This is a genomic window from Sphingomonas sp. BL-S-28, assembly GCF_055521515.1.
In genome coordinates this window covers 3,451,451-3,508,101 of the sequence record NZ_CM145484.1, presented here as the reverse complement: position 1 = coordinate 3,508,101, position 56,651 = coordinate 3,451,451, and the positions used below count along the sequence as shown (strand labels likewise).

Genomic DNA, 56,651 nt, shown 5'->3' with positions numbered 1-56,651 from the left:
CCTGCGCGGCATCCATGACCACGGCCTGGCGCGGGATCCGTGCCGCCGCCTCGCGCAGCCGGGCGAATCCCGCGGCAGAGAGACTGGCCAACCAATCGGGCAGTTCGCATTCCGGCGCTTTGGTCAGGACTCCCGCGTCATGCCGGGCCAGCCATTCGCCCGTGGCCACGTTGGCCAGCGCGATGGGCACGGCACCGTGGGCGAGGCTTTCGTAAAGTCGGTTCGGCAGAAGCCAGGCGGAATTTAGCCCCTCCTCGAAATAATCGATCGACCATGCAAAATGGACCTGCCCATAAAGGCCCGGCAGATCCTCCGCGTGGTAGCCCCCAAGGAAGGAGACCCCCGGCGCGCCCGCGATTTCGGCCGCGAAGTCGCGGAATATATCCAGGGAGGGGCGACCGGCGATCAACACTTCCACTGTTCCGGGGCAGGCGGACGCAATTGCGCGGAGCAAATCGAGCGAACGGCGGCAGCGGAGCATCCCGAACCAGCCGATGCGCCATGGCGGGCCCATCGCCGCCGGTATGGCAGCCGGTTCGGCTGTCCGGCCCGATGCGGGCAAGCCGCCGGGGACAAGGTTTTCGACGAGGACGATCTCTCCCGCCCAGCCACGCCGTTCGCGAAAATAGCGGTCGCGGAAGGCCGGTGCGCTGACAACTACCAGATCGACGCCGCGCATCGCCCAGCCCTCCACGCTGCGCAGCAGGCGCGAAGCCGGGCCGTGCCCCAGCAGCAACCGGTGAATGTCCAGGCATTCGTAGACGAGCCGCTGATCCGGCCGCCTAACCCGCGTCGCCAGCACCAGCGTTTCCAGATTGCGGGCAACGATTACATGCGCGTCGGTTGTCACCTGCCGCAATCGGCCCGGGATCAGCCATTGACGCAGGACGCTGCGCAATCGCGCCAGCAAGGCGCCGTCGCGCGTGTGGCCTAGCGGCTCCGCCGCCAACCCCTCCACTTCGGCGGGAGGTATTCGGGTCCGGTGGAAGCCCGCCAGCCGAACGGCCGCACCAGCCGAGCGCAGCAGGGCGATCCGGCGCCGGACGGCCGCATCGCGAAGGTCGTGGACGATGTAGGCCAGTGGCACGCCGTCCGGCTCTGGCGCGTCGATAGCCGCCGCAGGGGATATTTCGGTGAAGGGGCAGGGTGCGGCCAAGGCGGGATTGTTCATGGTCGGCGGCCTCCATCGCTCTCGTGGGGCGATGATAGGCGGCGCGGAATGCCGCGTGCGGGCGACTGAATCCGTTGTGGCGGGGAACCGGGACCGTCGCGCCAGGGCATTGCACCCACGCATCGACGGGGGGCGGTACCGATCCATGCGGAGCGGGGTGAGGAGGCGTGCTCAGCGGGCGGATTGGCGTGAGGGGAATCGCGAAGGGGAGAAGACGCGAAAACCTCCGGATCGGAGGCATTGTCCAGCGCAATGCCGCCGATCCCGGGCACAGTGCGCGCATGGTGGGGGGCATCGCCGGCTCGTGTCGTGGAGGATCAGCGAAAAGCGATGAGGGACAGGCATGTCGTTTTCATCAGTCGCCAGCGCATTGTTGGGGCGACCAACGGCAGTTCCACGTATCTGCTGGACCTGGCCCGGGCAGTGCGCAAGGCGGGCATGGTGCCGCACCTGCTTCAGCCGTCGCCCGGTGTGGCGGGGCGCTGGCCGGTGCTGTCGATGCGGCCGGAGATGGCGGTGTTCGAAAGTCATCGCATCCGCGGGCTGGCGCGCGTGGGACGCCATTTCGCGGTATTGCAGCCAGGTGTCTATCTGGCCATCGCGCTGGCTCTGTTGCGGCGGCTGGCGCGCGTGTTGGGTGTCGATGACGGTTGGGCCACCGATAGGCCTATGCCCTATGCCATCGCCCAGCCATGGACCATGGCCGACCATCGCTGGCTTCGCGGCGCGGCCCGGAAGGTGGGCAATGGCGCGGGGCCGCACCTTGCCATTGCCGACTACATGTTCTGCGCGGAAGGCTTCGGCGATGTGCCCGGCGTGCCTACCGCAATCGTTATGCACGACCTGTTTCACGCCCGAACCGGCGGAACGACGGATTCCGTGCCGATTGTCGATAAGGCGGTTGAAATCGCGCTGTTGGCGCGTGCCGATGCGGTGCTGGCGATACAGGCGGCCGAGGCGGAATTCCTGCGACGCAACCTGCCCGGTATCGAAACCATCCTGACCCCAATGGCCGCGCGGCCGGTACCGGTGGGAGCGCCCGGCGAAAGCGGGCACTTGTTGTTCGTGGGTAGCAACACCGCGCCGAACGTGGTCGGGCTGGAATGGTTCTGCGCGCATGTCTGGCCGCAAGTCAGGGCTGCACGGCCGGGCGCGGTGTTGAATGTCGCCGGCACGGTGGCACGCGGGGTCACGGGCCTTGTGCCGGAAGGCGTGCGCCTGTTGGGGCTGGTGGGCGATCTTGGCCCGCTCTATGCGCGCGCTGCGGTCGTGATTTCGCCGCTGACCTTCGGTTCCGGGCTGAAGATCAAGTTGGTGGAGGCGATGGCCCAGGGCAAGGCGATAGTCGCCACGCCGGTGACTCTGGAGGGGGTGGAGGCGATCTGCTCAGGCGCGGTGCGCGTGGCCGATACGCCGGAACAGTTCGCCGCGGCAGTGATCGCGCTGGATGGCGATCCGGCGGCGCGGCAGGCGTTGGCCGATGCGGCGCGGCAAGTTGTCGTAGATCATTTCGGCGCGGAAAGGTGCCATGCCGGTTTCGCGGCATGGCTGGCGCGATGCAGCGGCGAGAGTGCCGGGGCGCGAAGCCCCGATCACCCGCCGGTTGCCGCGCTTCAGAACGCCGCAGTTGCCGAGAACAACACGGTCGATCCGGCGATCGACGATCCGTTCTTGGTCGAAGAGAAGTTGGGGTAGAGGTACGCGCTTTCCGACTTCGAGATGTCGGTATCGACATAGGCGACGCCCAGCGTCACCGGGCCCAGCGCCAGATCGGCGCCGATCAGCCAGTCCAGGTATTCGCCCGTGGGCGCCACGCTGGTGCCGTTGGGGCCAAGGCCCGAGTTGCCGTTGGAATAGCCGAAGTGGCCCTTCACCGTCAGCGGCGTGTCCGGAATCCCGGCGCTGGCGTCTGCCCACATGTAGAAGTTGTCCGACTTGGCGCCCGGGCGGCCGATGCCGTCCGCATAGTCCGCGCCGCTGGCGTAGACTTTGCCCAGCGCTTCCTGCTTGGGCGCATAGGCCACACCCACCAGCACGCTGGCCGGGCCCAGATCGCCCGAAAGCTTCACGTAAGGCTCTGCGAAGTCCGTCTTGCTGGCGCCGCCCGGATACATGTACCAGGTGAGGCCCACGTCCACCTTCAGGCCGCTCATCACCTCGGTCGAGTAACCGGCGATCAGGTCCAGTTCCATGTTGGAACCGCCGAAGGTGCCCCAGCCCGAAAGGTTCGAACCCCAGGTGCCGACGTAGATGCCGCTTTCATGGGTGACGGTGGCGCCGGCCTGCACGGCCATTTCCTTGTCCGTCTGCGAGACGCCGCGGAAGCGGTAATCGGTGACGAGCGCGGCGCTGCCCGAGACGGTGATCGCCTTGGGTGCTTCTTCCTGCGCGAAAGCGGGGGTGGCGCAAGCGGCGCCCAACAGGCCCAGCAGGCCGGTGGCAAGACGGTAATTCATAATCGGAACGCCCTCATGTTTCGATTTGGTCGCGTTCCTTCCTGCGTCCGGCAGCCGGGCCGCGCATGCGTGGCGGGCCCGTTTCGTGCCGGAAATTGCTGCTTACCGACGGGGGGTGTCCGGCGGCTTGCCCTTTCGTGACAAAGTGTTGCTGATGGCGGGGCCGTGAGACGGGTGCGGAGGGCGCAAAAAAAACCGGACGGCCCGAATGGGAAAGGCCGCCCGGTAAGGAGTAGTGGAGAGTGAGGGTCTCCACCGGTCTGTCTGGTCGGGCCGTCAGGCCATCAGCGCATCACGCCGCGATCGGCAGCGGCCGCAGGATGGCCTCGGGCCCGGTCACGGTATCGGCCTGTCCACTCTGGCGACGGCGGCCGAGCCATTCGCGGATGGTTTCCGCCGTCGTGTGGTCCATCACCTTCACCTGATGCAGGTCGAGGTGGACCGGCTTGTGGTGCGGCATCTTCTCCAGCACGTTGTTCAGGCGGGTAAGGCCCAGGAACGTCGCGCCGCCGCCCAGTTCAAGGCGGGTCTGCTCGTCGCCGTCATGCTCCTGCACTTTCAGGCGCAGGTTCTTGGCATGGGGCAGCAGTTCCACCAGCGTCAGGGCAAGGCCCGCGAGAACGCCGGTCAGCAGGTCGGTCGTCACCACCAGCACGAAAGTCACGGCCCAGATCACGGCGGGGAACGCGCCGTAGGAATGGAACAGGTGACGCACGTGGGTGAGGTTCACGAGCTTCCAGCCGGTGACGACCAGCACGCCGCCCAGCGCCGCCATCGGCACTTCGCGCAGCAGCCAGGGCAGCAGCGCGACGAAGGCCAGGATCCAGACGCCGTGAAGAATCGTCGAAAGACGGGTCTTCGCGCCGGCCTGTACGTTGGCGGAGCTACGGACGATCACGCCGGTCATCGGCAGGGCGCCGAAAATGCCGCAGAGCAGGTTGCCGATGCCCTGTGCGCGCAGTTCCTTGTCGTACTTGGTGCGCTCACCATCGTGCATCCGGTCCACCGCGGCGGCCGAAAGCAGCGTTTCGGCGCTGGCAATGAAGGCGATGGCAAGTGCGGCCACGATCAGCGCGGGCTGGGCGAGCGGGGCGAACCACGCGGTGCTGGTGGGCAGGGCGAAGGCGGCGCCGATCGATTCGGGCACGGCGATGCGCGCGACGTTGAGGCCAAGGCCCCAGGCAACGAGCGTTGCCGCCATCACGCCCAGCAGCGCACCGGGGACGAGGCCCAGGTTCTTCGGACGCAGCTTTTCCCAGCCGATCATCACGGCGATGGTCAGCAGGCCCAGCATCAGCGCCAGTTCGGTGGAGGCGATGTTGGTGGGATCGAGGCCGAGGACGCGCGCGGGCATCATTGCGATGTTTTCCAGCCCGCTCGACATCGGCTTCTGGTCGAAGAGGATGTGGAACTGGCCGATCACGATCAGCGCGCCGATACCGGCAAGCATGCCGTGGACCACCGCCGGGCTGATCGCGCGGAACAGGCCGCCCAGGCGCAGGACGCCGGCGACGATCTGCAGCACGCCGGCCAGCAGCAGCACGGGGCCGAGCGCTTCGAGGCCATGCTCGCGCACGAATTCGAAGACAATGACGGCAAGGCCAGCGGCAGGGCCGCTGACCTGAAGCGGCGAGCCGGCCAGAAGGCCGACGACAAGGCCGCCGATGATGCCGGTGACGAGGCCCTTTTCAGGCGGCACGCCAGAGGCGATGGCGATGCCCATGCAGAGCGGCATCGCGACCAGGAACACCACGATGGACGCGGTGAAGTCCCGGCCGAAGTGGGCGAAAAGCCCACTCCGTTCCGTGGTGGCGGCGGAGTTCACTCTGCCGCCTCTGCGAATTCGGTGGCGGTGCGGGTCTTGGCAGCCAGCGCGACCGGCAGCGGGCTGCCTTCGCGCAGCGGCACGAACTGGCCGGTGTCACCGTCGAGGCCAAGGACCTGACCGGCATGGATGTCTACGAACCAGCCGTGCAGCGTCATTTCGCCGCGGGCGATGGCGGCCGCGACCGAGGGGTGCGTGCGCAAGTGCGCGATCTGGGCGATGATGTTCTCAAGGCTGATGGCGCGCACGCGCTCTTCGCCGTCGAGGTGGCCGTGGCAGGTGCTGACGATGTGCTCGGCAGCGGCGCCGTGCTTCAGCCAGGCGGCGACGTTCGGCATGGCTTCCAGGCCGGTCGGATCGCTCAGCGCCTTCATCGCGCCGCAGCCCGAGTGGCCGCTGACGATGATGTCACGCACGCCCAGCGCCGCAACGGCGTATTCCACCGTCGAGGTGACGCCGCCATTCTGCGTGGCGTAGGGGGGGACCATGTTGCCGGCGTTGCGGCAGACGAACAGGTCGCCGGGCTGCGCCTGCATGATCTGCTCGGGCACGATTCGCGAATCGGCGCAGGAGATCATCAGCGCCTTCGGCTCCTGACCGTGCGTGGTCAGCTTGCCGAACAGCTCGCTGCTCGCGGGGAAAATGGTCTTCTCGAAGTGGAAGACGCGACCGATCAGTTCGTTCACTCTCGTTACCTTTCCAGACAGGGCGCCCCGCGCGCATCGAAGGGGGTGGAGACGCGCGCGAAGCTTGTAGGAAAGGTATGGATGGTCGTTTTCGGCCATCGTGCGCGTTTGTCAGGAAATGTTGCTGCGGTGCAGCAGGAATGTGTCTGCCGCAAGTTGAGGGCGATGCGGCGCATGGTGGCGACGGCTCATGGCCGGCGCGGCGCGCGTGTCTGATCGGCGTAACGTACAATTGCACATGGCGAATTTCTGGCCATGCTGGGCGTACCGATCATTTCTCGAAGAGATGGCGGTAGGTGCGATCCGGGTGATTTCCGATCGGGATCAGCGCTGCATTCGCGGCGTCATGCCCGCACCTGCAAGCAAATGAGACAGGCGCCTTGGCAGATAGGTCAGTACCGAAGCGGCCGCCAATGCCAAGATCAGACCAACGATGGGAGGCAGGGCCGCTTTGTGCGCCAATGTCATGATCGGATAGTGGGTGGCATAGAGCGGAAACGAAATCGCCCCGAGCGCTGCCCCCCATTTTGTCTGATGCTGAAGGCCGCCGGCGATCAACACCGGACAGACGAGCAAGACAAAGGCGAGGTCGAGCCAACCTGCCTGGACGATCAACCCGAGCGGACGTGTCATCATGACGGGAAGCAGGACGAGGGTAACCACGAATGGAACAGTGAAAGGGGGGTGATCTGCCCATTTACGGAACAGCAGGATGCCAACGCAATAAGACATCAGGGCGCGGGGCAGGCCAAGCGCGAATCCTTCCGAGAACGGCCCAGGCTTGAGGCCGCCAAGGGTCAGGCAAATGTAGAGGTTCACGGCAACCAGCGCCACGATCAGGGCGATGAGCAGCCGGTTGTTGATCCGGGAGAGCGCGATCGAATGGATGGCATTGGCAGCCAGTTCGAAGAAGATCGACCAGGCCGGATTGTTGAGGGGATATGCCTCATCCGCAACGAAGACGGGGATGAGGAAAAAGCCCGCGATCGCCAGGGCGGGCAGCATCGGATCCCCCCAGTGGGCGATTGTTCCCAAGACAGCGCCCAAGGCCATCAGTGGCCAAAGTCGCGCGATCCTGTTTCGGAGAAACGAAAAACGCTCGATTCCTTTGTTCTCATAACTGCGAGCCATCACGTAGCCGGAGAGGACAAAGAAGAAGTCGACGGCAAGCGACCCGCCGCGCAATGGCTGATGCATGTCCAGATTGACACAGGCCATGTGGAAGATCGCGACGCAAATTGCAGCAATGCCGCGAAGAGCGTCCAGGCCGGAAATTCGTCTCATGCAGCAACGTTACGGAAACACGGTTAAAGTTTCCTGTTTCTCAGAAGAGCAGCCCTTCGCCCGCTATTCGAAGCTTAGTGTCCCCGTCTGGCGACGTTAAACCGCCTCCAGCGGCAGCCTGATCGTCGCTCTCAGCCCACCCTCGGCGCGGTTGCGCAAATCCAGCGTGCCGCCTTCCAGCCGCACCGCCTTGCGGACGATCGGCAAGCCTAACCCCATGCCGGCGGTGTCGCGGGCGCGGGCGGTATCGAGGCGGACGAAGGGTTGCAATGCGTCGGGAATGCGGTCTTCGGGAATGCCGGGGCCGTCGTCCTCCACGGTGATCTCGGCCGCGCCGCCATCGCGCCGTAGCGAGACGCGCACGTTGCCGCCGTAGTGCAGCGCATTCTCGATCAGGTTGGATAGCGCGCGGCGGATCGAGACCGGGCGGGCCATGATCTCAAGGCTGGGCAGGCCCGAATAGGTCGCGTCCGCGCCGCGATCGGCGGCAGTGTCGACCAGCGTTTCGGCCATTACCGCAAGGTCTATCCGCTCGGCCGGGATATTGGCGCCGCCGGTGTCGACATAGGCCTGAATCGAATCGAGCAGCAGGCGCATCTCTTCGATATCGTGGTCCAGCCCCTCGCGCACTTCGGGATCGACGTCGCCGTCGTCCAGCCGCAGCCGCATGCGGGCGAGCGGAGTCTTCAGGTCATGCCCGATCGCCAGCATCGTATGCGTGCGGTCCTGCAGGGACTGGTGGATGCGCTCCTGCATCTCGTTCATCGCCCGGATCAGCTCGCGCATTTCCTCGGGCCCGTGCTCGGGTACCAGCTTGGGCGGCCCGGCGCCGAGATGGCGGGTGGCGCGCACCAGTGAGCGCAGCGGATTGAGCGCGGCGCGCAGCAGCAGCCAGGCGAGCGAGATCAGCAGCAGCGTCGGCACCAGAAGACTGGCCATGCGGCCGGCGGTCAGCGTCCAGGCGGCGCGGGCATGGGTGCGGAAGGAGACGAGGCTGTCGTCGTTGAGCCGCAGCGATCCGCCGATATTGCCGCGCCCCGGAATGGTTTCGAGATGCAGTTCAAGGTCTGCGTGGGCCAGCTCGGGCTGGATGGCGACGACTTGCGCGCGCAAGTTCGCCAGCCCCAGCGATCCGCGATGGCGCTGCGAGGGCGCCGACCATTCCAGCACGAAACGCTTGGTGGAGAGCGCTTGCGTCACATGGGCGCGCTCGCTGCCCGGCGCACGCTCTATGGCGCGGCGGGCGAGGACGAGGTTTTCGGCAATGCGTTCCGCGTCGTCACGGTGCAGTTCGAACGAGCTGGCCCGCTCGAACAGCACGGTATTGGCGATGAAATCGACCGCGACGACCAGCAGCAGGACCGCGATCAGGCGCTCGACCAGCCCGAATCGCCCGAAACGGCGTGATCCGGGCTTATTCATCAGGCGCGCGTGACCTCGGCCTTGAACATGTAGCCGACGCCGCGCACGGTGACGATCGGCGGTTCGGCGCCGTCGGCCTGCAGCTTGCGGCGCAGGCGGCTGACCAGCACGTCCACGCTGCGGTCGGAGCTGTCGCCCAGACGCGCGCGGGAGAGTTCGATCAGGCGTTCACGGCCCAGCACGCGCTGCGGATAGGCCAGGAAGGTGGCCAGCAGGTCGAATTCGGCGCCGGTCAGGTCTACCATCGCGCCGGTGGGCGAACGCAGTTCGCGGCGCGCCATGGAGAGCGTCCAGCCATCGAAGTAAATTGCTTCGGGCATGCGGCCGTCGGCCACGCCATCGGCGGTCGGGGCATCCATGCCGGCATTGTTGCCGCCGCGTCGCAGCACGGCACTGACGCGCGCCGCCAGTTCGCGGGTGCTGAACGGCTTGGCGAGGTAATCGTCCGCGCCCAGCTCAAGGCCCAGCACGCGGTCTTCTTCGCTGCCGCGGGCGCTGACGAAGATCACGGGAACATCGCTTTCGCGGCGCAGGCGGCGGAACAGGTCAAAGCCGCTGGTGCCGGGCAGCATGACGTCCAGCACTACAAGGCTGACGGGGCCTTCGCGCAGCGTGACCCACATTTCGGCGCCGGTGGCGGCGGTGAGGACGTTGAAGCCGGTCTGCCGCAGCGCGCGAGCGGTCAGGGTCCGCAGCGGGCCGTCGTCCTCGACTAGCAGGATCGTGGGGGTGGACATGGGTGCTTCGTCGAGGTGGCGGTAAATCGGGGCGACACTCTGGGTCATGATCTCGTCGTCTGATGACTGTAGGGGGAGGGGCGACGATTGGCAAATCGAACGGCGTGGGAAACGGTCAGCGAACCGTTTCCCCGCCATTTGCCAGTAAGGCGGGCCGGGGTTGCAGCGTCTCCACCACGGAGGAGAGACCGGCAAACTCGGCCGGGTGGATGGAGGCGTGGAAGGTGCGGCCGATGCTGTCGCGGAAGGCCAGCGGCACCGGAGCGGTGCTTTCGGCCATGCGCGCAACGGCCTCGGTCGGCACGTCGAAGGCATAGTGCACGCGGGTGGTGCAGGCCGTGACCAGCGCGTCCTGCGCGGGGCAGCGTTCCGGCTGACGCTCGACATGGGCGAGCGTGGCTTCGGCCGGCGCGCCGTCCACATCGAAGGCAAGCCCGGTCAGCGAACGGGCAAGGCCCGCGTGCGTCATTTCCTGCCAGAGCTGCCAGCGCACCGCGCCGCTTTCGCGGTCCACATGGGCGCGCAGATGGGCAGGGCCGACTTCCACCGAGCGTGATGCCGCCCAGCCGTGGCCAGGCTTGCCGGGCTGATGGGTGCTGGCGAGCACGTGGGGCAGGGCGGGATCGTCGATGACGGCGGCCTGCGCGGCAAAGTCCTGCGCATCCGGCGTCACGACGTCACGTGCGGTGGCCTGTCCCGCGAGGAAAAGCGCGGGCACGCCCAGAATACCGGTTATGCCCGCGCGGAGCGAAATCACCGGGCGCGCTCGTTGGCAGCCAGTGCCTGGGTACCGGCGGCCTCGGTCTGGGCCAGCGCTTCAGCGGCCTTGGCATTGGCCTGCGCAGTGCGGTGGCGGCAATCGCGGCCCTTGCTGGGTTCCGGATGGCAGGCGGCGGGCGCCGAAGAGGTGGTCTTCGCCTTGGGGGCGGGAACGGCAAGGTTGCCCTTCAGATGGGCAACGGTCTCATTGGCAATAGCGGCGCCCGGCAGGGCGAGCGAGAGAGCGGCAATGGCGGCGAAAACGGGGAACTTGGTCACTTTTCAGGTCTCCAAAGACTTGCGATGGGCCTGAATGTGGGGGAGGCGCGTGTCTTACTTCGTACGGGTTTGTAACGAAGCATTGCTGATACGAAACTATCAGAAACAGTTCAGCAACACACTTGCGCGGACGGGATTTTTCGCTTCCCCCGGGAGGGGTTGTCTTGCGCTGTCTGTATGAAGGGAAAAGGCTGAAACCGAATGCCGCATGGCGGAGACGGAGGGATTCGAACCCTCGGTACCCCCTTAAGGGTACGACGGTTTAGCAAACCGCTGGTTTCAGCCACTCACCCACGTCTCCGTGATGCGGCTAGGAGGCGCCCTATAACGAGGGGATTTCGGTCGGGCAAGGGGGGCTTTTGCCGTATTTGCGCATTTCCCGAAATGCTTGGCCAAATGCCTGTGGACTGTTTGCGGCGGCGGATTGTTTCCGCGCGCCAGTGCGCCGATTCGGTCTGCCGTGATTTGGACTCGCCCTGCCGCCCGTTCATTGCAGGGTCAGGCGGGGTGGATTCTCTTGTGAGCTGCCGCAATGCGCCGCCCCCCGGTGCTTGCGTGCCGGGTTCGCATATTCAGGGGAGCGAGGGAAATGCCAGTCAAAACGCCAGCAGAAGGACGCCGCATGCGCGTCGCCGTGGGGATCGCCATGATGGTGGCGGGGCTCGCCGCGCCGCTCGGATCGGCCATGGCGCAAGTGACCACGGTCGATCCCGACGCGGCGATCGATTCCGATATCGGCACGCCGCCGACCACCTATTCGCAGACGCAGCAGGTGCCGGAACAGACGCCGGTGGAACCGCAGGGCAACGGCATGCCGGTGGATCAAGGGCGCACCGCGCCGGCCGCGCCTGTCACCGCGCCGGGGCCTGCCAGCAGTTCGGATACCTATCATCAGGACGATCTGATCGGTGCTGCCGAAGGCGTGTTCGGCAAGGGCGCCAAGGGTCTGGCCGGGCTGATCCAGGATCTGCTCAAGAAGCAGGGTGAGCCCAACGGCTACATCGTCGGCCGAGAGGCGGGCGGCGCTTTCGCCGTGGGCCTGCGTTATGGTTCGGGCACGCTCTATCACAAGGTAGAGGGCGAGCAGCCGGTCTACTGGACCGGCCCGTCGCTGGGCTTCGACGCGGGCGCGAATGCGGGCAATGCCTTCGTGCTGGTGTACAACCTTTACGACAGCGAAGACCTTTACCATCGCTTCGGCGCGGGCGAGGGGCAGGCCTATCTCGTGGGCGGGTTCACCGTCAGCTATCTGCGCCGCGGCAACGTGGTGCTGATCCCGGTTCGTGCCGGCGCCGGCCTGCGGCTGGGTGCGAACATCGGCTACATGAAGTTCTCGCACAAGCAGAACTGGCTGCCGTTCTGAGAACGTAGGCGTTCCGTTTCAGGGACGTGATCGTAAGACATACGGCCTGTATCAATCCATCGTCGCCCCCGCGCAGGCGGGGGCCCCGCTTCTGCAACCTCTCGTGTGCCGCAAGAAAAGCGGGATCCCCGCCTTCGCGGGGATGACGGATGAGGAGGCTAGGAGCTGTGGAGCGGTTCAACTTGTGTCCTGCCTTCTCGCTTTGAAGGGGCGGGCAAAGCCCTCTCTTGCACCAAGAAAATTGCTTCAAGCCATAGGTTTTGTGGCCGTTGCAACACTCCGCGCGCCGCTTGCGGTAATTCCCTGTCAATCCCGGTTGCGCGGCGGGGCAGGCCGGAGTAAGGCCCGCCCGCCATGCTTACGAACCTTCAGCAACAGCCCGCCGACGCGCTTCTTGCGCTGATCAAGCTCCACAACGACGATCCGCGCGCGGACAAGATCGACCTTGGTGTCGGCGTCTACCGCACCGGTGAGGGCGACACGCCGGTGTTCCGCTCGATCAAGGCCGCAGAGGCCAAACTCGTTGCCGAGCAGGATTCGAAAGCCTACCTCGGGCCCGAGGGCGACATGGGCTTCGTCGAAGCGCTGATGCCTTACGTTTTCGGCAAGGCCGACCCCTCGATGGGTGGCCGCATCGAAGGCATGCAGACCCCCGGCGGCACCGGCTCGCTGCGCCTCGCGCTCGCCATGGTCAAGCGCGCTGGTTACAAGCGCATCATCGTCGGCGTCCCCAGCTGGCCCAACCACGCCCAGATCTGTGCCGACCTCGGCCTTGAAGTCGTTGAATTCAACCACGCGCTCGCTTCCGGCACCACCGACATGGACGCGCTGCGCGGCGCCATTGCCAATGCCCAGGACGGCGACGCCATCCTGCTGCACGGCTGCTGCCACAACCCCACCGGCATCGATTACAGCAACGCCGAGTGGGACGAGATCGCCGGCCTGATCGCCGCTTCGAAGATCCTGCCCATCCTCGACCTCGCCTACCAGGGCCTGGGCAAGGGCATGGAAGAAGATGCCTATGGCCTGCGCCGCGTGCTCGCTGCCGTGCCGGAAGCGCTGATCTGCTATTCGTGCGACAAGAACTTCGGCCTCTACCGTGACCGCGTCGGCGCGCTCTACGCGATGGTTGCCGATCCGGCGGACCTCGCCAAGGTCATGTCGAACGGTCACAACCTTGCCCGCGCCAACTGGTCGCAGCCGCCAGATCACGGCGGCGCCGCTGTCCGCCTCGTCCTCGAAGACGCGAAGCTGACCGCCGACTGGCTCGCCGAGCTGGACGAAATGCGCGATCGTATGCGCGAAGTGCGTGCCAAGCTGGCTGCTGCCGGTACCGCCGGTTCGGCCGACCTGACGCCGATGGGCGGCCAGAACGGCCTGTTCTCGATCGTGCCGCTGAACAAGGACCAGGTCCTTGCCATGCGCACCAAGCACGGCGTCTACATGGCCGGCTCGGGCCGCATCAACGTGGCGGGCCTGACGATGGGCAACATCGACAAGTTCATCGCCGCCGTTGCGGACGTGACTGCGTGATTATGGCCAAGTGCCAATGAACAGGCAGCCGGTCCTCGAAGGGGACCGGCTGGTCCTCCGCCCGCTTCGTGCGGACGATTGGGACGCGCTTTTTGCGGTCGCTTCTGACCGCGCGATCTGGGCGGTTCACCCCGCCCACGATCGCTGGCAGGAGCCGGTGTTCCGCCAATTCTTCGCCGACGCGCTGGATGGCGGCGGCGCTTTAGCCATTATCGATAAGCAGAGTGGGGCCGTGATCGGCTCCAGCCGCTATGGCCCGCCCGAAGGCGACGAGATCGAGATCGGCTGGACTTTCCTGGCCCGCGCTTACTGGGGCGGCGGCTTCAATGCCGAGATGAAGCGCTTGATGCTCGGCCACGCCCTCGCGCATTTCGATCGCGTGGTCTTCATGGTTGGCGCGGATAATGTGATTTCCCGCAAAGCCATGGGGCATATCGGCGGGCGTTTGACCGATCGCACCTTCCAGCGGGAGATGTGCGGCGTGATCGTGCCGCATGTGCTGTTCGAGATTACGCGCGAGAGTTTCGCGACGGGGCCTCTGGTGACGGAATAGGGATTCGCGCGAAGGCGCAAAGGGGGCGCGTAATCGGCCCGGAAGTGCTCATCTCCCTAACTTTGTCCGTTATTCAACAGACTTCGTCATCCCCGCGAAGGCGGGAATCCCGCTTTTCTTGGCGGGCGTGGCGGAAGGAAACGGGGCCCCGCCTTCGCGGGGGCGACGAGTTTGATGGTTTAAGGGTGGCGATTTGGGCGCCCCGGGGCGGCCTGACGCGACCCCTTTGCGCCTCCGCGCCTTTGCGCGACCCAATCAACCCCGCAGCGACTGCATCCGCTGCAGATACCGCGCCAGCACGTCGATCTCCAGATTCACCCCGGACCCGGCCTTGAGCGCGCCGATGGTGGTCACTTCGGCGGTATGGGGGATGATGTTGAGCATGAAGTGGCAGGTGCCATCGCTCTGGTCGGCCACGTCGTTCACGGTCAGCGAGACGCCGTCCACCGTGATCGATCCTTTGGGCGCGAGGTAGGGGGCCAGTTCTGCCGGTGCCGCGATCACGAAGCGCAGCGAATCGCCCTCCGGAGTAATGCTGACCACGGTACCGACGCCATCGACATGGCCGGTGACGATGTGCCCGCCCAGTTCGTCGCCCAGCTTCAATGCCTGCTCCAGATTGAGCGGCGTGCCCTCGGCCCAGCGGCCGTTGACGGTGCGGGAGACCGATTCGGCCGAAATGTCGACTGCGAACCACGCATCTCCCGCCGTGCCGCCCTTGTCGACGACGGTCAGGCACACGCCCGAACAGGCGATCGAGGCGCCCATGGCGATCCCGGCGGGATCCCAGGGGCAGGTGATGACGGCGCGCAGGTCGCCCGACTGGCGCGCTTCGCGGATTTCGCCGACGGCGGTGACTATTCCGGTAAACATAGGGTGCTCTCGTAGACTTCGAGTGTGTCGCTGCCAAGCTGGCGCCGCTCGGTCAGGGACCAGCGGTTGTGGGCATCGGCAAGGCGGGCAAGGCCGTAGTCGCCCAGCGCCGGGCGGCCGCCGACGAGGATCGGCGCGCGGTAGAGCAGCAGGCGATCGACCAGTCCGGCGGCAAGGAAGGCGGTGGCCGTGACCGCGCCGCCTTCGATGAAGAGGTGCTGCACGCCTTCCATCGCGGAAATCGCCTCGGGCGAGGGCAGGGCGTGCCAGCCTTCGGGCGCCGCGCCGTGGGTCAGGACCCAGCGTTCGGGGCTGCGCTCGGCAAGGCCGGGCAGGCGCACGTCGAGGCGCGGGTTATCCGCGCGCAAGGTGCCGCCGCCGACAAGGATGGCATCCGCCCTGGCACGCATGGCGTGGGTGTGGGCGCGGGCCTCAGCGCCGGTGATCCATTGGCTCTCGCCATTCGCCATGGCCATGCAGCCATCGAGCGACAGGGCCAGCTTCAGCGTCACTTCGGGGCGGCCGAGGCGCTTCGAAATGAGATAGCCGGACAGGCTGCGCTCGCAGGCGGGCGAGGGCAGGTATTCCGCGTCGATACCGGCCGCGCGGATGCGGGCAAGGCCCTCGCCGGAGGTACGCGGATCGGGGTCCATGCAGCCGATCACCACCCGCGCGACGCCGGAGGCGCAGACGAGATCGGCGCAGGCGGGGCCGCGCACGGACTGGTGGGCGCAGGGTTCCAGCGTGACGTAGAGCGTGGCGCCGCGTGCTGCCTCCCCGGCGGCGGCGAGTGCCACGGCTTCGGCATGGGGGCGGCCGCCGGGCTGGGTCCAGCCGCGGGCGATGACTTTGCCCTGCTTCACCAGAATCGCACCGACGCCGGGATTGGGGCGGCTCATCGGGCGAGCCCGCGCGGCCAGCGCCGCTGCCGCCGCGAGCCAGCGGGCGTCGTTCACTGTTGCTGTTGCGTCTGGGATTGTACCGAAGTGCCGGGTGATGCCGGTTGATCGTCGTACTTCGGCATCGTCACGCCTTCGGGCAACTTCGGCGCGCCGATGCGCTTGGCCTCTGCGGCCTTGCGGGCGGCTTCGTCAGCTTCCGCCTCGCGGGCGATCTTGTCCACGTCCATCCCCGAATAGCGCCCGATCACCTTGTACATCTCGCGCACGTCCTTGTCGCGGCGGGCGAGTTCGGCGGCCCAGGCTTCCTTGCGCTTCTGGTTGGCAAGGTTGGAGTCCATGATCTCCGCATCGCTGCGGTGTTCGGGCAGAACGGTGATCCACGTTACTTTGGGCGGCAGGTGCGGGCCCTTGGCCTCCTGATGAACCATCAGAAAGAACACGCCGAAGGTACAGGCGGCGGAAACCGCAGCGATGCGCCAGCGGTTGTGCCCGGCCTGCTTCCACACCTCGCGGAAATCCGCGATCATGCCGACGGGATTGACGTCTTTCCAGTATCCGGTGCGCTTAATTAGACCCATGCCGCGCTATGTAGGCGCTAACGGGACAGAACGCTACCCGAACGGCACATAGAGGCTGCGACCGTTCTCTTTCAGCCAGCGATTGGCCGAAGGCACGCTACCTTCGAAGATTTTTCCGAGAAATGCGTGAAACGCCGGCGAGTGATCGAAGTGAACGAGGTGCGCCACCTCATGCGCCACCACCGAGCGGCGCACCGAATCGGGGGCCATGATCAGCCGCCAGTTGATGCGGATAGACCCGTCCGGCGCGCAGGAGCCCCAGCGGCGTTTCGCGCTCGAGAGGCCGAGCCCCGGCACCGCCTGCCCGGCCACCGCGCAGTAGTGCTCCAGATCGTCCGCCATCAGCGTGCGTGCCTCGCTCTCCAGCCAGCGCTTCAGCCGCGCCGGCAGCGAGGATTCCGGCCCGCCCAGCAGCAGTTCGCCATCGTCCGGCACCGGACGGCGGGGATAGGAGGCATCGTGGCGCACCACCAAGGTCTCCCCCCGGAAGGCGAGGGTGGTGCCGTCCGCCAGCGGTTTCGCCTCGGGCAGCGCCTCGATCTGGATTGCCAGCCAGGATTGCTTGGACCGGGCGAAGGCAACCGCATCCTCGGTCCTTGTCCAGCGCGGGACAGAGATGCGGATCTCGCTGCCATCGGGCGCCAGCCGCATGGTCATGCGCCGCGCGTTGGACAGGCGGCGGATCAGGATGGGCACTTGCCGGCCGGCGATCTCTATCGCCGGGTCTTCATCGGGAGCGCGGCGCAGCCAATCGAGCACGCCTATTTGCTCTCCCGCTCGCTGGCCCAGGGCGCGGGACCCTCGGCCTCGATCTCCCAGTCCTCCATCTCGTCCTCGCCATAGGGCCAGACGATATGGTTTTCGAGCGGGCCCGCCACCGTCTCGCTGATCGCCTTGCCGGCCACCGACATGTCTGCCTCATGCACGGCATTGCGGTCGCCGCAGACGAGATAGTGCCATTCGGGCAGCGGATCGCCGTCCGCGCGCAGGCGATAGGCGCAGCTGGGCGGCAGCCACGAAAGGTTGCCCGCCGTCGCCGGCGTCAGCTTCAGGCAATCGGGCACGAACTTGCGCCGATTGGGATAGTCGCTGCACTGCGCCGTCTTCAGGTTGAGCAGCTTGCAGGCGACATTGGTGTGGTAGATCTCGCCGGTGTCGGCATCTTCCACCTTGTGCAGGCAGCACTGTCCGCAGCCGTCACAGAGGGCTTCCCACTCGGTGCGGTTCAGGGTGTGGAGCGGCCGCTCCCAGAAGGGCCTTTCCTTCGTCACGATGTCGGCAATTCTAGCGTCAGCTTACCCATTTGGCGAGTTCGGCGGCGACGGCTTCGGGCCCCTTGTCCACCGGAAGCATCGCGATCGGCTCTCCATCCGGGTCCATCAGGAAGGCAATGCGACTGTGGTCCATCAGATAGCCGCCGGGCGTGGTCTCACCCTTCTTGTAATAAACCGCGAAGGCATCGGCCGCCTGCTTCACTTGCGCGGCGCTGCCGGTCAGGCCCAGCAGGCGCGGGCCGAAGGCGGCAGTCCACTGGCCGACGATCTCCGGCGTATCGCGCGCGGGATCGATGGTGATGAAGATCGGCTGCACCTTTTCGGCCGCCTTGGTGTGCTCCTTCTCGAACAGGGAGAAGCCGCGCATCATCGCCTGAACGTCCATCGGGCAGGCGTCGGGGCAGAAGGTGTAGCCGAAGTAGACGATGCGCCACTGGCCCTTGAACGAATCCCAGGTGTGGGCCTTCCCGGCCTTGTCCACCAGCGTGAACGGCCCGCCGATTTCCGCCCCTTCCAGTGGCGGTGCTTCCCCGCCGGACTTCCCGCAGGAGGCAAGCGGCATGGAAACGGCCAGCGCAATTGCGGCGAGTGCAAACGGGCGGCGGAACTTGGCAAGGTAGGTCATGGCGCCGCGCTTCATGCTCTGCTAGAGCCGCGCGTGCAAGGGTGCGATTTACACGGCGCATCGGGGCAGGCGTCGGAGACGGACGGGCCGCCCGGATGGCGCCGAAGGCCCAGTAATGACGATCAGCGTCTGGAAGGAAATTCAAACGTGTCGAAGACGATCTCCGGGAACGCCAGCAGGTTTTCGCGCCGGATCCTCGCGTCGGGTCTGGCTGCACTGGCGGCCGGCATGACGATCGCGTCGCCCGCCTATGCCGACTATTCCGAAGGCTACAAGTTCCTCGAATCGGTGAAGAAGAAGGAAGGCGACAAGGTCGAGAAGCAGCTGATGGACAACAGCCAGATCGTCAACGCGAAGGACGTGACGACTGGTGAAACCGCGCTGATGATCGTTACCCAGCGCCGCGATGCCACCTGGCTGAACTTCCTGATCGGCAAGGGTGCCAACGTCAATCTGGCCGACGATCACGGCCGCACACCGCTGCAGATGGCGGTCAGCCTGGGCTGGCGCGACGGCCTGCTGATCCTGCTGGATGCCAAGGCCAATACCGACGTTTCCAACGATGCCGGCGAAACGCCGCTGATCTTCGCGGTGCACCGCAAGGATATCGACATGGTGAAGGCGCTGCTTCAGGCCGGCGCCAATGCCGACCGGGCGGACAATTCCGGCCGCAGCGCGCGCGACTATGCCAATACCGAAGGTGGCAAGGGCAGCCAGCTGGCACAGACCGTGGAGACTTACGGCGTGAAGGGCGGCAAGCCCAAGGCCGTCTACGGTCCGGTGCTGTAAGGCAGGAAGCGGCTGCGGAAAGGTATGGATATGGAAGAGCCCCAGACGCTGGAAGCACTGCGCCGCCAGCTTGCCCCCGCGATTGCGGAGGCGGCGGCGTTCGACGGGTGGAGCCCCAAGGCCGTGGCCGAAGCCGCGCGCCTTGCCGGCGTGGATCCGGAGCTTGCCAGCTATGCCTTCCGCGCCGATTCCGCGCACAGCGCCCAGATGGCGATGATCGAGGCGTGGATCGCCCATGTCGATGCCGAAATGGCGCGCACCACGCCGGCATCCTCGCTGGCCGGCCTGCCGATCCGCGAACGGATTCGCCGCCTTGTCATGGCCCGATTGGACGCTGTGGCCGGGCGCGAGGAAGCACTGAGCCGTGCGCTGGCCGTGATGGCGATGCCGCGCAATGTGCTGGCCGCCACCCGGCTGGGCTGGCGCAGCGCCGATGCCATGTGGCGCCTGGCCGGCGATACCGCGACCGATTACAACCACTATACCAAGCGTGCCACTCTGGGGGCGATCTACGCCGCCACGCTGAAGGTCTTCGCGGCCGATACCAGCGAGGATGCCACCGGCCCCAAGGCGGAGACTCGCGCCTTCCTCGATCGCCGGATCGAAGGGATCATGCGGTTCGAAAAGACCAAGGCGCAGCTGTTCCGCCCGCGGGATGAGCGGATCAGCCTTGTTCGCCTGATGGGCCGCCTGCGCTATCCGGCACGATAAGCCGCTGCCTGCGGCTTTGCACGGTAAACGCCTTCGTTATCTTACGGGAATCGCCGGGCTATTGCGAACCAGTTGCAATCGATGGTCATATCTGGCAGCGCAGCCCTCATGACTCTCGACAAGCTCCCTATCGGCCAGTCTGCGCGCATTGTTTCCGTGGACTGGAATGCCCTCGTGGAAGAAGAAGCGCGCCGGTTGCGCGCGCTCGGCCTTGAGGAAGGGGCGCGAGTCTCGGTCGCGCATCGCGGCGTCTTCGTGGGACGCGATCCTATCGCCATCGCCATAGGCCGCATGACCGTGGCCGTGCGCCGCGCCCATGCCGCCGCGATGACGGTCGAAGTGATCGAGAACGGCGGGGTGAAGGGCGAGTCGGCCGAGAAGGGCGCAGAAAAGCCCGCGAATCCGGGGATCGCCGCATGAGCCGTCAGCGTAAGGTCGCCCTCGTCGGCAATCCCAATGCGGGCAAGAGCGCGCTGTTCAACGCGCTGACCGGCGCGCGCCAGAAGATCGCGAACTATCCGGGCGTCACCGTGGAGCGCAAGTCGGGCCGCATGGTGCTGCCGACCGGCGAGCCGGTGGAGATGACCGACCTTCCGGGCGCCTACAGCCTTGATGCCACCAGCCCGGACGAGGAAGTGACTTCCAAGGTCATCGCCGGCCACTTTACCGGAGAGGCCGCGCCGGACGTTCTGGTGGTGGTGCTGGATGCTTCCAACCTCGAACAGCACTTGGTCTTCGCGCAGGAAGTGCTGGCGCTGGGCAAGCCCACCGTCGTCGCGCTCAACATGGTCGATCTTGCCGAGCGGGACGGGCTGGTGCTCGATCCCGCGGTGCTGGAGGAAGAACTGGGCGTGCGGGTGATCTCCACTGTCGCCGTGCGCCGGCGCGGGCTTGTCGAGCTGGCCGAAGCCATCGCCTCTGCCGAAACCCGTCATCCGGGGCCGGGGCTGACCGCACTGGGGCCGACCGAGCGCCGCGTCGCCGCCCATGCCATGGCCGATGCGGCGATCCTGTCCGAATCGAAGCGACACCGCCTGCATGCGCGGCTGGACAAGGTGCTGCTGCACCCCTGGCTCGGCTTCCTGATCATGATGGGCGTGTTCTTCGTGATGTTCCAGGCGGTCTTCGCCTGGGCGGCGCCTTTCGCCGATGCGCTGGATGCCAGCGCCGGGTACCTGCACGATACCGTGAAGGGGGCGATGGCGCCCAGCCTGCTGCGCGGTCTGCTGACTGACGGTGTGATCTCCGGCGTCGGCGCGGTGATCGTGTTCCTGCCGCAGATCGTCATCCTCTTCGCCTTCATCCTGGCGCTGGAAGCCTCCGGCTACATGGCCCGCGCGGCCTTCCTGATGGACCGGCTGATGTCGTTCGTCGGGCTTTCCGGCCGCAGCTTCATCCCGCTGCTCTCCAGCTTCGCCTGCGCTATTCCCGGCATCATGGCGACGCGTTCGATCACCGATCCCAAGGACCGGCTGACCACGATCCTGATCGCGCCGATGATGACTTGTTCGGCCCGCCTGCCGGTCTATGCCGTGATCATCGGCGCCTTCATCCCCAACAACGACATCGGCTGGGGCGTGCATCTGCAGGGCCTCGTGCTCTTCGCGCTCTATGTCGCGGGCATCGTCGGCGCCATGGTCGTGGCGCTGGTGCTGCGCCATTCGGTGACCAAGGGCGCGGCTTCGGGCTTCATCATGGAGCTGCCGAAGTACCAGTTGCCCCGGCTGAAGGACATGGCGATCGGCCTGTGGCAGCGCGCGTGGATCTTCCTGCGCCGCGCCGGCACGATCATTTTCACCGTCACCGTGGTACTGTGGGTCCTGCTGAACTTCCCGCAGGCCAAGCCGGGCGAGAGCCAGGTCGATGCCTCGATCGCCGGCAAGATCGCCAACGGTCTGGCCGTGGTGGTGGAACCGATCGGCTTCAACCGCGACATGGCGCTGGCGCTCATCCCGGCCATGGCCGCGCGCGAAGTGGCCGTCTCCTCGCTGGCGACGACTTATGCGGTGGACGCCGGCGATGATGAGGATCGGCAGTCCGTCGAACTGGGTGACCGTCTGAAGGGCCGCTGGACCCTGCCGATGGCGCTGGCCTTCCTGGCATGGTTCGTCTTTGCGCCGCAGTGCATGTCCACCATCGCCGTGACCCGGCGCGAGACCAACGGCTGGAAGTGGCCGATCTTCATGCTCGCCTACCTGTTCGGTCTTGCCTACATCGCGGCCGGCGTGACCTACTGGATCGCGGTGAGCGCGGGGCTGTAGCCAAGCCCTTCGACAAGCTCAGGATGAGCGGGGCTTGTTCAGTACTATCCTCTTCCGCTCACGCTGAGCCTGTCGAAGCACGAGCAGCAAGCCGGGTTTTGGAGAACCAGTTTCACGCGGAGGCGCGGAGACGCGGAGGGATGTCGCGTCCTCGGCGAAGCCGCTTTCCAGTTGAAAGTCTTGCGCACCGGGCCATCTCGGAATTGGGATCGCGGCTTTGCCGCAAGCGCTACCTCCCTCCGCGTCTCCGCGCCTCCGCGTGAAACCAATCCCTCTGTGAAAAACGGGTGTCAGCAGACTCGCATCGCCGGCCCCCATTCGCTACCCCATCGCCAAGATTCAGAAGAAAGCGATTCCATCATGGCAGGCAGTGTCAACAAGGTCATTCTGATCGGCAACCTGGGTGCCGATCCCGAGGTGAAGTCGTTCCAGAACGGCGGCCGCATCGCAAACCTGCGCATCGCGACCTCGGAAAACTGGAAGGACCGCGCCACGGGCGAGCGCAAGGAACGCACCGAGTGGCACTCGGTCGTGATCCAGAGCGAAGGTCTGGTCGGCGTGGTCGAACGGTTCCTGCGCAAGGGTTCGAAGATCTACATCGAAGGCCAGCTGCGCACCCGCAAGTGGCAGGACCAGAACGGTAACGACCGCTACACCACCGAAGTCTCGGTGGGCGGCGTTGGCGGCGTGCTGACGATGCTCGACGGCGCGCAGGGCGGCGGTGGCGGCGGCGCCCGTGGCGGTTCCGGCGGTGGCTGGAACGAAGGTGGTTCCTCGGGTGGCGGCGGCTTCAGCGGTGGCGGCCGTTCGGGCGGTGGCGCGTCGGGCGGCGGCGACTGGGGCCGTTCGGGCGGATCGTCGGGTGGTTCGTCCTCGGGCGGCGGCGACGAATGGGGCCGCACGCCCTCGTCCTCGGGCGGCGGCTTCGGCGACGATCTGGACGACGATATCCCGTTCTGATCGGCCGGTTCGAACAATACCGAAAGCACGAAGGCAGCGGAAACGCTGCCTTTTTGCTGCCCGGTTTTCAGGCTGACGTTCAGATGGACCGCAATCCCGCAAGCAGGCGGTCGGTCTCGTCCAGGCTGGCGTGGATTTCGGCGTCGTCGCGCCCGATCAGCGCCCGGCGCTGGCCGCCAACGAAGCTGGAATAGATCGCCATGTCCAGCGGCGAGACCGTCACGCCGCCCAGCAGCGCGGCAAGCTGCAACCCGCTGGTGCGGCCGCGCAGATAGCGTAGCTGCGGGCCGAACTCGGCCAGGGCCGGATCGCGTGCAACCGCCAGCATCAGCTCCTCGATGGCGACCAGCGTTCTGGGCTGCGAGGGGAAGTCCTGCCAGGCTCGGATTGCGTCCTCCCGGTCCAGCGTTGCCTTCACCGTTTCATGGAAGCGGCCGGTGATGTTGCGATAGATCGTTTCGAACGCCACTTGCGCCAGATCGGCGCTGGTGCGGAAGTTGTAGGAGACGACGCCTAGCGTCACATCCGCTCGCGTGGAGACGGCGCGGTGGGTGAGGGCGGCAACGCCCCCTTCCTCCACCACGCTGGCGGCGGCCTGCGCGATCGTATCGGCCACGTTGTTGCGGCTCTGGCGCGGCGGTTCGCCTTCCTGCGCAGCCTGACGGGCAAGTCCGCGCCACGCGCCTTCGTTGGCCAGGCCGCCGCTCAGCCACTGGCCCCAGCCACGGCAGAGTTCTTCCAGCGCCGCGCGGTCGATCGTGCGGTGCCAGCGGATCAGGTGAAGCTGCATCGCACCTTCGAAGAAGTGACCGGTCACACGGCCGAAATCGCCAAGCCCGGCACGCGCGCAGACCTCCTGCCAAAACCCGGCCCATAGATCGCGCCATGCGTTCAGCGCCGGCACATAGGTGTCGTCGCGCAGAGCCAGTAAGTGGCACTGCGACCATGCGAAAGCCAAGGTGCGCGCCTCGGTCGCCCAGTCGTCGATGAGCACGGAGAGCACGGTGGCTAGCGAATCGGCCCCGCCGTGCTCCGGCCAGCGCGCCAGATCGCCCAGACGTTCGGCGCACCATGCCTGCGCTTCTGCATGCGCATGGCCCTGGGCAGAGTGGAACAAGTGTTCCATGGATCCAAAGTGATGATAGATGCTGGATGTCGGCACGCCGGTCATGCGGCTGAGCAGGCGGGCCGAAATCGCCGCATGACCTTGCGTCGCCCAAAGCTCAAGAACAGTCGCCATCAGGCGTTTTTGAGTAGGAAAGTCCTGAAATTCTGCATCCATCACGCAAAATGGCCCGTTGTTGCATCCCCGCCATGCCACATCCGGCATAATGCGCCTTATCATGCCATGTGCGACGAAGTTATGACAATTGCAGCTCAGTAACTGTCTTTGAACTTCCATACAAACGTAACAAGCGTGCCATACAAGCGTTTTAGTCGGCGCCCCGAAGACATCACAGGGGTTGCCCATGTTCGTTCGTATCGCCGATTCCGTCCGTACCGCCGCGCTGACCGGCACCGCGCTTTTGGCGCTTACCGTGGCGGGCGTTGCGCACGCCGCCGAACCTTCCGTTGCTGAGGCCGCCGCTGAACCTGCTGCCGATCCGGCCGGCGATGGCGGCTCGGGCCTGACCGACATCGTCGTGACCGCGCAGAAGCGCGAGACCAACCTGCAGTCCACGCCGATCTCGATCTCGGTCGTCGGCGCTCAGGACCTTGCCAACCGCCACGTCGTCAGCCTGGAATCGCTGGGCGACGGTTCGATCCCCTCGCTGCGCATCGCGCCGATGTTCTCGCGCAGTTCGGCCCTGACCGTGGGCATGCGCGGCATCGGCACGCTGGGCGATGCCAACCAGCCGGCACGCGATCAGGGCGTAGGCGTCTATATCGACGGCGTATTCATGGGCCGTGCGCAGGGCCTCGGCTCCGCGCTCTATGATGTCGAGCGCATCGAAGTGCTGAAGGGCCCGCAGGGCACGCTGTTCGGCCGCAACACCGAAGGCGGCGCGATCAGCATCGTCACCAAGAAGCCCAGCGGCGAATTCGGCGGCAGCGCCAGCGTCGGCCTTGGCAACTACGGTTCGCGTGAAGCCAGCCTGCACCTTGACCTGCCCAGCTTCGCCAACATCTCGGTCAAGCTGGACGGCCTGATCACCACGCGCGACGGCACCGTGGACAACCCGCTGGCCGGCCAGCACGACTTCAACGCCTACAACAAGAAGGGCTTCCACGCCGGGGTGCTGTGGCAGCCGAGCAGCAACTTCAGCGCACTCTACTCGTTCGACATCTCGCGCGACGAGAGCACGCCCTACTACCTCCAGCTGCTGACCAAGACCACCGGCCCACTGCTGCAGATGCAGGACGATCGCGCCAAGACGGCCAATATCGGCGTGCCGCAGCCCTGGGCCGTGGGCAAGACGCACGGCCACCTGCTGACGCTGGACTGGAATGTCTCGCCCGAACTGGAAGTGAAGTCGATCACGTCGTACCGCCAGCTGAGCCAGACCCAGAACGACAACGGCTCCAGCAATCTGGGCGTGTTCATTCCGGGCTACAGCAACAACACCGAGTTCAGCCGCTTCAGCCTCGCCGACACGTGGCAGAAGCAGTACAGCCAGGAAGTCCAGCTGATCGGCACGATGAAGCAGGTGAACTTCGTGGTCGGCGGCTTCTATTATCATGAGAAGGTGAACGACAACGCCTGGACGCCCTACACCAACAAGTGGAACGCGGACGGTACCAGCTACACCATTCTTGCCACACCTCATTCGACGATTCCGTTCCCGGACCGCGCCAGCCACGCCAAGACCGAGAGCATCGGCGTGTTCGGCCAGGCCACCTGGACGCCGGAGATGCTGAACGAGATCGTCCACCTCACCGCCGGTGGCCGCTTCACGCATGACGCCAAGACCGGCGGGTTGGACAAGGTGAACGGCGTCTCCACCGATTACACGCTCGATGCCTCGTGGAACCGGTTCGATCCGATGGTGAACCTTGCGGTCGACGTGACGCACGACGTCCACGTCTATGGCAAATGGAGCACCGGCTACAAGGCAGGCGGCGCCAACAGCCGTTCGCTCACCTACCGCAAGTTCGATCCGGAATCGGTCTCGACCTTCGAAATCGGCGCGAAGACCGAATTCTTCGACAACCATGCCCGCTTCAACGTGGCGGCCTACACCTCCGCCTACAAGGACATGCAGATCGACTTCATCGCGCCGGTCCTGAACACCACGCGCACCACGCTGGAAACCACGAACGCGGAAGGCAACGGCCGCATCAAGGGCATCGAGGCGGACCTGACCGTCACCCCGCTGCAGGGCCTGACGCTGACCGGATCCTACGCCTATACCGACGTTCACCTGCCGCCCGCGCCGAACCCGTTCCAGAACAATGCGCTGGTGCAGGTCTACACGGTCTACACCCCCGGCCATGCCGCCAGCGGTGCGATCGATTACGAACTGCCGGTGGCCGATGCCATGCTGCGCTTCCACATCGACGGGAACTACGCCGGCAGCCAGTATTCGATGGCCAGCGATCCGACCAAGACCGGTTCGTCCTTCATCGTCAACGGCCGCATCGCGCTGGCCGATATCGCCATGCCCGCCACCGGCGCCAAGCTGGAACTCTCCGTCTGGGCCCGCAACCTGTTCAACGAAGCCTACACCTTCGTGAAGGCGAATGGCGGATCGTCGCTGGGTTACTACGGCATCTTCAACGATCCGCGCACCTTCGGCGGCTCGGCCACCGTCAAGTTCTGATCGGCCCGGATAAAGGATAAAAACATGAAGTTCCGTCAGATCGCCATGCTCGGCGGCGTCGTCGTCGCGCTGTCCACCCCCGCCTTCTTCGCCGCGCAAGCGGCGAACGAGGCGCCGGTCACCAATGCCGCCGCCGCGCCCGCGCACCAGCGCCTGCTGCCGCTGGAAGGCGGCCGCAACTTCCGTGACCTTGGCGGCTATCGCACCGCTGACGGCCACACGACGAAGTGGGGCATGCTGTTCCGCTCGGGCTCGATGGTGGACCTTACCGCCGGCGACCTGGCCTACCTGAACAAGCTCGGCCTCAAGACCGTGTGCGACTATCGCGACAAGAACGAGCGCAAGGCGGAGCCGATGCCTTGGGCCGCCGGCACCGGCCCGACGGTATTTGCCGACGATTACGACGGCATGGCGATCGGCCTGATGCCGAAGGATCTGGCCAAGATCACCCCGGAACAGGCGACCACGATGATGGCCACCAGCTATCCGATGATGCTCAAGACTTTCGCGCCGCAGTTCAAGCGCATGTTCGCGCAGCTGCTGGCCGGTAATGCGCCGCTCGCCTTCAACTGCTCGGCCGGCAAGGACCGCACCGGCGTTTCCTCCGCCCTGCTACTCACCGCGCTGGGCGTACCGCGAGAGACGATTATCCAGGACTACCTACTCACCAACACGTACCTGCCGGCCGCGATGGCCAAGGCGAAGACCAGCCCGAACGCCGCCACCGGGCAGGCCTTCCTGTCGCTGCCGCCGGCCGTGCAGGGCGCCTTCATGCGGGCCGATCGCAGTTACATCGAGGCGGCGCTGAACAAGCTGGACGCCTATCCGGGCGGTGCGATGGGCTACTTCAAGACCGAAATGGGCATGGATCAGGCCCAGATCGCAAAGCTGCGCGCAATGTACCTCGACTGAGGGGAGTATTTCCGGGCGGGGGTCGCATAGGGGCAGCGACGCAAATTACCCTGCGGCAGCCCGTCCGGGATCAAGCCACCAGAACGATATGATCGCCCCGGCGCCTCGTCGCCCGGTATGCCGCCTGCCCTCGCCCGGTTAGGGTTTCGCTGAACCGGGAAGGAGAGGCAGGCAGTGGGCGAATTGGGCTTCGGCTATCTTTACGACATGCGCAATCCGGCGCCTTGGCGGCAGTCGCCCGAGGCGCTGCAGGCCGAAGTGCTGGATGTGATTGCCGAGACCGAGGCCTTGGGCTTCGATGGCGCCTGGGTGCCGGAACACCATCTGGCGGAGGACGGCTACATGACCTCGCCCATGGTCATGCTGGCGGCGATCGCCGCGCGGACGAAGCGCATGGCGATCGGGTCGGGCATCGCGCTGGCGCCGCTCTATGAGCCGCTGCGCTTTGCGGAGGATTGCGCGGTGCTGGATGCGCTGTCCGGCGGGCGGCTGCGGATGGGGCTCGCCATTGGCTATCGTGCGCGGGAATATGCGGCGCACGGGCTGGATTTCCGCAAGCGCGGCGCGCGCTTCGACGAGTTTCTGGACCTCGTGCGGCGGCTCTGGGCGGGCGAGACGGTCGATTTCGCGGGCGATCATTTCCGGCTGGAAGGTGCGCGGGTTTCGGCATTGTCGAGCCGGGGGCAGGTGCCGCTCTATATCGGCGGTTTCGCGCCCAAGGCGATGGAGCGGGTGGCGCGGTATGGTGATGGCTACTTCGGGAATACGGAGGTCTGGCCGCTCTACCGGCAAAAGCTGGAGGAACAGGGCAAGGATCCGGCGGCGGCGAAAGTCTGGATTCAGGAACTGATGTTGGTGGTCGCGCATGACAAGGCGGCGGCGATGGAGGAACTGGCGCCGCATTTCCTGCATGTCAGCAATTCCTATGCCGCGTGGATGGCGGAGGACAGCGCGATCGGCATCGACGATCCGGTGATGAAGGCGATGGACCTCGATGCCTTCAAGGCCAGCGGGGCGCTGCGCATTCTCACTCCGGACGAGGCGATCGACCATTTCCGGCGGCTGCGGGACAAGGCCCCGATAGAGCATGTGACGATGATGAAGCCGCCCGGGCTTCCGGCCGAGCGTTTCCTTGCCTATGCCAAGGTTTTCGCGGACGAAGTCATTCCCGCGTTTCGGTAGGGCAGGGCCAGAGCTTGGAGCAGGGTGCGCAGATCAGTGAACGGCGGGCGGCCTCGCCGCAGTCGGTAACGCGGGTGATCCGGCTGCTGGAGGTGCTGTGCGCCAGCAGCGAGCCGGTTTCGCTGGCGGATCTCAGTCGCCGCCTTGCCACGCCGAAGAGCAGCCTTGCGGCATTGCTGCGCGGGCTGGCGGACGAGGGCTTCGTGATCGGCACGGACGGTGCGTGGCGGCTCGGCCCCGGTGCCTTCGGGCTGGGCAGCGCGCTGACCGAGGCGCGGCGGCGGCTCCAGAGTTCGGACCTGATCCGCGACGGCATGCGCCGCCTCAGCGCAGCCAGCGGCGAGACGGTGTTGCTGGGCGTGGGTGACACGCAGGGCGAGAGCATGACCTACGTCGATCTGGTGGAGAGCGCGCATGTGGTGCGCTATCTGGTCTCGATCGGTGACCGTCGGCCGTTCTACGCCACGGCAGGCGGCAGGGCGCTGCTGGCGACATGCTCGGCCGAGGCGGTGGACAGCTATCTGAAGCGCCTCAACGCCCAGCGCCTTGCGCCGACCACGCTGATCGACCGGGCAGGGCTGCGAGCAGAGATCGAGGCTGTGCGCGAGCAGGGCTATGCGCAGACCGTCGATCAGGCGGCCGAGGGCGTGACCGGCACGGCGGCGGTGATCCGCGATGCGGCGGGGCAAGTCGTCGGCGCGCTGGTGATCGCGGCGCCGACTGCCCGGGCTCGGGATCGGCTGGCGGAACTGGCGGAGCTGGTGGTGGCGGAAGCGGCACTGATTTCGCGCAGTCTGGGGTTCCGATAACGGACTATCCTCCCCTGCAAGGGGAGGTGGCGGCCCGCAGGGCTGACGGAGGGGGCTGGCGTCCTCAAGCAATCTCGCGGCAGGCCGAGACTCCCCTCCCCGTGCCGGGGAGGACAGGCCTTACGCCGCGCTGAGTAGCCCGCGATCGCCTTCCAGAGCGGCGGTCAATGCCGCGAGGAACTGGTCGGTCGCCCGTTCCCACGAGAACAGCGCGCCAAGCGCAGCCGCATCCGCGCGTTCGATGCAGAGGGCGGTGCGGATCGCCACGGCCAGATCGTCGTCCACCGCCCCCGCCGGATGCCGCAGGCGATCTTCCACCCCGCATCCGTCGCGGCCCAGAATGTCGACTGGGCCGGTGACCGGGAATGCCGCTACCGGCGTGCCGCAGGCCAGCGCCTCGATTACGACGAGGCCGAACGTATCGGTGAGGCTGGGGAACACGAAGCAATCCGCCGCGCGGTAGGCGCTGGCCAGTTCCTCGCCGCCCAGCGCGCCGAGGAACTGCACTTGCGGATAGCGTCGCTTCAGCGTTTCCAAGGCCGGGCCGTCCCCCACCACCACCTTGCTGCCGGGCACATCGGCATCGAGGAACGCCTCAAGGTTCTTTTCGGGCGCGACGCGGCCGACGTTCAGCAGCACCGGGCCCGGCAGCGCCGCCATCGCCGGATGGCGCGGGCCTTCGGGACGGAACAGGCCATGATCGATCCCCCGGCTCCAGCGCCGCGTATGGCCGATGCCGCGCCCGGCCAGTTCCGCGGAAAGGCTGGCGGTGGACACCAGCACGGCCTGGCTGGGCGCGTGGAAGCGCTGCATGATCGGCCAGAAGCGTTCGGCGCTGATCCCGGTGCGCACCGAGGCATATTCGGGAAAGCGCGTGTGGAAGGCGGACGTGAACGGCACCCCGCGGGCCAGACACCAGCCGCGCGCGGCCCAGCCGATCGGCCCTTCGGTGGCGATGTGGACGATCTCCGGCCGGGTCCGGTCGAGCATCCGGCGCACCCCGAAACGGGGGGCCATGGCGAGGCGGATCGAGGCATAGCCGGGCATCGGCACGGTCAGGAACTGGTCCGGCGTCAGCGTATCCACCTGATGGCCGCGCCGGGTCAGTTCCTCCAACGTGGCCGAGAGCGAACGGACGACGCCATTGACTTGGGGAAGCCAGGCGTCGGTCGCCAGGGTAAGCTTCACTCGGCGGCCTCTGCCATGGCGGCCGCCGTATCCGCGCCGACGGTGTGGCCGCCGGTCTCGGCGATCCAGTCGATGATGGTGATGTCGCCCGCCGCGTCTTCCACCAGTGCGGTGCAGCTTTCCACCCAGTCGCCGTCGTTATAGTAGGTGATGCCGCCGAACTGGCGGATTTCCGCGCAGTGGATGTGGCCGCAGACCACGCCGTCGAACCCGCGCGAGATCGCCTCGTTCGCTACGGCTTCCTCGTAGCTGCAGACGTACTGGACGGCGTTCTTGACCTTCTTCTTCATGTAGGCCGAGAGCGACCAGTACGGCATCTTCAGCTTGCGCCGCACCGCGTTGAACACGATGTTTGCCCGCAGCAGCGCGCCGTAGGCCTTGTCGCCCAGGAAGGCGAGCCACTTGGCATAGAGCACCACGCCGTCGAAGGCGTCGCCATGCGTTACCAGCAGGCGGCGGCCGTCCTTCGTCTCGTGCACCGCTTCCAGCACCAGTTCCACGCCGCCGAAGGTGAGCCCGGCGTAATCGCGCAGCATCTCGTCATGATTGCCGGCGACGAAGACCACGCGGGTGCCGCGATGCGCCATCTTCAGGATGCGGCGGATCACTTCGTTGTGCGCATCCGGCCAGTACCAGCCCTTGGAAAGCCGCCAGCCGTCGACGATGTCGCCCACCAGATAGAGCGTCTTGCACTCTATGGAGCGCAGGAAATCGACCAGCATTTCGGCATTGCAGCCGCGCGTGCCGAGGTGGACGTCCGAGATCCACACGGTTTCGTATTTGCGTTTGGGGCGAAAGCCCTTGGGATCGGGCAAGTCCAGCCATGCCGGAATATTGCCGCCGATATCGCTGCCAGTCGCGCGTTCGAGAAGAGCCTGCATGTCGTTCCGCATCGGTCCGAACCCCCGTTTTGCTCCTGTCATATTTCGCATTGCCGCGTTGCGTGGCCGTGACGGTTGCGGGTCACTTCGATGACACTGCCAGCAGCGGGCCGGGCCGATTCCATCCGCGAGTCAATTTCTTGAACCAAAACCCCGCGATGTCATCGATATGTCACCTGTTCGTCACACTGGGGCGGCAAGTAGCCGCGCAGGTTATCAGGGTCAGGGGGCCATGCAGCGGATCGACATCTTCCTCACCAGCGAGCTTTCCGGAGGGATTGCCGCCTTCCGGCATGACGATTTCGACGTCGTGCTGCACCGCTGGAGCGACTTTGCCGAGCTTCCGCTGATCGAAGGCGCGCTCTGGATCTTCATCGACTGGGTGATGCCCGAAATGTCCGGCCTGGAACTGTGCCGCCGCCTGCGCGCCGACGCGCTGACGCAGAATGCGCATGTGACGATGGTGCTTGAGGAAGACAACCAGGAAGACCGCAAGCGCGCGCTGCGCATGGGCGCGGACGACTATATCGTCGGCCCGCTGACCCGCGCCGCGCTGCTGGACCGGGTGCTGGGCGCGAATATCGGCGAACAGGAAGCGACCGGGCTGCGTGTGCTGGCACAGGGCGAATTGACCGTGGACGTCGCCGCATTCCAGGCGCGCTGGCAGGGCAAGCCGATCTCGCTGATGCCCAACGAACTGCGCCTGCTGCGCTATTTCATCGAACATCCCGGCCGCGTGTTCACCCGCACGCAGCTGATCGCCGCGCTGGGCAAGCAGGAACCGGCGGTGGACGAACGCACGGTGGACGTGTGGATCGGCCGCCTGCGCCGCGCGCTGAAGGGCGTGGGCGCGGGCAATCCGCTGCGTACCGTGCGATCGCTGGGGTACGTTTTCGACACGGCGTAAGAGACCGTTTGAAAATTCGCAAAATGCGAATTTTGCGGCACCGGCTCTCTCCCGTTCCGAAGGCCACGAAAAGGTCCGGGGGACCTTTTCGCTGAGGGAGCCTACCACCCATCGGTAGTATCCTGCGGGTGGTAGGGTGGGGGAGAGGGCTGGTGCCGCCTCAAAAATGCCCCTGCGGGCATTTTTCAAACGGACTCCAAGCGCGGTAGCGCCGCCGATGTCCGTCGCGTGCGGCGCGGTTTTGCAGTATGGTCCGGTCCTCCTCACTGCCCTTTGGAGGTGAACATGCTTGACCGCGACGCTGCATTGCAAACGGTTCGGGAAGTCTACGCCGCCCGCGTGTCGGGTAACAAGGAAGACGTGGCACAGTATTGGGCGGAGGATGCCCGTTTCGAATTCGTGGGTGAGTCGGCTCTATTGCATTCCGTGGGTCTGGCTGCCGATTCCTGTATGGAAGGTATCGGCAAGTTGATGGATCGCTTTCAATTCAGCGATCTGGAACTTCTGGATGCCGTGGTCGAAGGTGACAAGATCGCCGCGCACTGGAAAGTGACGGTGGCCACCGAAGGCAAGAACCCGGTGAACACCCAGCTTTTCGACCTGATCACGCTGAACGATCAGGGCAAGATCCAGTCTTTCGTCCAGTTCGCCGACACGGCGCTGGTCAGGCAGGTGGCTGCCTGAATTTCAGCTGCTGGCGTCGACGCCGGCGCGCGAATCGAAGGCGGTCTGTTCGTCGCGGATGTCGAACGCGAACCACGCGTTTTCCCCGTGGTCGTAGACTTGCACCAGCTGGTCGGTGACTTTGGCGGTGTAGTGGTGCGATGAACCCCGGTCGTAACCGCGCGCTTCGGTACCAGCGATCTCCAGCGAGAAGGCGGCCTTGTCACCGGCGTCATAGAGATCGGGTAGGGTGCCGCCGAACTCCGCCTGACGGTTGCCGTCGAAGCCCTTCAACCGGTTCTCCCGCGATTCTGCCGCGATCAGCAGTTCCCGCATGGCGGAATGATCGAAGACGCCGGCGACTTTTTTGCCGGTGATGAAGGCATAGGCGGTGGCGGCGATCATTGCGCGAGTGTGGGCTTGCATCCACCTAACATGGTGCGGGGATTAGGGAAATCAAGCCGCGTTCGGCGAAGGTCTATGTGCCGGCGATGGCGTCCAGCTGCGCCTTGATCGGGGGCGGCAGGTCCAGCGTCGCCGCGGCAAGGTTTTCGGTCAGATGCGCGGTGCTCGATGTTCCTGGAATCAGCAGCAGGTTGGGCGATCGCGCCAGCAACCAGGCGAGGGCCACTTGCATGGGCGTGGCCCCGATACCGGCCGCGATGTCGGACAAGGCATCCGATTGGATCGGGCTGAAACCGCCCAGCGGGAAGAATGGAACGTAGGCGATGCCTTGCGTGGCCAGGGAATCGATCAGCGCATCGTCGTGCCGGTGGACCAGATTGTACTGGTTCTGCACGCAGGCGACCGGCGCGATGGCCTGTGCCTCCGCCACTTGCCTTGCCGTCACATTGCTGAGCCCGAGATGGCGGATCAGTCCTTGCTCGCGCAAACCGGCGAGAGCCGAGAATTGCGGTTCCAGCGAACCCTCGCTGGGGGCGTGAATGTCGCCCATCAGGCGCAAGTTGACCACTTCCAGACGGTCGAGACCCAGATTGCGCAAGTTGTCATGCACGGCGCGGGTCAGATCCTCGGCGCTCTGCGCGGGCAGCCAGGAGCCGTCCTCGCCGCGCACGGCACCCACTTTGGTGACGATGACGAGGTCGTCCGCATAGGGATGGAGCGCCTCGCGGATGATCTGGTTCGTCACGTGCGGGCCGTAGAAATCGCTGGTGTCGATATGATTGACCCCGGCTTCCACTGCGGCACGGAGCACGGCGAGGGCCGCCTCGCGGTCCCGGGGCGGGCCGAAGACGCCGGGGCCCGCAAGCTGCATCGCGCCATAGCCCATGCGATTGACGATACGGTCGGCAAGCTGGAACGTACCGGCTTGGGCTGGAGCGGTCATGGCAGGTCTCCTTGGCGGGCAAGCGGCCGCTATCGGCCTATCGGGGGGTGGCCTGTACGCCGATCTTTTCGGCGCGGGGTAATTTGAGCCTTAACGCTTCTTCTTCACCGCTGGTTTCGGCGCTGCCGGTGCGGGCGGGCACGACCACGCCTTGCGGGTTGCGGCGAAGACGAGGGAGGAGGCGGCATCGTTGCGGGTTTCCGGATTGTCGCGCAAGTAGCCGACCGTCACGTCCTTCAACTGGCTGATGGTCACGCCGGAAGGGATGCAGCTTTTGAGCTTGGCGGCTTCGCGTGTGGTGTTCAGAGCGTCGACCGCGCCGGTGATGTAGGCGATGCATTCGTAGGAGCGCTCAAGGTACTCCTTCTCGCCCTTCTGAACCGTGCAGATCTCATAGAGATCGTTGCCGGTGTAGAACCCCGCGTCGGCGGCGACGGGAAGGAGTGCCAAGGGCGCGGCAGCAGCGATGCAGGCCAGCTTTGCGGAATTCATGCGCGACTCTCTCTCCAGCCCGGGCGCAAACGCGCGCCGTAAATACTTGGGGCAAATGGGCGATGCGTCAATAACCGTGCCGAAGGCGGATGGCTGCGATTTCCTACCCGGTGCCGATGGAATAGATCTGGCGGGATGACAGGACGCTCCATCCCATTCGCTCAATCAGCCCGCAAGGTGACGCATTCGGTGCAAGGTGACACTCCGGCGCAAGTTGACACTCCGGCGCAAGGTGACGGTTTTTGCCCTGGACCGTGTCAACTGTGTCAACCGAAGTGTCACCTTGCGGTGGTTTTCAGCGTCAGCCCAGCCAGCCGGCGGTTTGGGCCAGCAGCCACAGGCCGATCACCAGGAACAGCAGCGCGGCCACGGTGCGCACCACGGTCAGCGGCACGCGCTTGATCAGCGCATCGCCCAGGAACACGGCCGGGACGTTGGCGATCATCATGCCGATGGTGGTGCCCGCCATGACCGGCAGCACGCTCTGGAAACGGGCGCCCAGCGCGATGGTGGCAAGCTGCGTCTTGTCGCCCATCTCCACCAGGAAGAAGGCGATGGCGGTGGCGAGGAAGGGGCCGAAGCGGCTGGGCTTGGGCGCATCGTCATCGTCGAACTTGTCAGGGATCAGCGTCCAGGCGGCCATGGCGATGAAGCTGAAGGCGATCAGGTAGCGGAACCACTGGCCGCTGAGGAAGGCGGAGGCCTGCTCGCCCACCAGCGCGGCCAGGAAGTGGTTGGCCAGCGTCGCCACGAAGATGCCGCCGACGATCGGCCAGGGGCGCTTGAAGCGGGTGGCAAGAACGATGGCGAGAAGCTGGGTCTTGTCGCCGATCTCGGCAAGGGCGACCACGGCAGTCGATGTAAGCAGGGCTTCCAAGGGATATTCTCCGGGCCGGGCGACAGACAAGACAATAGCGTGGCAGAACCCGCCCGGCCGGACGGAGCTGCAACGCCATTGGTCTCGCCCGAACGGTGCTCCGTCCTCCCGTGCGCCACGGCCTCTCGGCCAAGTATGTTGACGACGGATCCCGCAGGGGTTGCGGGCGGCTACTCCCCAGATGACGAGCGGCCCATACCTCAGGCCATCCGGCCCGGCAAACAAAAAGAGAGCCCGGCTGCGTGGTCGCGGCCGGGCCCTTCGAGGATGAGCCGGGGGTCAGGGCCCCCGGGGTGAGGAAAAGTTAGAACTTGATAGAGCCGGAAATCGTGAAGACGCGGCCAAGGTCATAAGTGTTGTAGTCCACCCGGCCGTCTTCCATTTGCTGGTATTCCTGATGGCCACGGCCGGTGAGGTTGCGGCCTTCGAACTTCAGCTCGATTTCCTTGCTGTCGGACAGCTTGAAGCCCTGGCGGATCACCAGATCGATGGTCAGCCCGGGATTCTCGACCACGTCCGGCTGGCCGGAGTTGGCAAGCCCGCGGCTGACCGCGCGCTTGCTGGCGTAGTTGAACAGGATCGTCTGCTGCGAGAGGCCGTCGGTGTCCTCAAGCCCGATCTGCACGTTGCCGATATGCTTCGACTGGCCGGTCAGCGGCGCGCCGTTCGTGAAGTAGTCGGTGGCGAGCGAGGTGCCGGTGCCGGCGCCGTAGATGCGCACGGTATCGGTGTCGGAGACCTTCAGTTCGGACTTGGTGAAGGTGTAGTTGCCCACCAGCAGCAGGCGGCGCGTTTCGAAGAACTTGCCCATGCTATCGAGGGGCACGTACTTCTGCGCTTCCAGTTCGAAACCGTAGAGGTTCGCCCTGGGCGCGTTGGCGTAGGACGTGACGAACGTCTCGGTGCCGGTCAGGTACGATTCGATTGGATTGTTCAGCCGCTTGTAGAAGCCGCCCAAGGCAATGCGCTGTTCCGGCGCGAAGTACCATTCCCAGCGCGCTTCGGCATTGTAGAGCTGGCTGTCCACCAGGAACGGGTTGCCCTGATAGGTGCGGTTGGTGTCCGGATCGAAATAGGGTTGGTACAGCAGTTCGCGGAACTGCGGGCGGGCGATCGTCTTCGACGCGCTCGCACGCAGCTGCATGCCGGGCTGGATCTCGTACGTGAGGGTCAGCGCGGGCAGGAAGTACTCGTTCTTCAGGTCGGTCGCCTTGGTCGCCGGCTGGCCGATCGGGCGCAGGATCGTCGATTCCTTGGCATATTCCCAGCGCACGCCAAGGTCGAACGACAGGGCATCGGTAATCTGGCCATCGACCTTGCCGTAGAACGCGTGGTTCAGCAGGCGTGAGTCGAAGATCGCCGTGGAGGCATCCGGCTCACGCAGTTCGAGGCCGTAGTTGATGCCGTTGTCTGACAGGTACCAGGTGCCCGGCTGCAGCAGCACGTCAAGCCGCAGCAGGCCGAAGTTCGAGATCTGGGTCTGGTCGCCATTGGCGTAGATCGCGAAGGAACGGCGCGAGTTGGTGCGCGAGTTGATCTGGTAGGCATAGCCCACCGTACCCGTCCAGCCCGGCGCGAAAAGGTGGCTGACGTCGGCACCGGCCGACCAGACATCCTCGTTCAGGCGCGAGAAGGTGACAGTGGTCGGATCCTGGTTGCCGTTGCCCAGGCGGTTGACGAAATCGTCACCGTATTGGTCGGAAGCGGTGTTTGTGCGCAAGTACTCGGCGTTGATCTCGAACGGGGCGAGGCGCTTGGAGTTTGCGTAGCCGGCGCGCAAGTCGATCGTGGTGTTGTCGGCCGGCTTGAACTCGCCCACGAACTGGGTGTCGATCAGCTGGCGCTCGTACCACGCGGTGGTCTGCTCCATGTAATCGGCATTCGGGTTGTTTTCCCGCTTACCCAGGCGCAGGCCGGTGTGCTTGTCGGTGTCGTGGATGTAGACGTTGGTCCAGCGGATCGAGTTCTCGCCCCATTCCAGGCCGAGACCGAGCAGCGCATTGCCGACGATGCGGTTGTCGGTGTTGACCGCGGTAAAGTTCTCGAACAGCTGGTCCGGATCGGCGGTAACGCCTTGGGCGCGCTGCTGCGTGATCTGCTTGGTCTGCGTCTTGTTCGAATAGCCGGCGGCGGCGATCACGCCCAGCGTGGCTCCATCGAATTCGAACTTGGTGCCCGCGGAGAAATCGGCGGACCAGTTCGGCTGCGTGTGGTTGTCCTTCTGGACCACCGCGTTGCGGCTGTTCACCAGCAGCCCGCCCAATTGCTTGGCCAGCTCGCTGGTCGGGTTGATCACCTGATCGCTGTTGAAATAGGCCTGCAGGTCCGACGGTATCGACCTGTTGCCGTTGTCCCAGCCCGTCCAGTCCGTCTTCGAACCGTAGTAGGTATAGCTCAGCTGGTTGGTGCTCTCGGTATCCCAGCCGATGCCGCCGCCGAATTCGATGAAGCTTTCCGCCGGGATCGCCTTGGTCGTGAGGTTGATCACGCCGCCGCCGAATTCACCGGGGAAGTTGGCCGAATAGCTCTTCTGCACCATCGACGACGCGACGATGCTGGTGGGGAACAGGTCCAGCGGAACCACGCGCTTGAGCGGTTCGGGGCTGGGCAGGGGGGAGCCGTTGAGTAGGGCCAGCGAATAGCGATCGCCCAGGCCGCGCACGTAGACGTAACCATTGCCCACTACCGAAAGACCGGTGACGCGGCCCAGCGCGCCGGCAATGTCGCCTTCGCCGGTGCGGGCGATTTCCTCGCTGGAAAGGACCGAGATCACTTCCGGGGCGGTGCGCATGGCGTTGCGGCTGCGCTGGCCGGTCACGATGATGGCGCCACCGGGCACCGAAATCTCGGGCGCCGCAGGCTCCTCAGCGGCGTCAGCCGGCGGGGCGCTGTCGTCAGAAGCGGTAGAAGTGGTGCTGTCCTGCGCCCACGCCATGGCCGGCGTGAGGATCGACGTGGAAAGCAGCAGCAGCGAGGCGAGCCGCGGCTTGGTCATGATTGGTCCCCCTGGAACACGAATTTCATTTCTTGACCCTCGGTTCGGGCCCGAAGCGTGACAAAGGGGGAGCGGCCGCGATGGGCCGCCCCCCCGAAGTCACGGGCGGCCCGTTCAGGTGGTCGGCAGCGCGGTGCAGCTGGTGGCCGAACCGAACGCGGCAGTCGCGTTGTTGCAGGTCCAGCCCTTGTACCAGGTGTCCGAAGCGTCCTTGACGGCGCCGATGTAGGCGACGTTGTCGAAGTAGCTCGAAAGCGAGGTGATGCTGGCATAGGCCGGAACCGCCGCCTCGTTCGTGCCGTTGACGAAAGTGCTCGTCAGCGTCGAGGTGAAGGCGTCGTTGTTGTTCGTGCCTGCAGCGAACTGCGACTGGGTGTTGGTGGCGGTGTAGCTGCCCGAGCCCAGGTACTTGGCCGAGTTGCAGCTCATCACCACCGAATAGGCCTTCAGCGTCGCCGGCACGGTGCCGCTGCCGTTCAGGCGAAGGCATTCGTTGTTCGGCGTGTTGATGATGCCGTTGGCAAGGGTGACGTCGGCATTGCCGCGGATCAGCAGCGAAGCAAGGTCGTTGGCTTCGTTGTTCGAGCTGACGGCCGGCTGGACCATCGTGAAGTTCGCGATGTTGGTCTTCTGGCGCGGGAACTGGTCTTCGGCGCCGTTCGAGTCGGCTTCGACCATGGCATCGCCGCCGCCGCTGCGCTGGAGCAGCAGGACGTACTGGAAGTTGCCCTGCAGGCCGGTGTCGACGTCAAGGCTGTCATCGTCGGCGTTGACGGCGATGTAGTGCTTGAAGTTCACCGCGCCGCCGAAGAATTCGGCGCCGTCGTCCGAGCTGTTGACCGACTGGAAGTATTCCAGCGTGGTGCCGGTGCCGGTGCCTTCGGTAGTCAGCGACTGCAGCTCCTTGCCGTTGCTGAGCACGTAGCCCGAATAACGGATCTGCACGTACTTCATCGTGCCGGCGTTGTAGGTGTTGTCGCTGCCGCCGAAGACGGCCTTGTTGACCGCGCCTTCGGTGTCGCGTTCGCAAGTGGTGGAACCGCCGGCAACGGTCGGCGCCGCGCCGTAGTTGCAGTCCGTCACCTGGCCACGGCCGAGCAACACGACGCCGCCCCACTGGCCCTGCGAGCTGTCGTTGTTGGTGCCGACGACGTTGTCGCGGCTGGTGAAGATGATCGGCAGCGCGGCGGTGCCGGTGGCGTTGATCTTGTTGCCGCGGTTCACTGCGAGCCAGGCCGGTTCGGCGCCGTTTTCACCGTAGAGGATCACACCCGGATCGATCGTCAGCGTGACGTTGGTGTCGGCCGAGAGAACCTTGCTGTTGCAGCTGGCGGTGGTGGTGGTGAAGGTCGAAGTCGCGGTCGGAGCCGCGAAACCGCCGTCGCAGCCAACGTCGACGCGGCCGTTCAGGCGATAGAGCACGCCGGCAACCTTGGGCAAGCTGGAGCTGACGTCAACCAGCGCCGGCAGCGTGCAGACGCGCCAGGTGCCTTCCGGGCCGCTGATCGTGCCGCTGTTGGTCAGGCCGCCGGTGGCGTTGAAGCTGGGGCAGCTGGCTGCCGCGACGACGGTGCCCGAAGTCGGGGTCGGCGTCGGCGTGGGGGTCGGCGTCGGATTGTTGATCACGATGCTGCCCGCGCCAGGCGAGGAGATGTCGTCGGCGCCGCAACCGGCAAGTGCAAGAGCGCTGCAGCCGAGCAGCATCATGCCATGGATAGTCTTCACGTGATTTCCCCCGTTGGACAGGTCGGTACGAGACGGCGAGTCCGCCTTCGCTGTCAGGGGCGTCTAGGGGGAGGGGGTGACAGTTTGTTGGCGAAACCATGACAGAAATGTACGGTTTTATAACCGTAATATGACGAAACCCTGCGGCAGGGGTTCGCTCCATCGCTCGACTCGTCGGATCGCGGGCGGTTCACAGGTAAATTGCAGTTTTATGACACTCTCGTCATTTTCTTGCGGGCGGCGAAATTCCGGCGGATGTTGCAGGCAATCAACAGTATCTTGTCCGGGAGAAAAATCATGTCGCTCACCGCCGTATTCGCATCGGTCCTCCTTGCTCAGACGCCCGCCGCGCTGGCCGTGGACGTGCCTGCGCGCGATACCGTGGACGTGGCCTATCAGGACCTTTCCGCCGGCCGTGCCGAAGAGGCTCTACGCAAGCTGGAAGCGAACGGTGCCGCCCGGTCGAGCGACCCGGCAACGCTGATCAATCTGGCAGCCGCTTACGCCGCCATGGGCCGCAGCGATAAGGCTTTGCTGGCTTATCGCGCCGCCATCAACAGCCAGGATCGCTACGATCTGCAGCTTGCCGACGGCACTTGGGCCGACTCGCGCGATGCCGCGCGGATGGCCATGCAGAAGATGATGCGCGCCACCGCGCAGGCCTCACGCTGAGTGGCCGGCGGCGTCGGAAGATCACTTGTGGCCATAACCGGGCGGAATAGCGTATAAGGCCCCACCCCTGCGGTAGATCGGGCACCTGGATCGCTAGGTTGGCGGCACGCTGCCAGCCGTGTGATTGCGGCCGTCCTCTCCATTCGCGGAGGGGATGCGGCCTGTGTGCCGGACGGAGACAGGAGCCCCTTGCGCGGGGCAACAGGGAGATCGGGCAACCCGGTTGATTCCGGGATAGGTCGTCTCTTCGTCACACTTCTGTCATCTGGGTGGCGCACTGGGCCGTCATACGGAGGGCATGGTGATTCGACACACTCAGATTCGGACCCGCGCGATGCGGGGTCTTCTTTCGGTTTTTGCTGGTGTTTTCGGCACTCTGGGTGCCACTGCGGCACAGGCGCAGCAGGTGACGCGCTCCGATCCGGCCGGCTCCGGCCCGATTGTGGCGGCTCTTGGATGGCTGCAGGGCACGCTGCTGGGACATGTCGCCACCGCCGTTGCGGTGATGGCCGTCGCCGCCGTGGGCTTCATGATGCTGACCGGCCGCATGAACTGGCGCTTCGGCGCGACCGTCATCATCGGCTGCTTCGTGCTGTTCGGTGCGGGCGCGATCGTGTCCGGCATTCAGTCGGCAGCAGGCTGATGAGCCTCGCTCGCTTCCCGGTTCATCGCGCGCTCACCCGCCCGCAGATGTTCGCGGGGGTGACGTTCACGTTCTTCATCATCAACGGCCTGGTGACGACGGAAGCGTTCCTCATCACCAAAAGCTTCTGGGCTTTGCCGGTGGCGTTGCTGGTGCACGGCATCGGCTACGTCGCCTGCCTGCGTGAACCGAGAATCTTCGACCTCTGGCTCGCCAAGGTCAGCAAGTGCCCGCGCGTGCCGAACTGGCAGCGCTGGGGCTGCAACAGCTACTCGCCCTGAGTGGGCTACCCGGGGGAATGGGTACGATGTCGGCGAACAGGAAATCGGTGCTGAAGGGTTGGGGAGGCAAGGAAACGCTGGTCGGAGACCGGCTGCCCTACCAGTCTTTCGTCGACGAGAACGTCGTGCTGCTGCGCGACGGTTCGGTCATGCTCTCGCTCGTCGTGCCCGGCCTTGCGTTCGAGACGGCCGATAGCGAGGAACTGAACGCCCACGTCGCCACCCGCGAAGTGCTGCTGCGTTCCTCGCTCGATGCGCGGTTCGTGCTCTATCACCATGTGATCCGGCGCCGTGTCGAGATCGCGATGGACGGTCAGTTCGACGATCCGCTGGCCGCGCATATCGATGCGCGCTGGAAGGCGCGCACCGGATCGGGCGCGCTGTTCGTCAACGACCAGTTCATTACGCTCGTGCGCCGTCCTGCACGCGGCAAGGCGGGCTGGGCCGACCGTCTTTCCCGCTTCATGAGGAACAACGGAAAAGCGCCCGCCGAAGCCGATGTGTCCGACGTGCGTGCCCTGCGCGCGGCCGCGACGGCGATGGTGGCTTCGCTCGGCTCCTACGGCGCCCGCATCCTTGGCGATTACGAGGGCGGCGCGGGCAACTGTTCCGAAGTGCTGGAGCTGATCTCCGCGCTCTACAATGGCGAGATGCGCCCGGTGCGGCGCCCGGTAGAGGGCACCGACCTTGGCCACATGCTGCCCTATCGCCGCGTGAGCTTCGGCATGGACGCGCTGGAACTGCGCGGCGCCGAAGGCTCCAGCTTCGCCTCGCTGGTGAGCCTGAAGGACTATCCGGATTCGACTTCGCCCGGCCTGACCGACGCGCTGCTGCGCCTGCCGACAGAACTGGTTCTGACCGAGACTTATGCCCCGTGCGACCGCCAGATCGCCCGTGAGCGCATCGACCTTGCCATCCGCCGCCTGCGCTCGGCAGACGAAGAGGCGATGGCCGAACGCCGCGAAATGAGCGCCGCGCGCGATGCGCTGGGCACCGGCGCGGTCGGCTTCGGCGATCATCATCTTTCGGTGCTTGTCCGTGCGCCTTCACTGAAAGGGCTGGACGAAGTCACCGCCTCCTGCGCCGCCGCGCTGGCCGATGCCGGCGCCGTCGCCGTGCGCGAGGATGTGAACATGGAGCCCGGCTTCTGGGGCCAGTTCCCCGGAAACGAGGCCTACATCGTCCGGCGCGCGCTGATCTCCAGCGCCAACATGGCCTGTTTCGGCTCGCTCCACGGCTTCGCGATGGGGCAGGCGAGCGGCAACCACTGGGGCGATGCGGTGACACTGCTGGCCACCACCAGCTCGACACCGTTCTTCTTCAACTTCCACCAGGGCGATCTCGGTAACTTCACCGTCATCGGTCCGTCGGGTTCCGGCAAGACCGTGGTCATGAACTTCCTGGCCGCGCAGGCGCAGAAGTTCAGCCCCCGCACCGTGCTGTTCGACAAGGATCGCGGCGCCGAAGTGTTCCTGCGCGGCATCGGCGGCATGTACAGCCGCGTCGCCGCCGGGCACCCGACCGGGTTCAACCCGCTCTCGCTGCCCGACACTGCCGCCAACCGTGCGTTCCTGCGCGACTGGCTGGGCGTGCTGCTGGAAGCCAGGGGGCCGGAGGAACTGGCGACGATCGCAAGCGCGGTCGATGCGGCCTATCACAACGATCCCTCGCTGCGCCGCCTCTCGCACTTCCGCGAATTGCTGGCAGGCGCACGCCGTCCGGAGCCGGGCGACCTTGCGAGCCGTCTCGATGCGTGGATTCAGGGTGGCGAGCATGGCTGGCTGTTCGACAACCAGCAGGATCGGCTCGACCTTTCGGCCCGCGTGCTGGGCTTCGACATGACCGCGCTGCTGGAAAGCCCCCGCTTGCGCACGCCGGTCATGATGTACCTGTTCCACCGCATCGACGAGCGCCTTGACGGCGAGCCGACGATGATCCTCATCGACGAAGGCTGGAAGGCGCTGGACGACGAAGTCTTCGCCGCGCGCATTCGCGACTGGCTGAAGACGCTGCGCAAGCGCAACGCGCTGGTCGGTTTCGCCACCCAGTCCGCCCGCGACGCGCTGGACAGCAAGATCGCCACGGCACTGGTCGAACAGACCGCGACGATGGTTTTCATGCCCAACGCCCGCGCCCGGTACGAGGATTATTGCGAGGGCTTCGGCCTGTCGCAGCACGAGCTGGACGTCATCAAGACACTGCCCGCGCATTCGCGCTGCTTCCTGATCCGCCAGTCCGACGCCTCGGTCGTGGTCCGCCTCGACCTTTCGGGCATGCCCGAGGTGCTCACCGTGCTTTCGGGCCGCGAGAGCACCGTGCGCAAGCTCGACCAGCTGCGCGAGCGTTACGGCGACGAACCCTCGGCCTGGTATCCCGTGCTGACCGGCTTCCAATGGCCCGGAGAATTCGAAGACGGCGAGCATGACGAAGATGCCGCCTGGGGCCAGGCGGCGGAGTAGGGCGGATGAGCGCCGCCTGCGAACAGCTTACCGAACTGGCCTCCTCGGGCGTCGCACCGGCGCTGCGCGCGGTCGATTGCGTTTCCAACGAGATGGCGGCGGCTGCGTTCGGCCGCCTGTTCGGCGCCAACGGGGCGATGGCCCCGGTGCTGATCCTTGTCCTGACGCTCTATATCGCTTTCCTTGGCTTCTCGCTCCTTTCGGGCCGGTCGAGCCTGAGCGTATCGGCGCTGACGCCGCGCATGTTGACGATCGGCTTCGTGCTGACTTTCGCCACCAGCTGGATCGCCTACCAGAGCGTGGTCTGGAACCTCGCCATCGGCGGGCCGGACTGGATTGCGGGCGTGCTGATGGGCGCGAAAGGATCGGCCACGCAGATCTTCGGCGACCGGATAGACATCGTGTTCAATGCCATTGCCGAAGCCTCTCAGGCGGCCAGCGGGCAGGCGGCTGACGGCGCCGCACAGGCTGGAGCCGCCGGCGCTGCTGCCGGAACCGGTATCAAGGCTGCGGCATCGGCAGGCGGTGCAGGACTTTTCTCGCCCGACAGCGTGATGTGGATGGGCGCATTGATGCTGCTGCTCGGCACGGTGGGCGTGCTGCTGACCGCGCGGATCGCGCTGGGCGTGCTGGTGGCGCTGGGGCCGATCTTCGTCGTCATGGGCCTTTTCGGCGGCACGCGCGGATTGACCGCCGGCTGGCTGCGCGGCGTGGTGTTGACGGCGATTACCCCGCTGTTCGTCGTACTGGGCGGCGGGATCACGCTGGAGCTGCTGGTGCCCATCGTCTCCGCGCTGGTGCAAGGCGCGCAGATGGGCGAGATCGACGGGCGCGCCGCGATGGCGTTGTTCGTCGTTGCCGCCGTGCATCTGGCGCTGATGGGCATGGTGCTGAAGGTTGCGGGCACGCTGGTGTCCGGTTGGCGCGTCTTCGGGCTGGCCGACACGGAACGTTCGCGTGGGCGGAGCGATGGTGCCTCGCAGGCCACAACGCCGCCGCCGGCTTCGGTGCAGGTGCAGCCCTTCGTGCCGACGCAGGCGGCCTCCCGCGCACCGGCGGTTTCGGTCGCGAGCGCAGCGGCCATGGCGGCCGCCCCCTCGGGCGAAGGTGCTTCGGCAACCCATTCCAGCGAACGACGCACCGTGGTGACGCAAGTTTCGGGCGGCGGTCTGGAGCCGATGGGCCAGAGCGCGGCATCGCGCGCGCGCGGCATCGGCAGCCGGTTCCGCAGTGCTTCCAACGATAGCGGGCGCTCCGCGTCCGGACATACCGGCTCACGGCCGGCGAAGGAGAATTCGTGATGATCCGCCGCAAGGTTCTTGCCCTGGCTGCGACCGTTACCCCGGCGCTGGTGGCCATCGCCGCTCCCGCCCAGGCGGATGAGCGCCTTGTCAGCCACCTCTTTTCCGAGAATGAGGTCGTGCGGATCGACGGTCACGCCGGTGTTCAGGCGACGATCGCCTTCGGCAAGGGTGAATCGATCGAGAACGTGGCGGTGGGCGATTCCCAGACCTGGCAAATCACCCCGAACAAGCGGGCGGACCTGCTGTTCGTGAAGCCGCTGGAGCCGTCCGCGCGCACCAACATGACGGTGGTGACCAACCGCCACACCTATTTCTTCGATCTTGTCGCCTCGTCCAAGGCGCGGCCGCTCTACATGCTGCGCTTCACCTACAAGGACGAGCCAGCGGCGGCGCCCAATGCGGTTCCCGCGGGGGCGGCGCTGGCTTCGCTGGACGCGTCGGAGCGGGCGATTGCAGAGGGCGATCCGCTGGCCATGCCGTCGGATGCGGCAGCACTGAATTTCTCCTGGAAGACGGCCGGCGCGCCCAAGCTGCTGCCGGCGCGGGTCTATGACGATGGCCTGTCCACGTACCTCCTCTGGCCCGAAAACACCGCCGTTCCCGCCATCCTCGTGCAGAACGAGAAGGGCGAGGAAGGCCCGGTGAACTATGCCGTGCGCGGCCAGACCATCGTCGTGGCCGAAGTGCCCCGGCTGATCATCCTGCGCTCGGGCAAGGCCAGCGCCACGCTGGAGAACAACCGCCCGGCCGGCGCCGCTGCCGCCAGCCCGGCGCCTGCCGTCGCGCCGCCGCCGGCCGCCGTTGCGGCCAATACGGTCGGCACCGCTCCCGCCGCTGCTGCTTCACAGGGGAACTGACACATGGCGCCCAACTCATCGCTGCGTGAACGGATCGCACCCGCCGCCGCTACCGACCCGCGCGACGGGCAGGGCGCTGAGGTTATCGACCTTACCACCCGCAATGTCCTGCCGCAGGTTACCCAGCGCAAGAAGGCGGACGGTCTGGGCCTTGCCGCCGGCATCGTCTTCGTGATGGCGCTGGGCGGGCTGACGCTCTGGACCATGGATTCGTCCCGCAACGAGTCGGCCGCCAACCTCCAGCCCGCGCCGCAGCCGGCAGCGGCCCCGGCGGTCCCAGCTGCCGCGATCACCGCGCCGCAACAGGCTCCGCAACCCGAAGCGAGCCCCACGCCGCTGCCCGCGCCCGCGCCGGCGCCGGTTCTGGCGGCGGCCCCCGGCACGGCGGCGGCGCCTGCGGCCAATCCCTATGCCAGCCCCACCGTGGTCTTCGATGTCGGCGGCGCCACCGGCGTGGCCCCGCTGGTGGGTCCAGCGGGCGAGGCCAAGGCGAGCGGCAATGGCAACGACGATTTCGCCGCCCGCATCGGCGGCACCGGCTCCACCGCGGCGGCCACGCGCAATTTCGATCCGGCCACCACGGTCACGCAGGGCACCTTGATCCCCGCGGTGCTGGAAACCGCGATCGATACCGACGTGCCCGGCTATGTGCGCGCCATCGTTTCGGCCGACGTGCGCAGCTTTGACGGCAAGCGCGTGCTGATCCCGCGCTCCTCGCGCCTGATCGGCCAATACAAGAGCGGCCTCACCGCCGGGCAAAAGCGCGCCTATGTGATCTGGAGCCGCCTGATCCGTCCGGACGGGGTTTCGGTGAACCTCGGCTCCCCCGCCATCGCCTTCGGCGGCGAGACGGGCCTGCCGGGCAAGGTGAACACGCACTTCTTCGAACGCTTCGGATCGGCCATGCTGCTTTCGGTCGTCGGCGGCCTTTCCACCATCGCATCCAGCGGGGCGAGCGTGGTGGTCGGCGGCGGCCAGTCGGCAGCGGCGGCGGCGATCCAGCAGAGCGGCAGCGTCGGCCCGACGATCCGCGTGCGGCAAGGCGAACCGATCCGCGTGTTCACCGCCAAGGACCTCGATTTCAGCCAGGCCCAGTGAGACGATGGCGGACGTTCTTTCCCTGCAAGGCGGGCCGGCGGGCACGCCGGTGAGTGATGGCGAGCAACAGCAGGGTGCGGCGCGCAGCGTCTACCTCGACGCCTATCTCGCGCCGCTGCGTCCCTGGCTCGACAAGGAGACGGTGACCGAAATCCTCGTCAATCGGCCGGGTGAGATCTGGATCGAGGATGCCGCGCTTTCAGGCATGCAGCGCGTGGCGCTGCCCACGCTGGACAACCGGCTGCTGCAGCGCCTTGCCGAGCAGGTGGCGCGGATCAGCCATCAGGGCATCAACCGCGAACACCCGCTGCTCTCCGCCACGCTGTCCGGTTATGGAGGCCAGAACGGGGGGCATAATGGAGGTGGCGCGCGTATCCAGCTGGTCGGCCCGCCGGCCACGCGTTCGGATTGGGCGATGGCGATCCGTCGGCATCGCCTGCTTGAACTGCCGCTGGACGCTTACGATCGCGGGCCGATCACACCGCCGGTGGAAGAGCCGACGCCCGATCCGATGGCCGAACCCATCGCCTTTCTGCGCGATGCCATTCGCCGACGCCGCACGATCCTGATTTCGGGCGGCACTTCGACCGGAAAGACCACCTTCCTCAATGCCATGCTGGGCGAAATCCCGGTGCAGGAACGTGTGGTGCTGGTGGAGGATACCGCCGAACTGCACTTGCCCGGCGCCAACGGCGTGGGCCTGATCGCGGTGAAGGGCGAACTGGGCGAGGCCAAGGTTTCCGCCAACGATCTGCTTCAGGCCGCGCTGCGCCTGCGTCCGGACCGTATCGTGCTGGGCGAATTGCGCGGCAGCGAGACCGTGTCCTTCCTCCGCGCGATCAACACCGGCCATCCCGGCTCGTTCTCGACCGTTCACGCCAATACGCCGCGCGGTGCGCTGGAGCAGATCGCGCTGATGTCTATGCAGACCGGGATCGGGCTGACCCGCGCGGAAACGCTGGAATATGCAGCATCGGTGATCGACATCGTCGTGCAGCTGGACCGCCGGGACGGCAAGCGCGGGATCAGCCAGATTGCCGAGAGCGCGACGCTGGTAGGGTAGAAGAAAAGGGATTCTGGGGGAGGGGGGAGGTCCTGAGCTTCGCCCAAGGGCTCCAAGTTTTATCCCTGTTCCCTAATCGACGATGGCCAGTCCCGCCGGATCGCGGACCTGACAATCCAGCCCCAGCCAGTCGGCCAGCGCCTTGTGATCCTTGGCCACGCCGGGGCTGTAGAGCGGGCGCATCGCTTCGGACAGGGTCAGCATCAGCGTACCGTTCTCGATCCGGATCGAGGTTTGCGACAGGCCGCTCTCGGAGCAGCCGGTCAGGCGGCGGCACAGGCGCACGGCAAGGCCCCAGCCAATCGCGCGGTCCAGATCTTCCTTGGAGGCGAGGCGGGCGAAGGCATCGGGTACTTCGGTCTGGCCGGAATTGGCGAAGACGGTCATCGCCATCATCGCGCGGCCATGCATGTCCAGCCCGATCCAGCGCTTGCGCAGGGCCCAGGTCATCGCCTCCTCGGTGCGCAGGTTCGGCTCGGTCCGCATGGCGGCCAGGGCGAGCAGGCCCGAGGCTTCGCGGAGTTGGCGATCCTGCGGCTCTTCGCGGCAAACCGGGGCGGTCCAGCGGGCGACGGCGACGGCATCGTCAGCCGTGACCCGCGCGCTGGCGGAGAAGCCGGCGACGCTGGCCAGCATCGGGTCTTCCGCCTGCACATCGGCATCGAGCTGGGCGTGGAGCAGGCCTTCGCGCAGACCCCAGGAGGAGAACACCAGCTTGGACGGCTTGATGCGGGTGATCACCTCCACCATCAGCGCTGCCGCATCGGGTAGCGAGGCGAGGCGGGAGGCCGAGATACGTCCATCGATCTCGCCCAGCTTGCCCTTGGCGAAATCGCGGGCAAGGTGCAGCGCTTCGGAGGCTGGCAGTTCGAAGCCGTGCGGATCGTCCACCGGCCAGTCGAGCACGCGCATCGCCTGCAGCGCCAGCGCGCGCCACGATCCGCCGACGATGTAGAGCGGCAGGCCGCGGCCCTGTTCCCATCCCGCGCGCGTCAGCCCGTCGCGCACCGTTTCGGAGAATTCGGTCACGCCTTCGGCCCGCAAGTCGGGCAGGCGCAGGGTGCCGAAGGGCAGGGTGATGCCGTGCCAGCTTTCGCCGTCGGCAATCTCGACGAGTTCGAGGCTACCGCCGCCAAGATCGGCGGCGACGCCGCGTGCGCCGGGGAAGGCGGCGATCACGCCGGTAGCGCTGGCGCGGGCTTCCTCTTCACCGGTGAGGAGGCGCGGCTTCAGGCCCAGCGCGCGCACCGCGTCCAGGAATTCCGGCCCGTTGGTGGCGTCGCGCGCGGCGGCAGTGGCCACGCATTCGACGTTCTTCACCTCGAACAGCCGCAGCAACCCGGCGAAGCGGCCAAGTGCAACCAGGGCGCTGCGCATCGCCTTGTCGGCAATCGCCCCGGTCTTGCCGAGATCGCGGCCAAGGCGCGCGCTGACTTTTTCATTGAGCACGACAACGGGCGCACGGGGTGGCCCGTTGTAGATCACCAGACGCACGGTGTTCGAACCGATGTCGATGATCGCGCGCTTTTCGCTCCTGAGGCTAATGCCGATCATAAGAAAACCAGGCTGATGCCGATCATAGGGGGTCTTTGGTCGATTGCCTCTCGGCCCGAGACTCGGGCGGTACGCCCCCTTATGTCAGATGTTGCCGCGTCTTAGCGAGAGCTTTGGCACCTTCCGTCCACTGGCAAGCGACGCACCGCGCCCGGAGAGCGACGGGTTGGTCATGAAATAGCGGTGGAGATTGAAGGGGTTGTCCACTTCGCCCACCCGGTCGTAGCTGCCGTCCGGATGCAGCACCCAAGATTGTTCGGTGTCCAGCAGATTGGCCAGCATCACCTGATCCAGCACCTGATCGTGCACGGTCTTGTTGGTGATCGGCACCATGACCTCGACGCGGCGGTCCAGATTGCGGCTCATCGCGTCGGCAGAGGTGATGTAGACCTTGGCCTTGCGGTTGGGCAGTTCGGAACCGTTGGCAAAGGCCCAGATGCGGCAGTGTTCGAGGAAGCGGCCGATCACCGACTTCACGGTGATGTTCTCCGACAGCCCGGTGATGCCGGGGCGCAGGCAGCAGATGCCGCGCACCACCAGTTCGATGTCCACGCCCGCCTCGCTGGCGGCATAGAGCTTGTCGATCAGGTCCGGGTCGGTCAGCGAGTTCATCTTCGCCCAGATCTGCGCGGGTTTGCCGGCGCGGGCATTGGCGATCTCGCCCTCGATATTCGCATAGAGGGTGGAGCGCAGCGAGATGGGGGAGATCGACAGGCACTCGGTGCCCTTGGGCTCGACATAACCGGTGATGAAGTTGAAGAGGCGGCCGACATCGCGCCCCATCGCCGGATCGGCGGTGAAGTAGGACAAGTCGGTATAGATGCGCGCGGTGACCGGGTGATAGTTGCCGGTGCCGAAGTGGCAGTAGGTACGATAACCGTCCCCTTCGCGCCGCACGATCATCGATGTCTTGGCGTGGGTCTTCCAGTCGACGAAGCCGTAGATCACCTGAACGCCCGCGCGTTCCAGCTGGCTGGCCCAGAGCAGGTTCTGCTCCTCGTCGAAGCGGGCCTTGAGTTCGACCACCGCCGTTACCGACTTGCCCTGCTCTGCCGCGCCGATGAGGGCGGAGATGATCGCGGATTGCTTGCCGGCGCGGTAGAGCGTCTGCTTGATCGCGATCACGTCCGGATCGCGCGCGGCCTGACGCAGGAAGTCGATCACCACCTCGAAGCTTTCGTAGGGGTGCTGGACGACGATGTCTTTCTCGCGGATCGCCGCGAAGATGTCTCCGTCGTGCTCCAGAATGCGTTCGGGATAGCGCGGGGTATAGGGCTCGAACTTCAGTTCGGGGCGATCCTCGTCGCAGATCGTCGACAGGCCGGAGAAGCCGATCAACCCCTCGGTCTTCATGATCAGCGCCTTGTCGAGGCCAAGCTGGTTGCGCAGCAGTTCTTCCGCGGCCGGGTCGAACTTGCCCTGCAGCTGCAGCACGATGACCAGGCCGCGGCGGCGGCGCTGGATCGCGGTGCGGTAGTAACGCACCAGATCCTCGGCATCTTCCTCGATCTCGATATCGCTGTCGCGCAGGATGCGGAACACGCCGTGGCCGTGGGGCACGAAGCCGGGGAACAGCTCGTCCACATTGCGGCAGATCAGGTCCTCCATGGAGATCCACGCCGCTTCCTCGCCCGGAATGCGCACGAAACGCGGCAGCGGGGCGGGGATCAGCACCATTTCCATGACCGGGGCGTCGTCCGCCACGCGGGTCAGCGAGAACAGGATGCCGATGCCCTGGTTGGCCACGAAGGGGAACGGGTGCGCCGGGTCGATCGCCTGCGGGGTGATGACCGGCATCACGTGTTCGAGGAAATAGTTGCGCAGCCAGTCCTGCCGCTCCGCATCCAGCGGTTCCTCGCCCACCACGCGGATGCCTTCCTCGGCCAGCTGGACTTTCAGGCCCGCCCAGGTTTCCTGCTGGATGGCTTCGAGTTCAAGCACCTTTTCGTGGGTGACGGCGATCGCTTGCGACGGGGTGAGGCCGTCGATCGAGATTTCCTCGATCTGGCGGCGCACCTGCCCGGCGATGCCGGCGACGCGCACCATCAGGAATTCGTCGATATTGCTGCCCGAAATCGACAGGAAGCGCAGCCGTTCCAGCAGCGGATAATTGGGATTGGTCGCTTCGGCCAGCACACGCTCGTTGAAGGCCAGCCAGCTCTGCTCGCGGTTGAAGTAGCGATTGGGCAGCGTGGCGACATCGGTCACCGGGCTGTTTTCACCGGCGGGCGTGTCTTCGTGAATGTCCAGCATGTCCTACGTCTTCATATGAGCGAGTGGGGGAGAGTTCCGCACGAACCTTCGTTGGACCCCCTTGCATGCCACGATGACAGTTTTGCTGCAATCGTGACGGTGTTTCGCGCAATCTATCAAGTTCTGGATGCAAGACCAATGGAAGATCATTGCAGTGCAGCATAGATTCGCGCACAGTCATGGCCGATGATCAAGGCGGCTCTCCACCATCTCACGCGCTACCGTTATTCCCGGCGGGTGCGCCTCGGTCCCCAAATCATACGGCTGCGCCCGGCACCGCACAGTCGCACGGCGGTCCCCAACTATTCGCTGAAGATCAGCCCGTCGGAGCATTTCCTGAACTGGCAGCAGGATCCGCACGGCAACTGGCAGGCGCGGGTGGTGTTTCCCGATCCGGTCGATCACTTCTCCATCGAGGTGGATCTTCTGGCGGAACTCGCCGTCATCAACCCGTTCGACTTCTTCGTGGAGCCGGAGGCCGAGACTTATCCTTTCGCCTATTCGGACGCGATGCAATCCGATCTGGCCGCCTATTTCGAACTGGAGGATCAGGGCCCGCTGTTCGAGGCGCTGGTGGCCGAACACGCCGGATACGAAGGGCGCACGGTCGATTTCCTGGTCGATATCAACAGCAGGCTGCAACAGCGCATCGGCTATGTGATCCGCATGGAAACCGGGGTGATGACCCCGGAAGAAACGCTGCAGGCCGGCATCGGGTCATGCCGCGATTCGGCCTGGCTGCTGGTGCAACTGCTGCGCCGGCTGGGCTTCGCTGCGCGGTTCGTTTCGGGCTATTCGATCCAGCTTGTCGCCGACGTCACCCCCAAGGAAGGCCCCAAGGGCGTGCTGGAGGATGTGACCGACCTCCACGCCTGGGCAGAGGCTTACGTGCCCGGCGCCGGCTGGATCGCACTGGACGCCACTTCCGGCATGTTCGCGGGGGAAGGGCATATCCCGCTTTGTGCTGCACCGCACTATCGCTCCGCCACGCCAATCGAGGGCATGGCGGAGCCGGCCGAAGTCGATTTCGAGTTCGAGATGAGCGTCTCCCGCATTGCCGAAGCGGTGCGGATCACCAAGCCCTTTACCGAGGATCGCTGGCAGGCGCTGCTGGAACTGGGCGACCGGGTGGACGCCGATCTCGACGCGGCGGGCGCGAACCTGACGATGGGCGGCGAGCCGACCTTCATTGCCGATGACGATTTCGAGGCGCCCGAATGGAACGGGGCGGCAGTCGGCCCCACCAAGGCGGCCTATGCGGATCGGCTGATCCGGCTGCTGCGCCAGAAATTCGCGCCCGGATCGCTGCTGCATCACGGGCAGGGCAAATGGTATCCGGGCGAGACGCTGCCGCGCTGGGGCTATTCGATCTACTGGCGCAAGGACGGTGTGCCGATCTGGCGTGACGACAACTTGATTGCCGGTGAAAAGCCGCTGGAAAAGGGTGGCGATCCCGATCCGGTGCCCAGTATCGATCCCACCGCCGCCGAGGACTTGCTGCGCGATGCGGCAGGGGTGCTGGGGCTGGACGACGACTTCGTGCAGCCGGTGTTCGAGGACAAGAGCTGGTGGGCCTTTCGTGAGGCGGAGCTGCCGGTCAACGCCACGCCCGAAGAGTCGCATCTGGACGATGAGGAACTGGCCCGCCGGTTCCGCCGCACTTACCGGCGCGGGCTGGAGCGGCCGACCGGGTTCGTGCTGCCGGTGCAGCGCTGGAACGCTTCCGTCCAGCAGGCGCCGCGCTGGAAGAGCGAAGTCTGGCAGGTGCGGCGCGGGATCCTGACTGCCGTTTCCGGCGATTCAGCGCTGGGCTACCGGCTGCCGCTGGGATCGCTGCCTTATGTGCCGCCATCGGATTATCCTTATATCCACCCGCGCGACACCGCCGAACCGCGCGAGCCGCTGGCCGATTATCGCGAGCAGGCGCCTGCGCCGGGCACGCAGGCGCGGCTTGCCGCCGGCAGCGAGGCGCAGCGGGTGGAACTTGTCGCCCAACCTCAGGTCGGATCGGCGGGTGAGCGCGTGGAGCAGCACTTGATCGAAGGCGCGGTGCGTACGGCGGTGACCGTTGAGCCGCGCGGAGACTATCTGGCGGTGTTCATCCCGCCCACCGAGCGTCTGGAAGATTATCTCGAACTCGTCGCCGCGATCGAGGCGGTGGCGGAAAAGCAGCGTATTCCGGTACGGATAGAGGGCTATCCGCCGCCGCCCGATCCCCGCCTGCAAGTGCTGAAGGTCACCCCCGATCCCGGCGTGATCGAAGTGAACATCCACCCCTCCGCCTCATGGCGCGAAACCGTGGAGATCACCGAGACGCTTTACGATGCGGCGCGCGAAGTGGGGCTTACGGCGGACAAGTTCATGGTCGATGGCCGCTCGATCGGCACCGGCGGGGGCAATCATATCGTGCTGGGCGGGCCCAGCCTGCTGGAAAGCCCGTTCATTCGCCGGGCGGACCTGCTGAAAAGCTTCGTCACGTACTGGCAGCGGCATCCCTCGCTCAGCTATTTGTTCTCCGGGCTGTTCATCGGCCCGACCAGTCAGGCCCCGCGCATCGATGAGGCGCGGCACGACGCGCTCTACGAGCTGGAGATTGCGCTCTCGCAAGTTGCGGGGCCCGAGCATGACCAGCCCGCGCCTTGGGTGGTGGACCGCCTGTTCCGCAACTTGCTGGTGGACGTGACGGGCAATACGCACCGCACCGAAATCTGCATCGATAAGCTGTTCAGCCCCGATGGGCCGACCGGCCGCCTCGGCCTTGTCGAGTTCCGCGGCTTCGAGATGCCGCCGGATGCCAAGATGAGCCTGGCCCAGCAACTGCTGCTGCGCGCGCTCACCGCGTGGTTCTGGAAGGAGCCGCAGGGTGGCGGGCTGGTGCGCTGGGGCACGCAACTGCACGACAAGTTCATGCTTGGCCACTTCGTCTGGGCGGATTTTCTGGACGTGCTCGCCGATCTGGGCCGCGCGGGATACCACTTCGATCCCGCGTGGTTCGAGGCGCAGCGCATGTTCCGCTTCCCCGTCCATGGCGAAGTCGAGGGCGGGGGCGTCGCGCTGGAGATCAGCCATGCGCTGGAGCCATGGAACGTGCTGGGTGAAACCGGCGCGATCGGCGGCACCGTGCGTTATGTCGACAGTTCGACCGAGCGTTTGCAGATCAGGGCCAGCGGGCTGGTCTCAGGCCGCCATGTCATCTCCTGCAACGGCCGGCGTGTGCCGCTGACGATGACCGGCCCTTCCGAAGGCGTCGGTGGTGTGCGCTACAAGGCCTGGGCCCCGGCCGAGTGTCTTCACCCCATGCTGGCCGCCAATGCGCCGTTGACGTTCGATATCATGGACTTGTGGAACGGCCGTTCGCTGGGCGGCTGCGTCTATCACGTCGCCCATCCGGGCGGCCGCCATTACGACGATGTGCCGATCAACGGTTACGAGGCTGAGGCGCGGCGCAAGGCGCGGTTCCAGCCCCACGGTCATTCGCCGGGGCCGATGCAGACCCCGCCCGAAGAAGTTCCGGGTGAATTTCCTTATTCGCTCGACTTGCGGCGCCCAACGGGCACAATCTGATGCCATGGCTGCCGTTCCGCCTCCTGGACTGACCGAAAGCGCGCCCTCCGAAACTTTTGGGCGCTGGCTCGATGCCTATCCGGTTGCGGTGTCTGGCGGCGATCTGTTCGGCGATGCCGCCG

At 65.9% G+C, this 56,651-nt stretch carries 51 protein-coding genes, 1 tRNA gene and 1 riboswitch (2 of these 53 running past the window's edge); of the genes, 25 read left to right on the top strand and 27 right to left on the bottom strand.

Translation table 11 applies throughout. The features are described from left to right. Positions 1-1,171 carry the 5' portion of a glycosyltransferase family protein gene (locus ACZ1JC_RS25085; RefSeq protein WP_465137583.1) on the bottom strand. It extends 38 nt beyond the left edge of the window, so only the first 1,171 of its 1,209 coding nucleotides appear in the window; its start codon is at positions 1,169-1,171; the stop codon falls past the left edge of the window. Positions 1,172-1,501: 330 nt separating this feature from the next. On the opposite strand from ACZ1JC_RS25085, the gene ACZ1JC_RS25080 reads away from it, so the two are divergent. After that, entirely contained in the window at positions 1,502-2,866 is a 1,365-nt protein-coding gene (locus ACZ1JC_RS25080) for a glycosyltransferase family 4 protein (protein ID WP_465137584.1), read from the top strand. Here the strand turns inward: ACZ1JC_RS25080 and ACZ1JC_RS25075 are convergent. The 9 genes from ACZ1JC_RS25075 to ACZ1JC_RS25035 all read right to left on the bottom strand — a co-directional run bounded on the left by ACZ1JC_RS25075 (position 2,785) and on the right by ACZ1JC_RS25035 (position 10,920). Continuing rightward, entirely contained in the window at positions 2,785-3,627 is an 843-nt protein-coding gene (locus ACZ1JC_RS25075; RefSeq protein ID WP_465137585.1) for a TorF family putative porin, read from the bottom strand. The genes ACZ1JC_RS25080 and ACZ1JC_RS25075 overlap by 82 nt on opposite strands. A 292-nt stretch (positions 3,628-3,919) precedes the next feature. Next, entirely contained in the window at positions 3,920-5,452 is a 1,533-nt protein-coding gene (locus tag ACZ1JC_RS25070) for a SulP family inorganic anion transporter (RefSeq protein WP_465137586.1), read from the bottom strand. Continuing rightward, positions 5,449-6,138: a carbonic anhydrase gene (locus tag ACZ1JC_RS25065; protein WP_465137587.1), complete on the bottom strand. Its 690-nt coding sequence runs from the start codon at positions 6,136-6,138 to the stop codon at positions 5,449-5,451. Before ACZ1JC_RS25065 ends, ACZ1JC_RS25070 begins: the two co-directional genes overlap by 4 nt. A gap of 324 nt (positions 6,139-6,462) precedes the next feature. Further along, on the bottom strand, positions 6,463-7,422 hold the full coding sequence (locus ACZ1JC_RS25060) for an acyltransferase family protein (RefSeq protein WP_465137588.1): 960 nt from the start codon (positions 7,420-7,422) through the stop codon (positions 6,463-6,465). A 96-nt stretch (positions 7,423-7,518) separates the two neighbouring features. After that, entirely contained in the window at positions 7,519-8,844 is a 1,326-nt protein-coding gene (locus ACZ1JC_RS25055) for an ATP-binding protein (RefSeq protein WP_465137589.1), read from the bottom strand. Beyond that, complete coding sequence (locus ACZ1JC_RS25050; RefSeq protein WP_465138493.1) at positions 8,844-9,581, bottom strand: response regulator transcription factor; 738 nt, start codon at positions 9,579-9,581, stop codon at positions 8,844-8,846. Before ACZ1JC_RS25050 ends, ACZ1JC_RS25055 begins: the two co-directional genes overlap by 1 nt. A 115-nt stretch (positions 9,582-9,696) precedes the next feature. Next, positions 9,697-10,338, bottom strand: coding sequence for a hypothetical protein (locus tag ACZ1JC_RS25045; RefSeq protein WP_465137590.1), 642 nt, complete (start codon positions 10,336-10,338; stop codon positions 9,697-9,699). Next, on the bottom strand, positions 10,335-10,619 hold the full coding sequence (locus ACZ1JC_RS25040) for a hypothetical protein (protein WP_465137591.1): 285 nt from the start codon (positions 10,617-10,619) through the stop codon (positions 10,335-10,337). The genes ACZ1JC_RS25045 and ACZ1JC_RS25040 overlap by 4 nt, the downstream gene beginning before the upstream one ends. A 209-nt stretch (positions 10,620-10,828) precedes the next feature. After that, positions 10,829-10,920, bottom strand: a tRNA-Ser gene (locus ACZ1JC_RS25035). 321 nt (positions 10,921-11,241) lie between these two features. Between ACZ1JC_RS25035 and ACZ1JC_RS25030 the strand changes: the two genes are divergently transcribed. From ACZ1JC_RS25030 to ACZ1JC_RS25020, 3 genes are all read left to right on the top strand, one after another. Further along, the gene (locus ACZ1JC_RS25030) at positions 11,242-11,982 is read left to right on the top strand and encodes a DUF1134 domain-containing protein (RefSeq protein ID WP_465137592.1); all 741 of its coding nucleotides are present in this window, start codon (positions 11,242-11,244) and stop codon (positions 11,980-11,982) included. Between the two features lie 354 nt (positions 11,983-12,336). After that, on the top strand, positions 12,337-13,515 hold the full coding sequence (locus ACZ1JC_RS25025; RefSeq protein WP_465137593.1) for an amino acid aminotransferase: 1,179 nt from the start codon (positions 12,337-12,339) through the stop codon (positions 13,513-13,515). Positions 13,516-13,531: 16 nt separating this feature from the next. After that, entirely contained in the window at positions 13,532-14,068 is a 537-nt protein-coding gene (locus ACZ1JC_RS25020) for a GNAT family N-acetyltransferase (protein ID WP_465137594.1), read from the top strand. 255 nt (positions 14,069-14,323) lie between these two features. Here ACZ1JC_RS25020 and ACZ1JC_RS25015 read toward each other — a convergent pair whose 3' ends face one another. The 6 genes from ACZ1JC_RS25015 to ACZ1JC_RS24990 are packed head-to-tail and all read right to left on the bottom strand — an operon-like array spanning position 14,324 to position 18,335. Beyond that, positions 14,324-14,941, bottom strand: coding sequence for a riboflavin synthase (locus tag ACZ1JC_RS25015; RefSeq protein WP_465137595.1), 618 nt, complete (start codon positions 14,939-14,941; stop codon positions 14,324-14,326). Beyond that, complete coding sequence (gene ribD, locus ACZ1JC_RS25010) at positions 14,926-15,840, bottom strand: bifunctional diaminohydroxyphosphoribosylaminopyrimidine deaminase/5-amino-6-(5-phosphoribosylamino)uracil reductase RibD (protein ID WP_465138494.1); 915 nt, start codon at positions 15,838-15,840, stop codon at positions 14,926-14,928. Before ribD ends, ACZ1JC_RS25015 begins: the two co-directional genes overlap by 16 nt. Positions 15,841-15,893: 53 nt before the next feature. Further along, positions 15,894-16,421: a hypothetical protein gene (locus tag ACZ1JC_RS25005; RefSeq protein ID WP_465137596.1), complete on the bottom strand. Its 528-nt coding sequence runs from the start codon at positions 16,419-16,421 to the stop codon at positions 15,894-15,896. A 33-nt stretch (positions 16,422-16,454) separates the two neighbouring features. Next, a complete protein-coding gene (locus tag ACZ1JC_RS25000) occupies positions 16,455-17,180 on the bottom strand; it encodes a M48 family metallopeptidase (protein WP_465137597.1) in 726 nt (241 codons plus the stop codon). A gap of 2 nt (positions 17,181-17,182) precedes the next feature. After that, positions 17,183-17,692 (bottom strand): YcgN family cysteine cluster protein, encoded by a 510-nt coding sequence (locus ACZ1JC_RS24995; RefSeq protein ID WP_465137598.1) that lies wholly within the window; start codon positions 17,690-17,692, stop codon positions 17,183-17,185. 19 nt (positions 17,693-17,711) lie between these two features. Beyond that, complete coding sequence (locus ACZ1JC_RS24990) at positions 17,712-18,335, bottom strand: SCO family protein (RefSeq protein ID WP_465137599.1); 624 nt, start codon at positions 18,333-18,335, stop codon at positions 17,712-17,714. Between the two features lie 213 nt (positions 18,336-18,548). Here ACZ1JC_RS24990 and ACZ1JC_RS24985 point away from each other — a divergent pair, with 213 nt between their 5' ends. The 5 genes from ACZ1JC_RS24985 (at position 18,549) to ssb (ending at position 23,041) form a co-directional block, all read left to right on the top strand. Further along, complete coding sequence (locus ACZ1JC_RS24985; protein ID WP_465138495.1) at positions 18,549-19,109, top strand: ankyrin repeat domain-containing protein; 561 nt, start codon at positions 18,549-18,551, stop codon at positions 19,107-19,109. 30 nt (positions 19,110-19,139) lie between these two features. Beyond that, positions 19,140-19,820, top strand: a complete 681-nt coding sequence (locus ACZ1JC_RS24980) for a COQ9 family protein (RefSeq protein ID WP_465137600.1) — start codon at positions 19,140-19,142, stop codon at positions 19,818-19,820. A gap of 108 nt (positions 19,821-19,928) precedes the next feature. After that, entirely contained in the window at positions 19,929-20,240 is a 312-nt protein-coding gene (locus ACZ1JC_RS24975) for a FeoA family protein (RefSeq protein ID WP_465137601.1), read from the top strand. Continuing rightward, on the top strand, positions 20,237-22,081 hold the full coding sequence (gene feoB, locus ACZ1JC_RS24970) for a ferrous iron transporter B (protein ID WP_465137602.1): 1,845 nt from the start codon (positions 20,237-20,239) through the stop codon (positions 22,079-22,081). The genes ACZ1JC_RS24975 and feoB overlap by 4 nt, the downstream gene beginning before the upstream one ends. Positions 22,082-22,441: 360 nt before the next feature. Beyond that, entirely contained in the window at positions 22,442-23,041 is a 600-nt protein-coding gene (gene ssb, locus ACZ1JC_RS24965; RefSeq protein WP_465137603.1) for a single-stranded DNA-binding protein, read from the top strand. Between the two features lie 79 nt (positions 23,042-23,120). Here ssb and ACZ1JC_RS24960 read toward each other — a convergent pair whose 3' ends face one another. After that, on the bottom strand, positions 23,121-24,281 hold the full coding sequence (locus ACZ1JC_RS24960) for a TetR/AcrR family transcriptional regulator (RefSeq protein WP_465137604.1): 1,161 nt from the start codon (positions 24,279-24,281) through the stop codon (positions 23,121-23,123). Positions 24,282-24,510: 229 nt separating this feature from the next. Here ACZ1JC_RS24960 and ACZ1JC_RS24955 point away from each other — a divergent pair, with 229 nt between their 5' ends. The 4 genes from ACZ1JC_RS24955 (at position 24,511) to ACZ1JC_RS24940 (ending at position 29,705) form a co-directional block, all read left to right on the top strand. Further along, positions 24,511-26,802 carry a TonB-dependent receptor gene (locus tag ACZ1JC_RS24955; RefSeq protein ID WP_465137605.1) on the top strand — a complete coding sequence of 764 codons (2,292 nt, stop codon included), beginning with the start codon at positions 24,511-24,513 and terminating at the stop codon, positions 26,800-26,802. Positions 26,803-26,826: 24 nt separating this feature from the next. Next, a complete protein-coding gene (locus ACZ1JC_RS24950) occupies positions 26,827-27,714 on the top strand; it encodes a tyrosine-protein phosphatase (protein ID WP_465137606.1) in 888 nt (295 codons plus the stop codon). 174 nt (positions 27,715-27,888) lie between these two features. Next, positions 27,889-28,896, top strand: coding sequence for an LLM class flavin-dependent oxidoreductase (locus ACZ1JC_RS24945; protein WP_465137607.1), 1,008 nt, complete (start codon positions 27,889-27,891; stop codon positions 28,894-28,896). A gap of 14 nt (positions 28,897-28,910) precedes the next feature. Next, complete coding sequence (locus tag ACZ1JC_RS24940) at positions 28,911-29,705, top strand: IclR family transcriptional regulator (protein WP_465137608.1); 795 nt, start codon at positions 28,911-28,913, stop codon at positions 29,703-29,705. A 120-nt stretch (positions 29,706-29,825) separates the two neighbouring features. Here the strand turns inward: ACZ1JC_RS24940 and ACZ1JC_RS24935 are convergent, their stop codons facing one another. Both ACZ1JC_RS24935 and ACZ1JC_RS24930 read right to left on the bottom strand, forming a co-directional pair. Beyond that, positions 29,826-30,893, bottom strand: a complete 1,068-nt coding sequence (locus tag ACZ1JC_RS24935; RefSeq protein ID WP_465137609.1) for a glycosyltransferase family 4 protein — start codon at positions 30,891-30,893, stop codon at positions 29,826-29,828. After that, positions 30,890-31,786 carry a UDP-2,3-diacylglucosamine diphosphatase gene (locus ACZ1JC_RS24930; RefSeq protein WP_465137610.1) on the bottom strand — a complete coding sequence of 299 codons (897 nt, stop codon included), beginning with the start codon at positions 31,784-31,786 and terminating at the stop codon, positions 30,890-30,892. Before ACZ1JC_RS24930 ends, ACZ1JC_RS24935 begins: the two co-directional genes overlap by 4 nt. A 220-nt stretch (positions 31,787-32,006) precedes the next feature. Here ACZ1JC_RS24930 and ACZ1JC_RS24925 point away from each other — a divergent pair, with 220 nt between their 5' ends. Continuing rightward, the gene (locus ACZ1JC_RS24925) at positions 32,007-32,681 is read left to right on the top strand and encodes a response regulator transcription factor (protein WP_465137611.1); all 675 of its coding nucleotides are present in this window, start codon (positions 32,007-32,009) and stop codon (positions 32,679-32,681) included. A 285-nt stretch (positions 32,682-32,966) separates the two neighbouring features. Then, a complete protein-coding gene (locus ACZ1JC_RS24920) occupies positions 32,967-33,365 on the top strand; it encodes a nuclear transport factor 2 family protein (protein WP_465137612.1) in 399 nt (132 codons plus the stop codon). 3 nt (positions 33,366-33,368) lie between these two features. Here ACZ1JC_RS24920 and ACZ1JC_RS24915 read toward each other — a convergent pair whose 3' ends face one another. From ACZ1JC_RS24915 to ACZ1JC_RS24890, 6 genes are all read right to left on the bottom strand, one after another. Continuing rightward, the gene (locus ACZ1JC_RS24915) at positions 33,369-33,770 is read right to left on the bottom strand and encodes a hypothetical protein (RefSeq protein WP_465137613.1); all 402 of its coding nucleotides are present in this window, start codon (positions 33,768-33,770) and stop codon (positions 33,369-33,371) included. Positions 33,771-33,822: 52 nt separating this feature from the next. Continuing rightward, positions 33,823-34,692, bottom strand: a complete 870-nt coding sequence (locus ACZ1JC_RS24910; protein WP_465137614.1) for an aldo/keto reductase family oxidoreductase — start codon at positions 34,690-34,692, stop codon at positions 33,823-33,825. 90 nt (positions 34,693-34,782) lie between these two features. Next, positions 34,783-35,184 carry a Rap1a/Tai family immunity protein gene (locus ACZ1JC_RS24905; protein ID WP_465137615.1) on the bottom strand — a complete coding sequence of 134 codons (402 nt, stop codon included), beginning with the start codon at positions 35,182-35,184 and terminating at the stop codon, positions 34,783-34,785. A 301-nt stretch (positions 35,185-35,485) separates the two neighbouring features. Then, positions 35,486-36,061, bottom strand: coding sequence for a TMEM165/GDT1 family protein (locus ACZ1JC_RS24900; protein ID WP_465137616.1), 576 nt, complete (start codon positions 36,059-36,061; stop codon positions 35,486-35,488). 59 nt (positions 36,062-36,120) lie between these two features. After that, positions 36,121-36,253: riboswitch (yybP-ykoY riboswitch) on the bottom strand. A gap of 112 nt (positions 36,254-36,365) precedes the next feature. Then, complete coding sequence (locus tag ACZ1JC_RS24895) at positions 36,366-39,056, bottom strand: TonB-dependent receptor domain-containing protein (protein ID WP_465137617.1); 2,691 nt, start codon at positions 39,054-39,056, stop codon at positions 36,366-36,368. 114 nt (positions 39,057-39,170) lie between these two features. Next, positions 39,171-40,781 carry a hypothetical protein gene (locus ACZ1JC_RS24890; RefSeq protein WP_465137618.1) on the bottom strand — a complete coding sequence of 537 codons (1,611 nt, stop codon included), beginning with the start codon at positions 40,779-40,781 and terminating at the stop codon, positions 39,171-39,173. Positions 40,782-41,078: 297 nt separating this feature from the next. Here ACZ1JC_RS24890 and ACZ1JC_RS24885 point away from each other — a divergent pair, with 297 nt between their 5' ends. From ACZ1JC_RS24885 to virB11, 8 genes are all read left to right on the top strand, one after another. Then, the gene (locus ACZ1JC_RS24885; protein ID WP_465137619.1) at positions 41,079-41,453 is read left to right on the top strand and encodes a hypothetical protein; all 375 of its coding nucleotides are present in this window, start codon (positions 41,079-41,081) and stop codon (positions 41,451-41,453) included. A 334-nt stretch (positions 41,454-41,787) separates the two neighbouring features. After that, positions 41,788-42,096: a TrbC/VirB2 family protein gene (locus tag ACZ1JC_RS24880; protein WP_465137620.1), complete on the top strand. Its 309-nt coding sequence runs from the start codon at positions 41,788-41,790 to the stop codon at positions 42,094-42,096. After that, positions 42,096-42,377, top strand: coding sequence for a VirB3 family type IV secretion system protein (locus ACZ1JC_RS24875; RefSeq protein ID WP_142632556.1), 282 nt, complete (start codon positions 42,096-42,098; stop codon positions 42,375-42,377). Before ACZ1JC_RS24880 ends, ACZ1JC_RS24875 begins: the two co-directional genes overlap by 1 nt. Positions 42,378-42,403: 26 nt before the next feature. Beyond that, on the top strand, positions 42,404-44,836 hold the full coding sequence (locus ACZ1JC_RS24870) for a VirB4 family type IV secretion/conjugal transfer ATPase (RefSeq protein ID WP_465137621.1): 2,433 nt from the start codon (positions 42,404-42,406) through the stop codon (positions 44,834-44,836). A 5-nt stretch (positions 44,837-44,841) separates the two neighbouring features. After that, positions 44,842-46,137, top strand: a complete 1,296-nt coding sequence (locus ACZ1JC_RS24865; protein WP_465137622.1) for a TrbL/VirB6 family protein — start codon at positions 44,842-44,844, stop codon at positions 46,135-46,137. Beyond that, the gene (locus ACZ1JC_RS24860; RefSeq protein WP_465137623.1) at positions 46,137-46,997 is read left to right on the top strand and encodes a TrbG/VirB9 family P-type conjugative transfer protein; all 861 of its coding nucleotides are present in this window, start codon (positions 46,137-46,139) and stop codon (positions 46,995-46,997) included. The genes ACZ1JC_RS24865 and ACZ1JC_RS24860 overlap by 1 nt, the downstream gene beginning before the upstream one ends. Before the next feature lie 3 nt (positions 46,998-47,000). After that, on the top strand, positions 47,001-48,095 hold the full coding sequence (locus ACZ1JC_RS24855; RefSeq protein ID WP_465137624.1) for a TrbI/VirB10 family protein: 1,095 nt from the start codon (positions 47,001-47,003) through the stop codon (positions 48,093-48,095). A gap of 4 nt (positions 48,096-48,099) precedes the next feature. Continuing rightward, a complete protein-coding gene (gene virB11, locus ACZ1JC_RS24850) occupies positions 48,100-49,158 on the top strand; it encodes a P-type DNA transfer ATPase VirB11 (RefSeq protein WP_465137625.1) in 1,059 nt (352 codons plus the stop codon). Positions 49,159-49,230: 72 nt separating this feature from the next. On the opposite strand, the gene ACZ1JC_RS24845 is transcribed toward virB11, so the two are convergent. Next, entirely contained in the window at positions 49,231-50,712 is a 1,482-nt protein-coding gene (locus tag ACZ1JC_RS24845) for a Ppx/GppA phosphatase family protein (RefSeq protein WP_465137626.1), read from the bottom strand. An 84-nt stretch (positions 50,713-50,796) separates the two neighbouring features. Then, positions 50,797-52,965 carry an RNA degradosome polyphosphate kinase gene (locus ACZ1JC_RS24840; protein ID WP_465137627.1) on the bottom strand — a complete coding sequence of 723 codons (2,169 nt, stop codon included), beginning with the start codon at positions 52,963-52,965 and terminating at the stop codon, positions 50,797-50,799. Between the two features lie 186 nt (positions 52,966-53,151). Here ACZ1JC_RS24840 and ACZ1JC_RS24835 point away from each other — a divergent pair, with 186 nt between their 5' ends. Continuing rightward, entirely contained in the window at positions 53,152-56,529 is a 3,378-nt protein-coding gene (locus ACZ1JC_RS24835; protein ID WP_465137628.1) for a transglutaminase family protein, read from the top strand. Between the two features lie 4 nt (positions 56,530-56,533). Continuing rightward, positions 56,534-56,651, top strand: the 5' end (the start) of a protein-coding gene (locus ACZ1JC_RS24830; protein WP_465137629.1) for a circularly permuted type 2 ATP-grasp protein. The gene runs 2,450 nt beyond the window's last position; 118 of the gene's 2,568 nt are visible here — the first part of the coding sequence; it begins with the start codon at positions 56,534-56,536; the stop codon falls past the right edge of the window.

Excerpts from the sequence above, each read along its gene's own strand:
- ACZ1JC_RS25055 (WP_465137589.1), bottom strand. The coding sequence starts at position 8,844 with ATGAATAAGCCCGGATCACGCCGTTTCGGGCGATTCGGGCTGGTCGAG.
- ACZ1JC_RS25050 (WP_465138493.1), bottom strand. The coding sequence starts at position 9,581 with ATGTCCACCCCCACGATCCTGCTAGTCGAGGACGACGGCCCGCTGCGG.
- ACZ1JC_RS25020 (WP_465137594.1), top strand. The coding sequence starts at position 13,532 with ATGAACAGGCAGCCGGTCCTCGAAGGGGACCGGCTGGTCCTCCGCCCG.
- ACZ1JC_RS24895 (WP_465137617.1), bottom strand. The coding sequence starts at position 39,056 with ATGACCAAGCCGCGGCTCGCCTCGCTGCTGCTGCTTTCCACGTCGATC.
- ACZ1JC_RS24865 (WP_465137622.1), top strand. The coding sequence starts at position 44,842 with ATGAGCGCCGCCTGCGAACAGCTTACCGAACTGGCCTCCTCGGGCGTC.
- ACZ1JC_RS24905 (WP_465137615.1), bottom strand. The coding sequence starts at position 35,184 with ATGAATTCCGCAAAGCTGGCCTGCATCGCTGCTGCCGCGCCCTTGGCA.
- ACZ1JC_RS24875 (WP_142632556.1), top strand. The coding sequence starts at position 42,096 with ATGAGCCTCGCTCGCTTCCCGGTTCATCGCGCGCTCACCCGCCCGCAG.
- ACZ1JC_RS24980 (WP_465137600.1), top strand. The coding sequence starts at position 19,140 with ATGGAAGAGCCCCAGACGCTGGAAGCACTGCGCCGCCAGCTTGCCCCC.
- ACZ1JC_RS24975 (WP_465137601.1), top strand. The coding sequence starts at position 19,929 with ATGACTCTCGACAAGCTCCCTATCGGCCAGTCTGCGCGCATTGTTTCC.
- ACZ1JC_RS24960 (WP_465137604.1), bottom strand. The coding sequence starts at position 24,281 with ATGGCGACTGTTCTTGAGCTTTGGGCGACGCAAGGTCATGCGGCGATT.
- ACZ1JC_RS24990 (WP_465137599.1), bottom strand. The coding sequence starts at position 18,335 with ATGAAGCGCGGCGCCATGACCTACCTTGCCAAGTTCCGCCGCCCGTTT.
- ACZ1JC_RS25080 (WP_465137584.1), top strand. The coding sequence starts at position 1,502 with ATGAGGGACAGGCATGTCGTTTTCATCAGTCGCCAGCGCATTGTTGGG.
- feoB (WP_465137602.1), top strand. The coding sequence starts at position 20,237 with ATGAGCCGTCAGCGTAAGGTCGCCCTCGTCGGCAATCCCAATGCGGGC.
- ACZ1JC_RS24845 (WP_465137626.1), bottom strand. The coding sequence starts at position 50,712 with ATGATCGGCATTAGCCTCAGGAGCGAAAAGCGCGCGATCATCGACATC.
- ACZ1JC_RS25075 (WP_465137585.1), bottom strand. The coding sequence starts at position 3,627 with ATGAATTACCGTCTTGCCACCGGCCTGCTGGGCCTGTTGGGCGCCGCT.
- ACZ1JC_RS24910 (WP_465137614.1), bottom strand. The coding sequence starts at position 34,692 with ATGACCGCTCCAGCCCAAGCCGGTACGTTCCAGCTTGCCGACCGTATC.
- ACZ1JC_RS24885 (WP_465137619.1), top strand. The coding sequence starts at position 41,079 with ATGTCGCTCACCGCCGTATTCGCATCGGTCCTCCTTGCTCAGACGCCC.
- ssb (WP_465137603.1), top strand. The coding sequence starts at position 22,442 with ATGGCAGGCAGTGTCAACAAGGTCATTCTGATCGGCAACCTGGGTGCC.
- ACZ1JC_RS24855 (WP_465137624.1), top strand. The coding sequence starts at position 47,001 with ATGGCGCCCAACTCATCGCTGCGTGAACGGATCGCACCCGCCGCCGCT.
- ACZ1JC_RS24835 (WP_465137628.1), top strand. The coding sequence starts at position 53,152 with ATGATCAAGGCGGCTCTCCACCATCTCACGCGCTACCGTTATTCCCGG.
- ACZ1JC_RS24840 (WP_465137627.1), bottom strand. The coding sequence starts at position 52,965 with ATGCTGGACATTCACGAAGACACGCCCGCCGGTGAAAACAGCCCGGTG.
- ribD (WP_465138494.1), bottom strand. The coding sequence starts at position 15,840 with ATGAGCCGCCCCAATCCCGGCGTCGGTGCGATTCTGGTGAAGCAGGGC.
- ACZ1JC_RS24920 (WP_465137612.1), top strand. The coding sequence starts at position 32,967 with ATGCTTGACCGCGACGCTGCATTGCAAACGGTTCGGGAAGTCTACGCC.
- ACZ1JC_RS25005 (WP_465137596.1), bottom strand. The coding sequence starts at position 16,421 with ATGGGTCTAATTAAGCGCACCGGATACTGGAAAGACGTCAATCCCGTC.
- ACZ1JC_RS24915 (WP_465137613.1), bottom strand. The coding sequence starts at position 33,770 with ATGCAAGCCCACACTCGCGCAATGATCGCCGCCACCGCCTATGCCTTC.
- ACZ1JC_RS25030 (WP_465137592.1), top strand. The coding sequence starts at position 11,242 with ATGCGCGTCGCCGTGGGGATCGCCATGATGGTGGCGGGGCTCGCCGCG.
- ACZ1JC_RS24925 (WP_465137611.1), top strand. The coding sequence starts at position 32,007 with ATGCAGCGGATCGACATCTTCCTCACCAGCGAGCTTTCCGGAGGGATT.
- ACZ1JC_RS24955 (WP_465137605.1), top strand. The coding sequence starts at position 24,511 with ATGTTCGTTCGTATCGCCGATTCCGTCCGTACCGCCGCGCTGACCGGC.
- ACZ1JC_RS25015 (WP_465137595.1), bottom strand. The coding sequence starts at position 14,941 with ATGTTTACCGGAATAGTCACCGCCGTCGGCGAAATCCGCGAAGCGCGC.
- ACZ1JC_RS24985 (WP_465138495.1), top strand. The coding sequence starts at position 18,549 with ATGACGATCGCGTCGCCCGCCTATGCCGACTATTCCGAAGGCTACAAG.
- virB11 (WP_465137625.1), top strand. The coding sequence starts at position 48,100 with ATGGCGGACGTTCTTTCCCTGCAAGGCGGGCCGGCGGGCACGCCGGTG.
- ACZ1JC_RS24930 (WP_465137610.1), bottom strand. The coding sequence starts at position 31,786 with ATGCGGAACGACATGCAGGCTCTTCTCGAACGCGCGACTGGCAGCGAT.
- ACZ1JC_RS24870 (WP_465137621.1), top strand. The coding sequence starts at position 42,404 with ATGTCGGCGAACAGGAAATCGGTGCTGAAGGGTTGGGGAGGCAAGGAA.
- ACZ1JC_RS24950 (WP_465137606.1), top strand. The coding sequence starts at position 26,827 with ATGAAGTTCCGTCAGATCGCCATGCTCGGCGGCGTCGTCGTCGCGCTG.
- ACZ1JC_RS24860 (WP_465137623.1), top strand. The coding sequence starts at position 46,137 with ATGATCCGCCGCAAGGTTCTTGCCCTGGCTGCGACCGTTACCCCGGCG.
- ACZ1JC_RS24880 (WP_465137620.1), top strand. The coding sequence starts at position 41,788 with ATGCGGGGTCTTCTTTCGGTTTTTGCTGGTGTTTTCGGCACTCTGGGT.
- ACZ1JC_RS25025 (WP_465137593.1), top strand. The coding sequence starts at position 12,337 with ATGCTTACGAACCTTCAGCAACAGCCCGCCGACGCGCTTCTTGCGCTG.
- ACZ1JC_RS25060 (WP_465137588.1), bottom strand. The coding sequence starts at position 7,422 with ATGAGACGAATTTCCGGCCTGGACGCTCTTCGCGGCATTGCTGCAATT.